Source organism: Kribbella sp. NPDC023855 (assembly GCF_040639475.1).
Taxonomy (GTDB): domain Bacteria; phylum Actinomycetota; class Actinomycetes; order Propionibacteriales; family Kribbellaceae; genus Kribbella.
In genome coordinates this window covers 224,253-279,510 of sequence record NZ_JBFAAA010000009.1, presented here as the reverse complement: position 1 = coordinate 279,510, position 55,258 = coordinate 224,253, and the positions used below count along the sequence as shown (strand labels likewise).

58 protein-coding genes and 1 tRNA gene (2 of these 59 only partly in view) are annotated in these 55,258 nt (G+C 67.3%); 39 read left to right on the top strand and 20 right to left on the bottom strand.

What is annotated here, in order from left to right:
• Positions 1–1,739: the 3' portion of an MMPL family transporter gene (locus tag AB0F51_RS28570; RefSeq protein WP_360284857.1), read on the top strand. Its footprint begins 463 nt before the window's first position; only the last 1,739 of its 2,202 coding nucleotides appear in the window; its start codon lies off the left edge, out of view; its stop codon occupies positions 1,737–1,739.
• Between the two features lie 256 nt (positions 1,740–1,995).
• Here AB0F51_RS28570 and AB0F51_RS28565 read toward each other — a convergent pair whose 3' ends face one another.
• Positions 1,996–4,251, bottom strand: coding sequence for an FdhF/YdeP family oxidoreductase (locus AB0F51_RS28565; RefSeq protein WP_360284855.1), 2,256 nt, complete (start codon positions 4,249–4,251; stop codon positions 1,996–1,998).
• A gap of 185 nt (positions 4,252–4,436) precedes the next feature.
• On the opposite strand from AB0F51_RS28565, the gene AB0F51_RS28560 reads away from it, so the two are divergent.
• The 4 genes from AB0F51_RS28560 (at position 4,437) to AB0F51_RS28545 (ending at position 10,735) form a co-directional block, all read left to right on the top strand.
• Complete coding sequence (locus AB0F51_RS28560; protein ID WP_360284854.1) at positions 4,437–6,716, top strand: rhamnogalacturonan lyase; 2,280 nt, start codon at positions 4,437–4,439, stop codon at positions 6,714–6,716.
• A gap of 75 nt (positions 6,717–6,791) precedes the next feature.
• Positions 6,792–7,520, top strand: a complete 729-nt coding sequence (locus AB0F51_RS28555) for an SDR family NAD(P)-dependent oxidoreductase (RefSeq protein WP_360284852.1) — start codon at positions 6,792–6,794, stop codon at positions 7,518–7,520.
• A gap of 61 nt (positions 7,521–7,581) precedes the next feature.
• A complete protein-coding gene (locus AB0F51_RS28550; RefSeq protein WP_360284850.1) occupies positions 7,582–8,892 on the top strand; it encodes an MFS transporter in 1,311 nt (436 codons plus the stop codon).
• Positions 8,893–8,917: 25 nt separating this feature from the next.
• Positions 8,918–10,735 (top strand): GAF domain-containing protein, encoded by a 1,818-nt coding sequence (locus tag AB0F51_RS28545; RefSeq protein WP_360284848.1) that lies wholly within the window; start codon positions 8,918–8,920, stop codon positions 10,733–10,735.
• An 11-nt stretch (positions 10,736–10,746) separates the two neighbouring features.
• Here AB0F51_RS28545 and AB0F51_RS28540 read toward each other — a convergent pair whose 3' ends face one another.
• Positions 10,747–11,157, bottom strand: coding sequence for an SgcJ/EcaC family oxidoreductase (locus tag AB0F51_RS28540; protein ID WP_360284847.1), 411 nt, complete (start codon positions 11,155–11,157; stop codon positions 10,747–10,749).
• Between the two features lie 100 nt (positions 11,158–11,257).
• Complete coding sequence (locus tag AB0F51_RS28535) at positions 11,258–12,220, bottom strand: sigma-70 family RNA polymerase sigma factor (protein ID WP_360284845.1); 963 nt, start codon at positions 12,218–12,220, stop codon at positions 11,258–11,260.
• Between the two features lie 223 nt (positions 12,221–12,443).
• Here AB0F51_RS28535 and AB0F51_RS28530 point away from each other — a divergent pair, with 223 nt between their 5' ends.
• The 9 genes from AB0F51_RS28530 to AB0F51_RS28490 all read left to right on the top strand — a co-directional run bounded on the left by AB0F51_RS28530 (position 12,444) and on the right by AB0F51_RS28490 (position 21,626).
• Positions 12,444–13,202, top strand: a complete 759-nt coding sequence (locus AB0F51_RS28530; protein WP_360284844.1) for a P-loop NTPase — start codon at positions 12,444–12,446, stop codon at positions 13,200–13,202.
• Positions 13,203–13,250: 48 nt separating this feature from the next.
• The gene (locus tag AB0F51_RS28525; protein WP_360284843.1) at positions 13,251–13,604 is read left to right on the top strand and encodes a prepilin-type N-terminal cleavage/methylation domain-containing protein; all 354 of its coding nucleotides are present in this window, start codon (positions 13,251–13,253) and stop codon (positions 13,602–13,604) included.
• An 88-nt stretch (positions 13,605–13,692) separates the two neighbouring features.
• Positions 13,693–14,787, top strand: coding sequence for a type IV pilus twitching motility protein PilT (locus AB0F51_RS28520; RefSeq protein WP_360284841.1), 1,095 nt, complete (start codon positions 13,693–13,695; stop codon positions 14,785–14,787).
• Positions 14,784–16,421 (top strand): GspE/PulE family protein, encoded by a 1,638-nt coding sequence (locus AB0F51_RS28515; RefSeq protein WP_360284839.1) that lies wholly within the window; start codon positions 14,784–14,786, stop codon positions 16,419–16,421. Before AB0F51_RS28520 ends, AB0F51_RS28515 begins: the two co-directional genes overlap by 4 nt.
• 1 nt (position 16,422) lies before the next feature.
• Entirely contained in the window at positions 16,423–17,628 is a 1,206-nt protein-coding gene (locus AB0F51_RS28510) for a type II secretion system F family protein (RefSeq protein ID WP_360284837.1), read from the top strand.
• Positions 17,628–18,092 carry a type II secretion system protein gene (locus AB0F51_RS28505; protein WP_360284835.1) on the top strand — a complete coding sequence of 155 codons (465 nt, stop codon included), beginning with the start codon at positions 17,628–17,630 and terminating at the stop codon, positions 18,090–18,092. Before AB0F51_RS28510 ends, AB0F51_RS28505 begins: the two co-directional genes overlap by 1 nt.
• Entirely contained in the window at positions 18,089–18,718 is a 630-nt protein-coding gene (locus tag AB0F51_RS28500) for a type II secretion system protein (protein ID WP_360284833.1), read from the top strand. Before AB0F51_RS28505 ends, AB0F51_RS28500 begins: the two co-directional genes overlap by 4 nt.
• Positions 18,715–20,796 carry a hypothetical protein gene (locus AB0F51_RS28495; RefSeq protein ID WP_360284831.1) on the top strand — a complete coding sequence of 694 codons (2,082 nt, stop codon included), beginning with the start codon at positions 18,715–18,717 and terminating at the stop codon, positions 20,794–20,796. The genes AB0F51_RS28500 and AB0F51_RS28495 overlap by 4 nt, the downstream gene beginning before the upstream one ends.
• A gap of 176 nt (positions 20,797–20,972) precedes the next feature.
• The gene (locus AB0F51_RS28490; protein WP_360284830.1) at positions 20,973–21,626 is read left to right on the top strand and encodes a response regulator transcription factor; all 654 of its coding nucleotides are present in this window, start codon (positions 20,973–20,975) and stop codon (positions 21,624–21,626) included.
• Between the two features lie 8 nt (positions 21,627–21,634).
• On the opposite strand, the gene AB0F51_RS28485 is transcribed toward AB0F51_RS28490, so the two are convergent.
• Positions 21,635–22,567 carry an NADP-dependent oxidoreductase gene (locus tag AB0F51_RS28485; RefSeq protein WP_360284828.1) on the bottom strand — a complete coding sequence of 311 codons (933 nt, stop codon included), beginning with the start codon at positions 22,565–22,567 and terminating at the stop codon, positions 21,635–21,637.
• A gap of 347 nt (positions 22,568–22,914) precedes the next feature.
• Here AB0F51_RS28485 and AB0F51_RS28480 point away from each other — a divergent pair, with 347 nt between their 5' ends.
• The 10 genes from AB0F51_RS28480 to AB0F51_RS28435 all read left to right on the top strand — a co-directional run bounded on the left by AB0F51_RS28480 (position 22,915) and on the right by AB0F51_RS28435 (position 31,870).
• Positions 22,915–23,355 carry a prepilin-type N-terminal cleavage/methylation domain-containing protein gene (locus AB0F51_RS28480; protein ID WP_360284827.1) on the top strand — a complete coding sequence of 147 codons (441 nt, stop codon included), beginning with the start codon at positions 22,915–22,917 and terminating at the stop codon, positions 23,353–23,355.
• 111 nt (positions 23,356–23,466) lie between these two features.
• On the top strand, positions 23,467–24,561 hold the full coding sequence (locus AB0F51_RS28475; RefSeq protein ID WP_360284826.1) for a type IV pilus twitching motility protein PilT: 1,095 nt from the start codon (positions 23,467–23,469) through the stop codon (positions 24,559–24,561).
• On the top strand, positions 24,558–25,883 hold the full coding sequence (locus AB0F51_RS28470; protein ID WP_360284825.1) for a GspE/PulE family protein: 1,326 nt from the start codon (positions 24,558–24,560) through the stop codon (positions 25,881–25,883). Before AB0F51_RS28475 ends, AB0F51_RS28470 begins: the two co-directional genes overlap by 4 nt.
• Positions 25,880–27,085 carry a type II secretion system F family protein gene (locus AB0F51_RS28465; protein WP_360284823.1) on the top strand — a complete coding sequence of 402 codons (1,206 nt, stop codon included), beginning with the start codon at positions 25,880–25,882 and terminating at the stop codon, positions 27,083–27,085. Before AB0F51_RS28470 ends, AB0F51_RS28465 begins: the two co-directional genes overlap by 4 nt.
• Positions 27,085–27,525, top strand: coding sequence for a type II secretion system protein (locus AB0F51_RS28460; protein ID WP_360284822.1), 441 nt, complete (start codon positions 27,085–27,087; stop codon positions 27,523–27,525). The genes AB0F51_RS28465 and AB0F51_RS28460 overlap by 1 nt, the downstream gene beginning before the upstream one ends.
• Positions 27,516–28,148: a prepilin-type N-terminal cleavage/methylation domain-containing protein gene (locus tag AB0F51_RS28455; protein ID WP_360284820.1), complete on the top strand. Its 633-nt coding sequence runs from the start codon at positions 27,516–27,518 to the stop codon at positions 28,146–28,148. Before AB0F51_RS28460 ends, AB0F51_RS28455 begins: the two co-directional genes overlap by 10 nt.
• On the top strand, positions 28,145–30,118 hold the full coding sequence (locus tag AB0F51_RS28450; protein WP_360284818.1) for a hypothetical protein: 1,974 nt from the start codon (positions 28,145–28,147) through the stop codon (positions 30,116–30,118). Before AB0F51_RS28455 ends, AB0F51_RS28450 begins: the two co-directional genes overlap by 4 nt.
• Positions 30,119–30,171: 53 nt before the next feature.
• Positions 30,172–30,807: a response regulator transcription factor gene (locus AB0F51_RS28445; protein ID WP_360284817.1), complete on the top strand. Its 636-nt coding sequence runs from the start codon at positions 30,172–30,174 to the stop codon at positions 30,805–30,807.
• A gap of 53 nt (positions 30,808–30,860) precedes the next feature.
• On the top strand, positions 30,861–31,262 hold the full coding sequence (locus AB0F51_RS28440; protein WP_360284816.1) for a helix-turn-helix domain-containing protein: 402 nt from the start codon (positions 30,861–30,863) through the stop codon (positions 31,260–31,262).
• A complete protein-coding gene (locus tag AB0F51_RS28435) occupies positions 31,259–31,870 on the top strand; it encodes a DUF2064 domain-containing protein (RefSeq protein WP_360284814.1) in 612 nt (203 codons plus the stop codon). The genes AB0F51_RS28440 and AB0F51_RS28435 overlap by 4 nt, the downstream gene beginning before the upstream one ends.
• 235 nt (positions 31,871–32,105) lie before the next feature.
• Here the strand turns inward: AB0F51_RS28435 and AB0F51_RS28430 are convergent, their stop codons facing one another.
• Positions 32,106–32,648 carry an NUDIX domain-containing protein gene (locus tag AB0F51_RS28430; RefSeq protein WP_360284812.1) on the bottom strand — a complete coding sequence of 181 codons (543 nt, stop codon included), beginning with the start codon at positions 32,646–32,648 and terminating at the stop codon, positions 32,106–32,108.
• Positions 32,645–33,937 (bottom strand): zinc-dependent metalloprotease, encoded by a 1,293-nt coding sequence (locus AB0F51_RS28425; RefSeq protein ID WP_360284811.1) that lies wholly within the window; start codon positions 33,935–33,937, stop codon positions 32,645–32,647. Before AB0F51_RS28425 ends, AB0F51_RS28430 begins: the two co-directional genes overlap by 4 nt.
• A 162-nt stretch (positions 33,938–34,099) precedes the next feature.
• Here AB0F51_RS28425 and AB0F51_RS28420 point away from each other — a divergent pair, with 162 nt between their 5' ends.
• The 6 genes from AB0F51_RS28420 (at position 34,100) to AB0F51_RS28395 (ending at position 40,281) form a co-directional block, all read left to right on the top strand.
• A complete protein-coding gene (locus AB0F51_RS28420; RefSeq protein ID WP_360284809.1) occupies positions 34,100–34,525 on the top strand; it encodes a molybdenum cofactor biosynthesis protein MoaE in 426 nt (141 codons plus the stop codon).
• A gap of 30 nt (positions 34,526–34,555) precedes the next feature.
• Positions 34,556–34,795, top strand: coding sequence for a hypothetical protein (locus tag AB0F51_RS28415; RefSeq protein WP_360284808.1), 240 nt, complete (start codon positions 34,556–34,558; stop codon positions 34,793–34,795).
• Positions 34,792–35,829 (top strand): PDZ domain-containing protein, encoded by a 1,038-nt coding sequence (locus tag AB0F51_RS28410; RefSeq protein WP_360284806.1) that lies wholly within the window; start codon positions 34,792–34,794, stop codon positions 35,827–35,829. The genes AB0F51_RS28415 and AB0F51_RS28410 overlap by 4 nt, the downstream gene beginning before the upstream one ends.
• Positions 35,817–36,437, top strand: a complete 621-nt coding sequence (locus tag AB0F51_RS28405; protein ID WP_360284804.1) for a PPA1309 family protein — start codon at positions 35,817–35,819, stop codon at positions 36,435–36,437. The genes AB0F51_RS28410 and AB0F51_RS28405 overlap by 13 nt, the downstream gene beginning before the upstream one ends.
• Positions 36,434–39,412, top strand: coding sequence for a UPF0182 family protein (locus AB0F51_RS28400; RefSeq protein ID WP_360284802.1), 2,979 nt, complete (start codon positions 36,434–36,436; stop codon positions 39,410–39,412). Before AB0F51_RS28405 ends, AB0F51_RS28400 begins: the two co-directional genes overlap by 4 nt.
• A 464-nt stretch (positions 39,413–39,876) precedes the next feature.
• Positions 39,877–40,281 carry a hypothetical protein gene (locus AB0F51_RS28395; protein WP_360284801.1) on the top strand — a complete coding sequence of 135 codons (405 nt, stop codon included), beginning with the start codon at positions 39,877–39,879 and terminating at the stop codon, positions 40,279–40,281.
• 154 nt (positions 40,282–40,435) lie between these two features.
• Here the strand turns inward: AB0F51_RS28395 and AB0F51_RS28390 are convergent, their stop codons facing one another.
• Together AB0F51_RS28390 and AB0F51_RS28385 are read right to left on the bottom strand one after the other, a co-directional pair.
• A complete protein-coding gene (locus AB0F51_RS28390; protein WP_360284800.1) occupies positions 40,436–41,455 on the bottom strand; it encodes a hypothetical protein in 1,020 nt (339 codons plus the stop codon).
• 148 nt (positions 41,456–41,603) lie between these two features.
• On the bottom strand, positions 41,604–42,569 hold the full coding sequence (locus tag AB0F51_RS28385) for a GNAT family N-acetyltransferase (protein ID WP_360284798.1): 966 nt from the start codon (positions 42,567–42,569) through the stop codon (positions 41,604–41,606).
• A 103-nt stretch (positions 42,570–42,672) separates the two neighbouring features.
• Between AB0F51_RS28385 and AB0F51_RS28380 the strand changes: the two genes are divergently transcribed.
• Positions 42,673–42,746, top strand: a tRNA-Met gene (locus tag AB0F51_RS28380).
• Here the strand turns inward: AB0F51_RS28380 and AB0F51_RS28375 are convergent.
• On the bottom strand, positions 42,744–43,427 hold the full coding sequence (locus tag AB0F51_RS28375) for a CPBP family intramembrane glutamic endopeptidase (RefSeq protein ID WP_360284797.1): 684 nt from the start codon (positions 43,425–43,427) through the stop codon (positions 42,744–42,746). The two genes, AB0F51_RS28380 and AB0F51_RS28375, sit on opposite strands and share 3 nt — an antisense overlap.
• Before the next feature lie 21 nt (positions 43,428–43,448).
• Here AB0F51_RS28375 and AB0F51_RS28370 point away from each other — a divergent pair, with 21 nt between their 5' ends.
• The gene (locus AB0F51_RS28370; protein ID WP_360284795.1) at positions 43,449–43,703 is read left to right on the top strand and encodes a LuxR C-terminal-related transcriptional regulator; all 255 of its coding nucleotides are present in this window, start codon (positions 43,449–43,451) and stop codon (positions 43,701–43,703) included.
• Here AB0F51_RS28370 and AB0F51_RS28365 read toward each other — a convergent pair.
• Both AB0F51_RS28365 and AB0F51_RS28360 read right to left on the bottom strand, forming a co-directional pair.
• Entirely contained in the window at positions 43,672–43,908 is a 237-nt protein-coding gene (locus tag AB0F51_RS28365) for a GNAT family N-acetyltransferase (protein ID WP_360284931.1), read from the bottom strand. The two genes, AB0F51_RS28370 and AB0F51_RS28365, sit on opposite strands and share 32 nt — an antisense overlap.
• Positions 43,863–44,177, bottom strand: a complete 315-nt coding sequence (locus AB0F51_RS28360) for a hypothetical protein (RefSeq protein WP_360284939.1) — start codon at positions 44,175–44,177, stop codon at positions 43,863–43,865. The genes AB0F51_RS28365 and AB0F51_RS28360 overlap by 46 nt, the downstream gene beginning before the upstream one ends.
• Before the next feature lie 160 nt (positions 44,178–44,337).
• Here AB0F51_RS28360 and AB0F51_RS28355 point away from each other — a divergent pair, with 160 nt between their 5' ends.
• A complete protein-coding gene (locus tag AB0F51_RS28355; protein ID WP_360284793.1) occupies positions 44,338–44,616 on the top strand; it encodes a YggT family protein in 279 nt (92 codons plus the stop codon).
• A gap of 13 nt (positions 44,617–44,629) precedes the next feature.
• Here the strand turns inward: AB0F51_RS28355 and AB0F51_RS28350 are convergent, their stop codons facing one another.
• On the bottom strand, positions 44,630–45,604 hold the full coding sequence (locus AB0F51_RS28350) for a WYL domain-containing protein (protein ID WP_360284792.1): 975 nt from the start codon (positions 45,602–45,604) through the stop codon (positions 44,630–44,632).
• Positions 45,605–45,655: 51 nt separating this feature from the next.
• Between AB0F51_RS28350 and AB0F51_RS28345 the strand changes: the two genes are divergently transcribed.
• From AB0F51_RS28345 to AB0F51_RS28325, 5 genes are all read left to right on the top strand, one after another.
• On the top strand, positions 45,656–46,798 hold the full coding sequence (locus AB0F51_RS28345) for an epoxide hydrolase family protein (RefSeq protein ID WP_360284790.1): 1,143 nt from the start codon (positions 45,656–45,658) through the stop codon (positions 46,796–46,798).
• Positions 46,799–46,951: 153 nt separating this feature from the next.
• Entirely contained in the window at positions 46,952–47,122 is a 171-nt protein-coding gene (locus tag AB0F51_RS28340) for a hypothetical protein (RefSeq protein WP_360284789.1), read from the top strand.
• A 78-nt stretch (positions 47,123–47,200) separates the two neighbouring features.
• Positions 47,201–48,001 (top strand): NAD(P)-dependent oxidoreductase, encoded by an 801-nt coding sequence (locus AB0F51_RS28335; protein WP_360284788.1) that lies wholly within the window; start codon positions 47,201–47,203, stop codon positions 47,999–48,001.
• Between the two features lie 233 nt (positions 48,002–48,234).
• Complete coding sequence (locus tag AB0F51_RS28330) at positions 48,235–48,642, top strand: NUDIX hydrolase (protein WP_360284786.1); 408 nt, start codon at positions 48,235–48,237, stop codon at positions 48,640–48,642.
• A 55-nt stretch (positions 48,643–48,697) separates the two neighbouring features.
• Positions 48,698–49,126, top strand: a complete 429-nt coding sequence (locus tag AB0F51_RS28325; protein ID WP_360284784.1) for an SgcJ/EcaC family oxidoreductase — start codon at positions 48,698–48,700, stop codon at positions 49,124–49,126.
• Between the two features lie 20 nt (positions 49,127–49,146).
• Here AB0F51_RS28325 and AB0F51_RS28320 read toward each other — a convergent pair whose 3' ends face one another.
• The 4 genes from AB0F51_RS28320 to AB0F51_RS28305 form a co-directional block, all read right to left on the bottom strand.
• On the bottom strand, positions 49,147–49,473 hold the full coding sequence (locus AB0F51_RS28320; RefSeq protein ID WP_360284783.1) for a putative quinol monooxygenase: 327 nt from the start codon (positions 49,471–49,473) through the stop codon (positions 49,147–49,149).
• 162 nt (positions 49,474–49,635) lie between these two features.
• Positions 49,636–49,833: a hypothetical protein gene (locus tag AB0F51_RS28315; protein WP_360284781.1), complete on the bottom strand. Its 198-nt coding sequence runs from the start codon at positions 49,831–49,833 to the stop codon at positions 49,636–49,638.
• A gap of 413 nt (positions 49,834–50,246) precedes the next feature.
• Complete coding sequence (locus AB0F51_RS28310; protein ID WP_360284779.1) at positions 50,247–51,035, bottom strand: ABC transporter permease; 789 nt, start codon at positions 51,033–51,035, stop codon at positions 50,247–50,249.
• 9 nt (positions 51,036–51,044) lie between these two features.
• Positions 51,045–51,992 (bottom strand): ATP-binding cassette domain-containing protein, encoded by a 948-nt coding sequence (locus AB0F51_RS28305; protein ID WP_360284777.1) that lies wholly within the window; start codon positions 51,990–51,992, stop codon positions 51,045–51,047.
• A 74-nt stretch (positions 51,993–52,066) separates the two neighbouring features.
• Between AB0F51_RS28305 and AB0F51_RS28300 the strand changes: the two genes are divergently transcribed.
• Complete coding sequence (locus AB0F51_RS28300) at positions 52,067–52,828, top strand: TetR/AcrR family transcriptional regulator (RefSeq protein WP_360284775.1); 762 nt, start codon at positions 52,067–52,069, stop codon at positions 52,826–52,828.
• Positions 52,829–52,837: 9 nt separating this feature from the next.
• Here AB0F51_RS28300 and AB0F51_RS28295 read toward each other — a convergent pair whose 3' ends face one another.
• From AB0F51_RS28295 to ureG, 4 genes are all read right to left on the bottom strand, one after another.
• Positions 52,838–53,347: a nuclear transport factor 2 family protein gene (locus tag AB0F51_RS28295; RefSeq protein WP_360284773.1), complete on the bottom strand. Its 510-nt coding sequence runs from the start codon at positions 53,345–53,347 to the stop codon at positions 52,838–52,840.
• A 115-nt stretch (positions 53,348–53,462) separates the two neighbouring features.
• On the bottom strand, positions 53,463–54,092 hold the full coding sequence (locus tag AB0F51_RS28290) for a nucleoside/nucleotide kinase family protein (RefSeq protein WP_360284771.1): 630 nt from the start codon (positions 54,090–54,092) through the stop codon (positions 53,463–53,465).
• Complete coding sequence (locus AB0F51_RS28285; RefSeq protein WP_360284769.1) at positions 54,083–54,796, bottom strand: urease accessory protein UreD; 714 nt, start codon at positions 54,794–54,796, stop codon at positions 54,083–54,085. The genes AB0F51_RS28290 and AB0F51_RS28285 overlap by 10 nt, the downstream gene beginning before the upstream one ends.
• Positions 54,780–55,258, bottom strand: the 3' portion of a protein-coding gene (gene ureG, locus AB0F51_RS28280) for an urease accessory protein UreG (RefSeq protein WP_360284768.1). It continues 238 nt past the right edge of the window; the window shows 479 of its 717 coding nt (coding positions 239–717); its start codon lies off the right edge, out of view; the stop codon is at positions 54,780–54,782. The genes AB0F51_RS28285 and ureG overlap by 17 nt, the downstream gene beginning before the upstream one ends.

The following is a 55,258-nucleotide window of genomic DNA, read 5'->3' as shown; positions in this document are numbered from 1 at the left end:
TCAGAGTCGAGCAGGTCGGCGGTGAGTCGATCGGCAAGGCGCTGGAGGAGACACTCGGGGAGGACTTCAAACGCGCCGAGATGTTCAGCCTGCCGGTGACACTGGCGATCCTCCTCGTCGCGTTCGGCGCCCTGATCGCGGCCGCAGTACCGCTGCTGCTCGCGCTGTCCGCCGTCGGTGCCGCGATCGGCCTCGCCGCCGCAGCATCCCAGCTCGTGCCCGCCGTCGACGCGGTCAACAGCGTGATCCTGCTGATCGGTATGGCGGTCGGCGTCGACTACTCACTCTTCTACTTGCGCCGAGAGCGCGAGGAACGAGCCAAGGGCCGCGGTCACGTCGACGCGGTCGAGATCGCGGCAGCAACCTCCGGGCACGCAGTGGTCGTCTCCGGTACTGCGGTGATCATCTCGATGGCCGGACTGTTCCTGGCTCAGGACGCCGTGTTCTCTTCCTTCGCCGTCGGATCGATCCTGGTAGTAGCCGTCGCAGTGGTCGGCTCGCTGACCGTGCTGCCCGCACTGCTCGCCAAGCTGGGCCGCTGGGTCGACCGGCCGCGCGTCCCGCTCCTGTGGCGCCTCACCGCGAACAAGACGAACCCGCGTCTGTGGCCGGCCCTGCTGAAGCCGGCTCTGAAGCACCCGATGGCCACGCTGCTCGTCTCCGTCACCGCTCTGCTCGCCGTTGCGTCACCTGCCCTGGGTATGAACCTGAAGTTCCCCGGCACCGAGGACCTGCCGCGCGACACCGCAGTGATGAAGGCATACGACCGGCTGACCGCGGCGTTCCCGAGCACCGGCACCAGCCACGAGGTCGCAGTACGGGCTCCGGCCGACCAGCAGCCGGCTGTGAAGGCTGCGTTCGCGGACCTGACCAAGCGGACCCAGTCGGACAAGCTGTTCGCACAGGACGGGCTGGAGGAGCCGAAGGTGTCGGCAGACGGCACTGTGTCGGTCTTCTCGGTCTCGACGCCCTATGAGGGCAGCAGCGACCAGGCGCGTGACTCGCTGACCAAGCTGCGCACGGAGTTGATGCCGCAGACCTTCGGCAAGGTGCCGGGCGTCGAGTACGCGGTGGGTGGGTTCGTGGCCGCCGATGTCGACTACGCCGCACACACCCGGGAGAAGCTGCCGCTGGTGATCGGGTTCGTGCTGCTGCTGACGATGATCGTGATGATGGTGACGTTCCGGTCCGTGGTGGTCGCGGTCACCGCGATCGGGCTGAACCTGCTCAGCGCCGGCGCGGCGTACGGGGTCGTCACCGCGGTCTTCCAGAACACCTGGGCCGAAGGCATCCTCGACTTCCGCTCGAACGGCGCGGTCGTGTCCTGGCTGCCACTGTTTCTCTTCGTGGTGCTGTTCGGACTGTCGATGGACTACCACGTGTTCGTCGTGAGCCGGATCCGCGAGGCCGTACTGCGGGGCGTGCCGACCAAGCAAGCCGTTGCCGAGGGCATCACCGGTTCGGCGGGTGTGGTGACGAGCGCGGCAGCCGTCATGATCGGCGTCTTCGCAGTCTTCGCCACCCTGAGCACGCTGGACATGAAGCAGCTGGGCGTAGGCCTCGCGGTGGCAATCCTGATCGACGCCACCATCATCCGAGCGGTCGTCCTCCCCAGCATCATGACCCTCCTCGGCGACGCCAACTGGTGGGCCCCCAAGTGGCTCCGCACCAAACAACCCAAGCACGCAGTAACCACCCCCACCCCCGAAGAAGACCGAGAACTAACCCCCGTCGGCTAACCCTTCCCACCCCCCACCGCCCCGCCCGGCACCCGCCGGGCGGGGCGCCTGCCTGCCAGCACCCCAAGAGCAACAGACAAGAGCAACAGACAAAGTCCGCTGCCGGCGGTGGTTGCTGTAGAAGGCGGACGTGGCGGCTAGGTGCCGGGCTGCGGGCGCTTTCGGTGGAGACAGAGGAGTTGATCGCCGATGGGTTGCGGGCGCGGCAGCGAACCGCCGGAGGGTATGGCCGCTGCCGTTACCGAAGCCTGTCTGCTCAGGTGGTTGGTTCTAGGCGGATTGTTAGGCCTTTGGCTACTGGGGTGTTGCTGCCTCGGGCTACGTCGTCGGCTGACATGAGGACGTTGGTTTCGGGGTAGTAGGCGGCTACGCAGCCTCGGGCTGTGGGGTAGGAGACCAGGCGGAAGTTGGTGGCTCGGCGTTCGGTGCCGGCGAATTCGGAGATGATGTCCACTTTTTGGCCGTCCTGCAGTCCTAAAGCTGCTAGGTCTTCGGGGTTGACGAAGACGACTTCGCGGGTGCCGTGGATGCCTCGGTAGCGGTCTTCCAGGCCGTAGATGGTGGTGTTGAACTGGTCGTGGCTGCGCATCGTTTGCAGTAGGAGGCGGCCGGGTTCAGTCGGGAGCCAGGTGAGGTCGTTGGCGCTGAATTGGGCCTTTGCGTCTGAGGTTTTGAACTCGCGCTTGTCGCGCGCAGCATGCGCCAACAGGAAGCCGCCGGTTGCCTGGAGTCGCTGCTCGAAGTTTTCGTAGCCGTCGCAGACTCGTCCGATCCGCTGCCGGATCAGGCTGTAGTCGCCGGCGAAGTCGGCCCACGGGATCTGCCCGACGTCTGGGACCACCAGCGATGCAATCCCGCAGACGATGCCGATCTCCGACTTCAACTCAGGTGCCGGAGGCAACAAGTTTCCGGTCGACAAGTGGACAGCGCCCTGCGAGTCCTCGACCGTCACGGATTGCGGCCCAGCCGGTGTGTGGTCGTGGTCGGTTCGCCCCAGCGTGGGCAGGATCAGCGCCTCGCGACCGACCACCGTGTGCGACCGGTTCAGCTTCGTCGACACCTGCACGGTCAGATCGCACTGCCGCAACCCGGCATGCACAACGTCAGTGTCCGGCGTCGCCATCGCGAAGTTTCCGCCCATCGCGAAGAACACCCGTACTGCGCCCTCGCGCAACCGCTGCACCGTCGCGGCCGCGTCTACGCCGTGCTCACGCGGCGAGCTGAACGAAAACTCCCGATCCAGCCGGTCCAGGAACGCGTCGGGCATCTTCTCCCAGATCCCCATACTGCGGTCGCCCTGCACATTCGAGTGCCCGCGCACCGGACACGGCCCTGCGCCCGGCTTGCCGATGTTTCCCTGCAGCAGCAGCACGTTGACGATCTCGGTGATGGTGGCAACGGCCTCGCGATGCTGAGTCAGCCCCATCGCCCAGCAGATCACCGTCGCCTTCGACTTGATGAACCGCTGGGTGAACTCCTCGATCTCGGCTCGCGTCAGCCCCGTCGCCAGCTCGACCGCCGGCCAGTCCAGCTCGGCGTTGTGCTTGGCATAAAGCTCGTACCCACTGGTGTGCTGCGCGATGAAGTCCTTGTCCAGCACCGTCCCCGGCGCGGCCGCCTCGGCTTCGAGCAACAAGTGGCCGACGGCAAGGAACAGAGCCTGGTCGCCGCCGATCCGGATCTGCAGGTGCTGGTCCGCCAGCTCGGTGCCCTTGCCGACCCACCCGGAGACCCGCTGCGGGTTCTTGAAGTTCATCAGCCCGGGCTCGGGCAACGGGTTCACCGAGACGAGTTCGGCGCCGTTCTTCTTCGCGATCTCGAGATGACTGAGCATCCGCGGCGCGTTGGTCCCCGGGTTCTGCCCGACTACCACGATCAGCTCGGCCTGCTCGAGCATCTCCAGCGTCACCGCGCCCTTGCCGCTGCCGATCACCCGCGACAGCGCAGTACCGGAGGATTCGTGGCACATGTTGGAGCAGTCGGGCAGGTTGTTCGTGCCGTAGGCGCGGACGAAGAGTTGGTACAGGAACGCGGCCTCGTTGCTGGTCCGGCCGGAGGTGTAGAAGACAGCGTCGTTCGGGTCGTCCAGTGCCTTGAGGCGTCGCGCCACAACGTGGAACGCTTCGTCCCACCCAATGGGCTCGTAGTGCGTGGCGCCGGCTCGCAGCAGCATTGGCTCGGTGATCCGGCCGAACTTGCCGAGCTCGAACTCGGAGATCTGGTTCAGCTCGTCGATCGAGTGCTCGGCGAAGAAGGCCCGCGGCACCCGCTTGCGGGTCGCCTCCCAGGCGACGGCCTTGGCCCCGTTCTCGCAGAACTCCGCCGCGTGCTTGCGCTTGCTGTCGGGATCCGGCCAGGCGCAGGACGGGCAGTCGAAGCCGCGATCCTGGTTCATCTTGAGGAACACCTTGCCGGTCCGCAACGGTCCCATCTCGCGGAAACCGAACTTGAACGACGAGAGCACGGCGGGGACGCCGGCGGCCTTCTTCTTCGGTTGTTCGATGTCGACCATGGTTCCACTGTAATTCTGGCTATCAGCGCAGGCAGGTCCGATAGCCGTCGCCGATGTCACGATTCGCCGCGACCGATTGCGGACACAACCGTCGACAGGTCGCCGCAGCCGCGCTAGCTTCCCTGGAAAACGCTTGCCGCCACTCTTGCACCGTCTGCCGCCACCCTCGCACCGAAGGATCCGCCATGACCTTCCGCCGAGCCCGTCGAGTCACCGCCCTCGTCCTCGCAGCACTGCTCGCAACAACAGCCACCGCCGGTACGACGTACGCCCAGCCCCCGTCCGCAGCTGACACCGTGTCCGCAGCCGGCCCCAAGCTCGAGAAGCTCGATCGCGGCCTGGTCGCGACCACCACCAGCGAGGGCGTCTTCCTCAGCTGGCGACTGCTCGGCAAGGAGGCGACCAGCAGGACCGACCACGGCCTGGCCGGGACCGACTTCGCCGTCTACCGCGACGGCAAACGCCTGGCGACCGTCACCGACAGCACCAACTACCTCGACAAGGCCGGTACGCCGACCTCGCGGTACCGGGTCGTCCCGCTCGTCAACGGCCAGGAGCGGGACCGCAGCGACTACGCCACCCCGTGGACCGGCGGGTACCGCGAGCTGCCCCTCCGCAAGCCCGCCGACGGCGTCACCCCGGCAGGGGAGGCGTACACGTACTCCGCCAACGACATGAGCGTCGGCGACATGGATGGCGACGGTGAGTACGAGTACGTCGTGCTCTGGAACCCGTCGAACTCCAAGGACGTCTCCCAGATCGGCTACACCGGCAACGTCTACATCGACACGTACAAGGCGGACGGCCGTCTGCTGCACCGGCTGGACCTAGGGGTGAACATCCGGGCCGGAGCGCACTACACGCAGTTCCTGGTCTACGACTTCGACGGCGACGGCCGCTCCGAGATGATGCTGAAGACCGCACCCGGTACCAAGACGACCCGGTACGCCAAGTCGGGCGAGATCAGGTCCGAGCGCTACATCACCATGCCGGCAGAGGACCGCAAGGCCGGCTACAGCCACCAGGACGACTACCGGGTCAGCAAGGCCGGGTACTACGAACACCTGGTCGCCATGTTCCAGCAGTGGCACGACCAGCCCGAGGTGAAGAGCGGACAGTGGCCCGCGACTCTGGAAGCCGCCTTCGGCATCGCCCAGCGCTACACCTACCCACTGAGCCGCACGGACGCCGCAGCCCTCGTCGACTACTTCATGGACGTCTACGCGCCCAGCCGGAGCACCCGCAACCAGCTCCGCAACTTCGAGGGCTTCATCCTCAAAGGCCCGGAGTACCTGACAGTCTTCGACGGTCTGACGGGCCGGGAGCTCCAGACGACCCACTACGAGCCAGGACGCACCGACGACGGTCTCCGCTGGGGTGACTACGCGATGGGCCGGATCGAGCCCGGCAACCGCGTGGACCGGTTCCTGGCCGGGGTCGCCTACCTGGATGGGTCGAAACCGTCAGCAGTCTTCGCCCGCGGCTACTACACCCGTACGACGCTTGCCACCTACGGCTGGGACGGCAAGAAGCTCACCAAGGGCTGGGCGGTCGACAGCGGCTGGACCCCGATGACGAACCCGTTCAACGACGGGCCGCACGGCCGGGACGGCACCGACCCGGTTTACGGGTCGATCACGACGCAGGGCTTCCACTCGCTGAGTGCGGCCGACGTGGACGGCGACGGGAAGCAGGAGATCGTCTACGGCGGCGCCACGATCGACGACGACGGCAGCCTGCTCTACAGCTCGAAGGACGTGATGCCGTCGGCCAGTGCGGATCCTGGTGCGATCGCAAGGCTCGGGCACGGCGACGCCATGCACGTGACGGACATCGACCCGCAGCGGCCCGGCCAGGAGATCTTCACCGTGCACGAGGGCGGGACCTATGCGCCGTACGGCTATGCCCTGCGGGAGGCGGCGACCGGGAAGGTCATCTACGGCGAGTACTCCGGCAAGGACACCGGCCGCGGCATGATCGGTGACATCATCCCGGAGGAGCCGGGCCTGGAGACCTGGGCCATGCGGCTGCGCAGCGCCGACGGTGATGCGCTCGGTCCGACGTACCCGGGGACCAACGCGAGCATTCGCTGGGCCGCTGACATGACTACTCAGATCGTCGACGGCGCCATCACCGTCACCCCGACCATCAAGGACTGGCGCCGCGGCACGCTGCTGACGGCCGACGGGACGCTGGCCAACAACCACACCAAGGGCAACCCGTCCCTGGTGGCGGACATCCTCGGTGACTGGCGGGAGGAGCTGCTGGTCCGCACTGCCGACAGCAGCGCGATCCGCATCTACCTGAGCACCGAGGTGACCGACCGCAAGCTCTACACGCTGATGCACGACCCGCAGTACCGCGTAGAGGTGGCGCGGCAGAACACGGCGTACAACCAGCCGTCGTACACCAGCTTCTACCTGGCGTCCGACCTGGACTGGGCGAAGGTTCCGCTGGTGAGGTGAGGTCACATGGCTGGCGGCGCAGGTATGTGCCGCCAGCCCATGGCTCGCGTCTGCTGAGATTTCTATGGTCTCCGCATGACCCGAGCACTAGTCACCGGAGCTGCCTCCGGTATCGGCGCCGCCTGCGTCCAGCGTCTCGCCGCGGACGGAGTACAGGTCGTCGCGGTCGACTACGACGCTGAAGGTCTCCGTGAACTCGCCGGGACTGGCATCGAGACCCTGACCGCCGACCTGTCCGATCTGGACGGTCTGCAGGACCTGCCGACCGACATCGACATCCTGGTGAACAACGCGGGTGTCCAGCAGGTCGCCCCCATCGAGCAGTTCCCGCCCGAGCGGTTCGGCTACATCCTGCGGCTGATGCTCGAGTCGCCGTTCCGGCTGATCCGGCAGACCCTGCCGCACATGTACGGCCGCGGCTGGGGCCGGGTCGTCAACATCTCGTCCGTGCACGGGCTGCGGGCCAGCCCGTTCAAGGCCGCGTACGTCGCGGCCAAGCACGGCCTCGAAGGCCTCAGCAAAGTGGTGGCGCTCGAAGGCGCCCCGCACGGCGTGACCAGCAACTGCGTCAACCCGGCCTACGTCCGGACGCCGCTGGTGACCGCGCAACTCGCGGACCAGGCCTCGATCCACGGCCTGACCGAGGCCGAAGTACTGGACAAGATCCTGCTCGAACCGGTCGCGGTGAAGCGGCTGATCGAGCCGGCCGAAGTGGCCGAGCTGGTCGCGCTGCTGTGCGGACCCGCGTCGGCCTCGCTCACGGGGAGCTCACTCGTTCTCGACGGCGGCTGGACCGCCCACTAGCCGCGCCCTGGCGCCGCCAGCAACTCACCCAACCCGGACCCAGGCCACTAGGAGCCCGCCCATGGCAACATCAACCGAACCGACGGCGACCAAGACCCCGATCGCGAGAGTGGTCGGCGCCAGCCTGATCGGTACCACTGTCGAGTGGTACGACTTCTTCCTGTACGGCGTCGCCGCGTCCGTCGTCTTCGGGGATCTGTTCTTCCCCAAGGGCGAGCAGCTCACCGGCACGCTGCTCAGCTTCGCCACCTTCGCCGTCGGGTTCTTCGCCCGGCCCGTCGGCGGTGTCGTGTTCGGGCACTTCGGCGACCGGCTGGGCCGCAAGAACCTGCTCGTCCTGTCGCTGGTGATGATGGGGCTGGCGACGTTCGCGATCGGTCTGCTCCCGACGTACGCCCAGGTCGGCGCGCTGGCCCCGATCCTGCTGACGGTACTACGGCTCGTCCAGGGCTTCGCGCTCGGCGGCGAGTGGGGTGGCGCAGTACTGATCGTGTCCGAGCACGGCAGTCCTGAGCGGCGTGGGTTCTGGTCGTCGTGGCCGCAGGCGGGTGCGCCGGCGGGACAGTTGCTCGCGAACGGCGTACTGGCCGGGCTCGCGGCATTCCAGAGTGATGCGGCGTTCGACAAGTGGGGCTGGCGGATTCCGTTCCTGCTGTCCGCAGTACTGGTGCTGGTCGGGCTCTGGGTGCGGCTGCGGATCGAGGAGTCGCCGTTGTTCAAGGACGCGCGGGCCAAGCAGGAGCAGGAGCCGGCCGGCAAGCTGCCGTTCGTCGAGGTGATCACGAAGTACCCGCGTGAGGTGCTGACCGCGATGGGTGCCCGGATGGCCGAGAACGTCAGCTACTACATCTTCACGATCGTGATCGCGACGTACGCGAAGGAACATCTCAAGCTGGACAAGTCGTTCGCGCTGAACGCCGTCCTGATCGCCGCCGCGGTGCACTTCTGCGCGATCCCGCTGTGGGGCGCACTGTCGGACCGGATCGGGCGCAAGCCGGTCTACCTGTTCGGCGCGATCGGGGTCGGCGTCTGGGGCTCCGTCTTCATGGCGATGGTGAACACGAAGAGCTTCGGGCTCGCGGTCCTCGCGGTCACCATCGGGCTGATCCTGCACGGTGCGATGTACGGGCCGCAGGCATCCTTCTTCACCGAGCTGTTCGGCACCAGAGTCCGGTACTCCGGGGTGTCGGTCGGCTACCAGTTGGCCTCCGTCATCGCGGGTGGCCTGGCACCGTTCATCGCGGTCGCCTTGCTGAAGGCCTACGACTCCGGGTTCGCCATCTCGGCGTACGTCGCGGTCTGCTCGCTGATCTCGATCGTCGCGGTGCTCAGCTACGGCGAGACCCGCCGACGCAACCTGGCCGAGCTGTGATCGTCAGCGGTGACATGATCCGTTGATGGAGGAACTGCTACGCCTGCTGGCGGAGGACGCGCCGGGCAGCGAGCTCGCGCGGGCGGCCGGATCGAACCAGGCCGCCCGCGACCTCGCGCTCCGGATCCGCGCCGGGATGGACGCCAGCAAGAAACGTGAGACCGAGTTGTCGGCCTTGGTCGACGTCGCCCGCGAACTGGCCTCCGCCCGGGACCCCGGCAGCGTCCTCGACACCATCGTCCACCGGGCCCGCACCTTGATCGGCACCGACGTCGCCTACCTCACCCTGTACGACGCGGCGCGCGGCGACACCTTCATGCGGGCCACCGACGGATCGGTGTCGGCCGCGTTCCAGCAGCTCAGGCTGCCGCTCGGCGCGGGTCTGGGTGGGCTGGTCGCCGAGACGCACAAGCCTTACTGGACAGCGGACTATCCCGCGGATCACCGCTTCAAGCACATCTCGACGATCGACAACGCGGTCGGCGAGGAAGGTCTGGTGGCGATCTGCGGTACGCCGCTGATCGTGGACGGCGCCTTCGTCGGCGTACTGTTCGCCTCCAACCGCACGCGCCGGCCGTTCAGCCGCGAGGAAGTCTCCTTGCTCGGCTCGCTGGCCGCGCTGGCGGCGGTCACAATCGTTCAGGTCCGAGGCGCTGCCGAAACGGCCGCTGCGCTCGAGCAACTCTCAGCCGCTCACGCCGGTGCCGAACACGCCGCTGCGGCCCACGACCGCTTCGCCGAGATCGTGCTCTCCGGCGGCGACGTCGACGCGATCGCCGCCGCGCTGGCCGAGCTGCTCGACGTCTGGGTCATCCTGGTCGATGCCACCGGCAACGAATTGGTCCGGGCTGGCGGGGTGAATCCTCAGGCCGGTCAAGGCGGCAAGCCGTCGTCGGGTCCGCCTGGACGGCTGGTTCCGTGGGCAGCGTCGCCGGCCTCCGGGCGGCTGACCAGAGTCGCCGATTGCTGGGTTGTTGCCGCGACCGCAAAGGGCGAGCGGCTTGGCGCGCTGGTGATCGGTGGCGTTGACGAGCTGTCTGGTGCCGACCAGCGGATCGTCGAGCGTGCCGCAGTCGTCACGGCACTGGTACTGCTCTTCCGCAGGCAGGCCGCCGAGCAGTCGCAGCGTGCTCAGGCGGACATCCTCGCGGATGCGCTCAGTGGCACTACTGACCCGCGTGCACTCGCCGATCGCTTTCGCCTGCTGGGTAAGCAGATGCCCAAGCAGGTGATCGTCGCCGTCTGCAGAGGCGACCACACCGGAGTACTGGCTCGACTGTCAGCTCCCCTGGAGGACAGGCTCGCGCTGGTCGGCCCGTACGCCGGTGACCTGGTCCTGCTGATCGCCGACTCCGATCCGGTGAGGGTGGCGGGGGAGTTGCGCGAGGTGGCTCGGCGTACTGGTGTCACCATCGCGGTGACCGGCCCGGCGACGTGGGGAAGCGAAGTCATCGCAGTATACCGCGAGGCGGCCCGGCTCGTCGCCACGATGCTGCGCCTCGGCCGAACGCGACAGGCCGCAACCCGCGACGACCTGGGCCTCGCAGGACTCGTCGGCGCCACAGAGACCGACGTCGCTGCCCATGTGAGCCACGTACTCGGCGCCGTCATCCAGTACGACGAACAGCGCGGTACCGACCTCATCGGCACTCTCCGCGCGTACTTCGCGGCCGGTCAAAGCCCAACCCGGGCAGCCGAAGCCCTCCACGTGCACCCCAACACGGTCCAGCAACGCCTGGACCGGATCACCGTCCTGCTGGGGGAAGGCTGGCTGGAGCCGGAGCGGACCCTGAACGTCCAGGTCGCCCTCCAACTCCAGGCCACCCTGCCCGACTCCAGCTAGCCCTCTCCCTGCTACCTCGAAACGGCCAGGACCGGACTGTTGTGGTAGGCAACGATCAGCCACTGGCCGGCCCGCTTCTCGAAGACCCAGGTCGCGTTCACCTTGCCGGTGTCCGGGACCTCGGTCTGACCCGGGAACAAGACGCCGGATTCGCTGATCACGATCGCGGCGTCGCTGCCGACGAAACGCAGGCTGAGTTGCTTGTCGTAGGTCGAGGTGCCCTTGAGCGGCCCGTCGAAGGCAAGAGCCATGCTGTCCCGGATCGTCGCCCGGCCGTCGCGAAGCGAGCCGGGCAGGATGGCGGTGGCATCCGCGGTGTAGTTGGCGACCATGCCGTCCGCGTCGCCGGCTTCCCACGCCTTGTACGAGTCGACCAGCACGGCCTGGATGGCGGCCACGTCTGCGGCGCGATTGTCTGACATCGGGTTCTCCCTGGTGAGCGGTTCGCCCGGGGGATTCCGGCGAACTCGGGAGTACATACCGCCGACAGGTCCGGAACTCATCGCTTGCGAGGAAAAAGATCTAGGCGTCGAATCTGGCCGGCAGACCGAACGCCGCGAACACCCCGGAATCCTGGAACACCGAAGTGCGGCCGATGCCCTCGGTCGTGACCGTGAAGATCTGGAGCGTGTGCAGCTCGTACCCGTCACCGGCGCGCCGGTAGGCGGCGAAACCGTGCTGACCGTTGGCGGTGACGGGCTTCAGCCGCCAGTCCGTTCCGGCCTTCGCGAAGACCCATTCCATGAACAGGCCGTAGTTGCCCGGACCGGTGAACCAGTTGCTCATCGGCGGCATCTCCAGGATGACGTCGTCAGTGAGCAGCTGCTTGAGGCCCTCGACGTCGGCGTTCAGGAAGGCCTGCATGTAGCGCTCGACCCAGGCTCGCTGCTCGGCATCGAGCGGCTCGCTGGCACTGTCATGCTCGATCCCGGTCTCCTTCAGCCGGGCGCGGGCCCGCTGCAGGGAACTGTTCACCGACACGACCGTAGTACCGAGGATCTCCGCCGCCTCGGCTGCGGAGAAGCTGAGCACATCACGCAGGATCAGCGCTCCGCGCTGACGGGCCGACAGGTGCTGCAGGGCACCGGCGAACGCCAGGCGGAGGCTGCTCCGGTCGATCACGGCGCCGGCCGGGTCACCGCCGGCCAGCATCGAGTCCGGCAAGGGTTGGAGCCAGGACACGTTCTCGGCCCGGACGAGCGGCGCAAGCGGCTCGGACTCGGCCACCAACCCGGATGGCAAGGGCCGCCGGCCGTGGCTCTTCAACGCGGTCAGACAGACATTCGTCGCGATCCGGTAGAGCCACGTCCGAACGGAACTCAAGGATTCGTCGTACTGCTCCCGCGCGCGCCACGCTCGCAGATACGTGTCCTGAACCAGGTCCTCGGCGTCGTGGATCGTGCCGAGCATCCGGTAGCAGTAGGCCAGCAACTCCGAACGGAAAGGCTCGATCAACCGATCGAATCCGTCGTCGTTCGCCGTCACACCCACGCCCCTTCTCAGCCCGACCAGGAGCACCGTACCCGACAGGCTGTCTGTAGGGCGTTCGGTGGACAGGCGTGGGCTGATCGGCCCACCCGGTCGTAGCCTCTCTGTCGCCCGTTCACCCGCTGTGACGACTGAACGGCCGCCGCCACTCTGTAGGCGGGATCGGCGGCCGAAACGGTGACGGAGAGTGCGGATCCCTCATTCTGACGGGGGGTGTGGGATGGCGGACTGCCGGATCGTCACGGTCTTCGCGGCCAAAGGCGGCTGCGGCAAGACGACTGTCGCGACGAACCTCGCCACCGTTCTGCACGACCGCGGCGCGTACCGCGTCTGCCTGCTGGACCTCGACCTGGAGTTCGGCGACGCCGCCAGCGTGCTCGGGCTCCGGCCCGAACGCAGCATGGTCGACGCGTTGGTGATGGACCGGCTGACGCCGGCGACGGTCGCCTCGCTGATGACGAACTACCTGCCCGGATTCGACTGCCTGCTGGCGCCGACCCGGCCGGGCGAGGCGCGACTGATCCCGGCCGCGCTCGTGAGCCGGTTGCTGGCCGTCCTGCCGATCGCCTACGACTTCGTCGTGGTGGACACGCCCAGCCACTTCACTCCGCACGTACTCGCGGCCCTCGACGCCGCGGACCACCAGATCCTGGTCACCACGCCGGAGCGGCCCGCGCTGAAGAACCTCCGCGGCACGCTCGACATGCTCGACCTGCTGCCGTACGACCGGGCCGCGCGGTCGATCGTGATCAACCGCTCCGACCCCGGATCGGACCTTCCGGACGAGTTCCTGGACGCGCTGGTCCGCAGCCCGATCGCCGGCCGGCTGCCGGCCTGGGACGACGTACCCGCCTCGATCAACCGCGGCGAACCACTCGCGGCGGCCCAACCAGACCACGCGGTCAGCCTGGCGATCCGGCAATTGGCCGCGGCCCTCCTGCAGGACGGGAGGTGCAGCCGCGATCCGCCGACGGGCTAGCACGTCTCGCAGTACAGGCCAGAATCCTTACCAGAGAAAGAGAAAACCATGCTCCAGAATCTCCGCCAGGCTCGCCGCAACGAGTCCGGCTTCACCCTGATCGAACTCCTGATCGTCATCGTCATCCTCGGAATCTTGTCCGGCATCGTCGTCTTCGCCGTCTCAGGCATCAACGACCGCGGCACCGCGGCGGCCTGCAAGTCGGATGTCAGCACCGTCGAGGTCGCGGTCGAGGCGTACTACGCAAAGACCGGCGCCTACCCCGCGGCTGGCAACTGGACCGTGCTCACGACAGGCGATGACCGGTTCCTCAAGAGCCAGCCGAGTAGCCCCGACTACACCGTCACACTCGGCGCCGACGGCGCGGTGACGTCGACACCTGCCAACTGCCTCTTCCCCTGATCCATAACCACAAGCGCACTGCCGGGGAGGGCTGACCCCCAAGGGCTCTTCCCGGCAGTGTTCCATCTCGGCAAGCGGAGGAACGGTCATGAAAGGTCTTGCTCGCGGTAGCCGCGTCGACGTGCTGCTGGAGGAGCTTTGGAACGCCGGCGGCACCGACCTGCTGCTCACCGTGGGCATGCCACCGCAGCTTCGCGTCCACGGCGAACTGCATCCGGTCAGCGGCGCCGCAGTACTGAGTCACGACGACACCGACCAGGTCCTGTCCGAGCTCTTCACGCCGGTACAGGCCGAGGCCTGGTGCAACAGCTTCGAGCTCGACTTCTCCTTCTCCTGGCGTGACACCGCCCGGATCCGCGGCAACGCGTTCAGCCAGCGCGGCGACAGTGCGCTCGCGCTCCGGATGATCCCGCGGAACATCCCGACCATGGCCGAGCTCGGGCTGCCACCGATCCTCGGCCAGTTCGCCCGCCAGCATCAGGGCCTGGTCCTCGTCACCGGCCCGACGGGCTCCGGCAAGTCGACGACTCTCGCGGCCGTGATCAACCAGATCAACACGGACCGGGCCTGCCACATCATCACCATCGAGGACCCGATCGAGTACGTGCACGATCATCGCCGCTCAGCCGTGAACCAGCGCGAGGTCGGCAGCGACACAGCCTCCTTCGCCGATGCACTCAAGGCGGCCCTCCGCGAGGACCCCGATGTCCTGCTGGTCGGCGAGATGCGTGACCTCGAGTCGATCCGATTCGCGCTCACCATCGCCGAGACCGGCCACCTCGTCTTCGCCACGCTGCACACCAACGACACCGCGCAATCGCTGGCCCGCATCGTCGACGTCTTCCCGGCCGAGCAACAGTCCCAGGTCCGCGTCCAACTGGCTGCCGCACTGAGTGGCGTCGTCTACCAACGCCTGATCCCTCGCGTCGGAGGCGGACTGATCGCGGCGTACGAGGTGATGGTCGCGAACTCCGCGATCCGCAACCTGATCAAGGAGGGCAAGACGCATCAGCTGCGCAACTCACTCGTCACCGGTCAGCGCGAAGGCATGCTCACGCTCGAGCAGTCGCTGTCCGAGCTGGTCCAGGCCGGGACGGTCTCGTACGACGATGCCGTCGCGCGCAGCCTCTATCCCAAGGAAATCGAGACGCGGCCCCGGCTGCGGGCAGGAGCGCCGGCATGAGGCACCGCAAGCGTGAACAGGCCGCGGACACCGTCACTCTCGCCACGCGGCCCGAAGTACGGCCGGCCGCGACGCAGGAAGACCTTCAGATCGAGCGCAACCGGGCTCGGCAGATCGCCGAGCAGCACGGACTCGGTCAGGTCGATCTCCGGACGGTCAGCCCGGATCCGGCGGCCGCGGCGCTGATCGACGAAAGGACCGCGCGGGCGCTCACCGCCGTCCCGCTGACCGCCGACGCGGACAGCGTCACCGTCGCGGTCGCCGATCCAGAGGTCGAGGCCGATCTGCGAGCCGTGCTCGATCGAAGAGTCGTACTACGGATCGCGGCGCCGACCGACATCCTCACTGCCATCGGCAACAGCTTCCGGGCCCTGACCGGGATCGACTCCCGCCTCAAGATGTTCGAGGCCCGGGACGTGATCCGCAAGGACTCCAGCCGGGTCGAAGTGGCCGCCGCGAACGACGAAGCGCCGGTCGTCCAGGTCGTGCAACTCATCATCACGCAAGCCCTGCGGGACCGGGCGTCCGACGTACACATCGAACCGCACGACGACCGGGTCCGGATCCGGTTCCGCGTCGACGGCGCGTTGCACGACCAGTTGGAGCTGCCCGGCTCGATCGGCCCGGCGGTGGTCAGCCGGATCAAGATCCTTGCCGACCTCAACATCGTCGAGCGCCGCCGCCCGCAGGACGGCCAGATCAGCATGGACGTCGAAGGCCGCGAGGTCGACATCCGGGTCTCCACGACGGCTGTGGTCGGGGGCGAGAAGGTCGTCCTCCGGCTGCTCGACAAGAGCCGCCCGCTGTTCAAGCTCGAGCAGCTCGGTATGCCGGCCGAGATGGCGAAACGCTACTCGAGTCTGCTCAGGTCGCCGTACGGGATGGTGATCTGCGCGGGGCCGACCGGCAGTGGCAAGACCACCACGCTCTACGGCTCGCTCGGCGAGATCAACACCCCCGAGCGCAACATCATGACGATCGAGGACCCGGTGGAGTACACCTTCTCCTCGATCAACCAGATCCAGATCAACGAGTCGGCCGGCATCACCTTCGCCGGTGGGCTGCGGTCGATCCTGCGGCAGGACCCCGACGTGATCCTGGTCGGCGAGGTGCGCGACGTGGAGACCGCGCGAATCGCCGTACAGTCCGCGCTGACGGGCCACTTCGTGTTGTCGTCCCTGCACGCGACCGACGCCGCGACGGCGCTGCATCGCCTGCTGGACATGGGCATCGAGAACTTCCTGATCGCCTCCTCGGTCAGCGCGGTCGTCTCCCAGCGGCTGGTACGCCGGATCTGCCACAACTGCCGTGAGAGCTACCACCCACCGGCCGAGGAACTGGCGTTCCTGGACACCTTCGGTGGCCAGGTCCCGGTCGGCGGGCTGGTCCGGGGTGTGGGCTGCAACTTCTGCTCGCACACCGGCTTCCTGGAGCGGACAGGCGTCTACGAGCTGATGCCGGTGACAGACGCCATCCGCGAGCTGATCGTCGACCGGGCGTCGCACGACGAGATCCGCAAGGTCGCGCGGTACGAGGGCATGCGGACCCTGCAGGAAGAAGCGGTCCGGCTGATCGGAGCCGGTGTCACGACGGTCGCCGAGGTCGTGCGGTCCATCTACGTGGTCGGGAGCTGAGATGACCAGGTTCGCGTACGTCGCCCTCGCGCCCGACGGCCAGCGCGCCAAGGGGTTCACCAAGGCGGAGACCCGCGAGGAGGCCGAGCTGGCCTTGTACGAGCGGGAACTGCGCGACATCCGGGTGACCGAGAAGCCGGGCTTCCTCCAGATGGAGATCACCGCCCGGCGGGTCAAGCGCGAGGAGGTCATGCACCTGTCCCGCCAGCTCGGCGCTTTCATCAAGGCCGGGCTGCCGCTGATCGACGCGGTCCACAGTCTCGGGCAGGAGGCCGACAACACCTCCGTACGCCGGATGATGGCCGAGGTCGAAGCGGGACTCCGGGGTGGGGAGAAACTGTCGGACTGTTTCGACCGGCATCCCAAGATCTTCCCCGAGTTCTACCGGGGCATCCTGCGGTCCGCGGAACTCAGCGGCCAGCTCGACTCGGTGCTGACCCAGCTGGCGAAGTATCTGGAGCGTGATCTGGAGGCCCGGCGGAAGATCAAGCAGGCGATGATCTACCCGTCCATCGTGGCGCTCATGTCGCTGGTCACCGTCGTGGTGCTGGCGGCCTTTGTGTTGCCACGGTTCAAGGAGTTCTTCGCGAGCCTGAACGCCGAGCTGCCCCTGCCGACCCGGATGCTGCTCGCCGTCACCGACTTCCTCACCGCTTGGTGGTGGGCCATCGGCATCGGCACTGCGGCGCTCGCGCTGATCCTGTTCGCGATCACCAGGACCCAAGGCGGCCGCTACGCCCGGGACAGACTGTTCCTGGCGCTCCCGGTGATCGGTGGCACGATCCGTTTCGCCTTGGTGGAAAGGTTCTGCCGGATCCTCTCGTCGATGGTCGGCGCCGGCGTGCAGCTTCCCGAGGCACTCCGGGTCGCGACCGGATCTTTGCCGAACCTGGTCTTCCGGCAGGCGCTCGGCGGAGCGGGCGAGGCACTGCTCGAGGGCGAAGGGCTGGCCCGGCCACTGGCCGCAACCGGCCTGTTCCCGACCACCGCCGCACAGATGATGCGCGTCGGCGAGGACACCGGAACGCTCGACACCCAGCTCGAGGTCACTGCCGAGTACTACGAAGGCGAGCTCGAGTACAAGCTGAAGAAGCTGATCGGCCTGTTCGAGCCGGCCGTCATCATCGCGATGGGGGTTGTGGTCGGATTCGTCGCCGTTGCGCTGGTGTCCGCGATGTACGGCATCTTCCGTCAGGTCCAGGGCTGATGGCGCGTCGCCACCAGGTCACCGGCGACCAGGGAGAGACCCTGGTCGAGATGCTGCTGGCCGTCGCGGTCATGGGCATCGCGGCGGTGGCGCTGATGGCCGGCCTGACCACGAGCGTGCTGATGTCCGACATCCACCGCAAGCAGGCAACCGCCGGTACCACCGTCCGCGACTACGCCGAGGCGCTCCAGAACTACGTTGCCGACGGCCACTATGTCGACGGCTGTGACTCACCGACGGTTTACGGCCTCGGCTCTTTCGCAGTACCGGCAGGCTTCCAGCACTCGGTCGTCGCGGGTTCCATCCAGTACTGGGATGGTGCGGCTTGGCAGTCGGCCTGCGCGGCGAACAAGGGCTTGCAGAAGCTCACCATCAAGGTCGTCAGCGATGACGGGCGAGCCAGCGAGCAGTTGATCGTCGTACTGCGAAAGCCTTGTAGACTGGGTGATGACCTGTGCGGATGAGGGAGCAGTCCGAGGGCGGGTTCACCCTGGTCGAGATGCTGGTGGCGATCGTCATCATCGGCATCGTCACGGTCCCGTTGTCCGGCACCGTGATGAGTGCCCTGCGCAACACCGGCAGCACGCAGGAGCGGATGGACCTGTCGCACGACGCGCAGCTCAGTTCGTCGTACTTCGCCCGTGACGTGGCGGGCGTCGGCATCCGTGACTACGACAACGTCAGCGGCAACTCGTTGCCCTTCAAGCCATCCGTCCAACTAGATGCCGCCTACAACCAAGGTGGCTACACCTGTGGAGGAGCCAGTACTCCGGTCGCCGCGCTGCGGTTGCTGTCTGACTCCTGGGACCCGACGGATTCGATGACGGCTCCGAAGACGGTGGTCGTTGCCTACTACCTCAAGACAGTGGCCGGAGGCACCGAGTTGCACAGGTTGAAGTGTGTGGGCAGCGACACGCCGTTCGACGTACTGGTGGCCCACAACGTCAAGCCCGGCAGCGTCACGGTGAGCTGCTCGTCGGCCTGCGAGGTGGCGGATGTTCCGAACGAGATCACCCTTCGCCTGGTGGCGACGAAGCCGCTGGCCGGCGAGTACCCGATCATCCTCAACGGTCAGCGGAGGCAGTCATGAAGTCGCGTGCCCGTTCCGAACAGGGTGCAGCGCTGGTCCTGGTGATGATCCTGGTGACGGTGATCGCGCTCGGACTCGCGGCGCTGCTCACCAGAGCGGACACCGGCGTCCGGGCAACGGTGGGACTCCGCGACCAGGCAGCCGCGACGTACACGGCGGACGGCGCGTTGCAGGCCTCGATCAACAACCTCCGCAACAGCACCTACAACAACTCCGCCGGCCAGAACTGCTTCGGTGGCTCGAACACCCTGCAGCTGAACGGTTTCTCCGGTGCCGACTCCGCAGCGGTCAGCTGCGAGGCCGACCCGAAGAAGGTGCTGATCCAGTGCCCGTCGCTGTCGCAGTGCAACCGGCCGGGCAACGCGATCCTGACGCTCGGCAAGGTCAGTGGCGAGGACGGCCTCAACATCCGCCAGAACACCGGATCGACCTTCCGGATCCGGGGCAACGTGTTCTCCAACTCGAACATCAACGTCGTCAACGGCACGCTGAACACCAACGCCTCGACGTGGGCGAGAACGTCCTGCACCGGGACGATCCAGAGCTCTCCGCCGCCTTCCTGCAACTACGGCAGTACGCCGAACGTCCTCGGCGACGACCCGAACTACGCGCCCTCGGCAACGGAACCACCGGTGCACCGTGACCTGCCGAACTGTACGACGCCCAACTCGGTAGTGACGTTTCTCCCGGGCACCTATGACGACGTAGTCGGCCTGAACGACATGATGAGGGGCAACAGCGCCTGCAAGAACAGCACCTGGTGGTTCAAGCCAGGCGTGTACTACTTCGACTTCCGCAACAACGGCGTGAACTCCAACCCGCTGCTGCCGGCCGGACCCAACGGCAACACCTGGTCGGTCAACGACGGCTACCTGGTCGCCGGTACGCCGGTCAACGCGGCCGGCACCGTGATCGCCAGCCCGACAGTGCCGGCCTCGATCCCGGGCTCCTGCGACAACCCGATCAAGAACGCGAGTGCGGTCGGCGTGCAGTTCATCTTCGGCGGCGACAGCCGGTTCGCGATCAAGGCCGGCCAAGCCGAGATCTGCGGAACCTACCGCGTCGACCGGGCGCCGGTCGCGATCTACGGCCTCAAGTCTGGCACCGACACCACCACTTCCTGGACCGGAGCCGACGCCCTGAAGCTCTCCAGCGTGACGGCTGCCGGCCTGTTCACCGATGCGACGGCGGCCAACCTCGCAGCGTCTGGCGACACCCCGGTGGCGTTCTGGACGAGCGCGAAGAAGAACGACTCGACTGTCCTGCAGGTGCAGGGCTTCGCGCCGACTGGGGCGATCCCGGTGGGCTCGGTGCTGACCTCCGCCGAGGTCAAGGTCCGGCACCGGCACACCGACATCACCGCGGCCGATTCCTTCGACGTCTCCCTGACCACCGGCGGCGGCCCCGCGTTGACCGGGTCCGCGCCTGGACGGCTCGGCAGCACGATATTGCAGACGACCAGCATCCCGCTCGACACGGCCCGGACCGGAGCGCTCGCCAGGGCGGTGAACGCCGGGACCTACAGCGGCTCGACCATCGCGCTGACGACAAACCTGCAGAACGATCCCAAGGCCGACACCGAGTTCATCGACTCGATCCAGCTCGAGCTCAGCTTCGTCCCGCCGGCGTTTCGCGCGGCCGGCGGGTGTGTCACCAGCGTGCCCTACACGGGCGGTGGCGAGGACGGCGCCAACTGCTCCCTGGTCACGGCGGTCAACAACTCCGGCAACCAGTTCTACGTCCAGGGCACGACGTACGCGCCGAAGGCCGCGCTCGACATCACGCTCAACAACGCGGCCGAGCAGGTGTTCCGGTTCGGGGTCATCTCCCGTTCCCTGTGGGTCAAGGAGACCGGCAGCTTCTCGTACACGGGCGTGGTGATCGAAGTCCCGGACGACTCACCGGGATTCGTCTTCAGCATGTACCTGTCCGTCTACCTCTGTCCCAAGTCCCCGACCTGCGGCACAACCGGTTCACCCGTACTCCGCGCCAAGGTCGCCCTGGTCGACAGCGACCCCACCACCCCCCAAGCAGGAGCCCGCCAGGTAACGATTCTGAGCTGGTCGCGGCCTGGATGAGCCCGGCCCAGCGTGGTGGTCACCGGGTGACGAAAACCGCGGTCGAAACGGCGAAAAGCACCGTAGCCAAGGTCGTAACAGTTGCTGTACGTTCAACGATGTTGGTAACAGAAGGTAGTTATCGGTCGCCAGTATCGCCCGTTTGGTTACGGACGGCGACGGCAGCGGGGGGACGCATGACAGATTCGATCGGTGTCGCCGTCATCGACGGCCACACGCTGACCCGGTACGGCCTGGTCAACCTGGTGAGCTCGGCCGCCGACATCCGGATCGTGGGGGAGTGCGGTTGCGCCGCGGAGGCCGCCGCCGTCGTCGCGGCGAGCGAGCCCGACGTGGTGGTGCTCGACGTCGCGTTGCCGGACGGCGACGGTCTCCGGGTCGCTCGCGACCTCCGCGACCGCTATCCCGACCTCGGGATCGTCCTGCTCACCTCCGCGACGGAAGACGACGTACTCTTCCGCGCCTTGGAGACGGGCGTGTCCGCGTTCGTGTGCAAGACCGCGCCCAACTCGGAAGTGCTCGCCGCCATCCGGCACGCCGCGGTCGCGGCAGCCTCCTTCACGGCAACGGGCCTGGCACTGGCTCTCGGCCGGCGGGCAACGGTACCGACCGGGCTAGTGCTCAGTCCGCGCGAGCGAGAGGTCCTGTCGCTGCTGGCCGACGGACTGTCCGTGCCGGCCATCGCCAAGTCGATGTACGTCAGCCACTCGACGGCCAAGACCTACGTGTCGCGGCTCTACGAAAAGCTCGGCGCCTGCAACCGCGCCCAGGCCATCATGGGCGCCCTCCGCCTTGGCCTGATCGAGCAGAAGCTCTCAGTACCGGCCTAGCGCGACCGTTACGGAGTGAGCACCAGCCGCCCGCGGACACCGCCGGCGGCTAGTTGCTTGTACGCCGTAGCCGCCTCGCTCAGCGCGTAAGTCCCGGCAACCCGGGTAGACAATGCTCCTGACTCCACGAGTCGCACCACGGACTCCAGCCCGGTTCGCTCTGCCTGCACGAAGACCGAGTGAACCGAGATACCCCGCAGCGGCGTAGGTTCGTTTACCGCGACCACGTGGACATGCCCACCTCGGTTGCGAACAGGCTCCTGCGCAGCGATCCCGAGCACCGCAGCGTCGATGACAGCATCCACACCAGCCGGTACGACGTCGTGGACCGCGCTGGTCAGGTCAGCCGTTCGCGGCACGACGTGGTCGGCCCCGAAGCCTCGTACCAGCGCCTCATCGGCAGTGCTCGCTTGAGCGATGACAGTGAGCCCCAGATGCTTGCCCAGTTCAACTGCATAGCCGCCGAGCCCTCCGGCGGCTCCAGTGACGAGCAGGGTCTGTCCGGCGACCAGACCGAGCCGGTCCAGCGCCTGCAACGCGGTCAGGGCGTTCAGCGCGAAGGTCGACGCCGCGACGAGGTCCAGCCCGGCCGGTGCGGGTGCAACCGCGTCAGCGTTCAGGACGACGTACTCGGCATGCGTCTTCAGCGACCGGCCGAGCAGATCGGACAACCCGATCACCGGGCTGCCCACGGTGAGCGACACCCCGGGGCCGACCGCATCGACGGTGCCGGCGACGTCCCAGCCGAGGCCGAACTGCGGGCGGGGTGCGCTGAGGTTGTAGTCGATCAGCGTGCCGTCGGTGGTGGCGAGGTCGACCGGGTTCACCGCGGCCGCGGCGACCTTGATCCGGAGCTGGCCGGGGGCCGGCTCAGGCATCGCGGTGTCGATCAGTTCGAGTGCGTCGGGTCCTTCCAGACGACGGGCGACAAGTGCGCGCATCGATGGTTCTCCTTGAGTTCGTTGGGGAGTTACCACTGTCCGGTCGTCGTCCGGGCGGCGGAAGAACGCACTTTGGAGTGCCTAGCAAACTCCCGGGTCTGTCGGCCGTTCTGCCGACACCGTCGGGTGAACGGTCCGGGACGACGAGCCTTTCACCCGCTGTGACAGCGGCCTTGCAGAGACGAGTGTTTGCCACGGCAGCAAGCGGCATCCGGGGGGATGAGCGTCGGCTCCGCACAGCGGGTCCTGGGGTCGGATCGCCGGTGCGCCAGTCGATCCGCCGCGTGGTGCCGCGCCTGCACGACCCTTTCTCCGTCGCCTGCCGGAGCATCTGCAAAGGAAGCACCATGAAAGACCGTCTTCGGGCCTCCGCTGCCCGAACCGTCCGCCGTGCGCCGAATCATCATCCACTGGATCACCCTCCGCGCCGCCGGGTCCATCGCCTGGCCGCAACCCGCCGACCGAAGAACGAGTCCGGCTTCACCCTGATCGAGCTGCTGATCGTGATCGTCATCCTCGGCGTGCTGTCCGGGATCGTCGTCTTCGCCGTCAGCGGGATTCAGGACCGCGGCAACGCCTCCGCCTGCAAGACCGACAAGAAGACCGTCCAGGTGGCCGTCGAGGCGTACTACGCCAAGAACGGCGTATACCCGCCCGCCGACGACGCCGGCTGGCTCGCGCTCACAGTCGGCGTCAACCAACTGCTCCGCGAACGCCCCGCCGGCACCGGCTACACCATCACCCTCGGCGCCAACGGCCTCGTCACGGCGACGGGCGCCTGTACCTGATCGATTCCCGCCCTCCCTCGCGCCCCCTGCGGCGCGGCAACGGGTGGACCGGCTCGGAGGAGGGCCGGTCCACCCGCGGGGCAGAACCGCAGCGATCTGGAAGGGGATCCGATGAAAGTTCCCGCGCCGGGCAGCCGGGTGGACCTGTTGCTCGAAGAACTCTGGAACGCCGGCGGCACCGACCTGCTTCTGACAGTGGGAATGGCGCCGCAGTTGCGCGTTCACGGCGTACTGCGGCCGGTCGCGGACCGCACCCCGTTGACCCGAACCGATACCGACACCCTGCTCGCCGAGATGCTCAACCCGCACCGGTCGAACGTCTGGCAGACCACCTACGAGCACGACTTCTCCTTCTCCTGGCGGGAGAACGCGCGGGTCCGGGCGAACGCCTTCACCCAGCGCGGCGACACCGCGCTCGCGCTGCGGATCATCCCGCGCAGCATCCCGACCATGTCGGAGCTCGGCCTGCCCGAGGTGATCGGCAAGTTCGCGCAGCTGCACCAAGGCCTCGTCCTGGTCACCGGTCCGACCGGCTCCGGCAAGTCGACCACGCTCGCCTCGATGATCCACCAGATCAACACCGATCGGGCCTGCCACATCATCACCATCGAGGACCCGATCGAGTACGTGCACGAACATCGCCGCTCGGCGGTCAACCAGCGCGAAGTCGGTAGTGACACGGCATCGTTCCCAAACGCCCTGCGCGCGGCACTACGGGAGGACCCCGATGTCCTGCTGGTCGGCGAGATGCGCGACCTGGAGTCGATCCGGTTCGCACTCACCATCGCCGAGACCGGCCACCTCGTCTTCGCCACCCTGCACACCAACGACACCGCCCAGTCGCTGGCCCGGATCATCGATGTCTTCCCGGCCGAGCAGCAGTCGCAGGTGCGCGTCCAACTGAGCGCCGCGCTGAGCGGCGTCGTCCATCAACGGCTGATACCGCGTACCGGCGGCGGCATGGTCGCCGCCTTCGAGGTGATGATCGCGAACGCCGGGATCCGCAACCTGATCAAGGAAGGCAAGACACACCAGTTGCGCAACGCCCTGGTCACCGGGCGCCGCGAAGGCATGGTCACCCTGGAGCAGTCGCTGTCGGTACTGCTCCAGGCCGGCGAGATCTCGTACGCCGATGCCGTCTCGCGCTGCGCGCATCCGAAGGAGCTCGAAGTCCGGCCGAGGACAGGAGTAGGCATCAGATCATGAAGCATCGCGGACGGGGAACCGCGCCACTGGCGCAGCAGGCCGCACAGAACCACCATCCGGAGCAGAGCGCGCTGGCCGGCATCGGCGAGCGCGTGAAAGCCTTCCAGGCAAGGCATCTCACCACGGACGAGGTCGCCGTCGAGAACGAGGACGCGCCCGTGGTCCAGGTCGTCCAGCTGATCATCACCCAGGGGCTGCGCGACCGCGCCTCGGACATCCACATCGAACCGCACGACGACCGGGTCCGGGTCCGGTACCGGGTCGACGGCGCGCTGCGCGACCAGCTCGACCTGCCGGGCACGATCGGTCCGGCGGTGGTCAGCCGGATCAAGGTGCTCGCCGACCTGAACATCATCGAGCGCCGCCGCTCCCAGGACGGCCAGATCCGGATGCGGATCGAGGGCCGTGAGGTCGACATCCGGGTTTCCACCACGGCTGTGGTCGGGGGCGAGAAGGCCGTCCTGCGTCTGCTCGACAAGAGCCGCCCGCTGTTCCGGCTCGAGCAGCTGGGGATGCCGCCAGACCTGGCCGAGCGCTACGCCGAGCTGCTGCGTACGCCGTACGGGATGGTCATCTGTGCCGGGCCGACGGGCAGTGGCAAGACGACGACGCTGTACGGGTCGCTGAGCGAGATCGACAGTCCCGAACGCAACATCATGACGATCGAGGATCCGGTCGAGTACTCGTATGCCTCGATCAACCAGATCCAGATCAACGAGGCGGCCGGGATCACCTTCGCCACCGGGCTGAAGTCGATCCTGCGCCAGGATCCCGACGTCATCCTGGTCGGCGAGATGCGCGACGCCGAAACGGCCCGGATCGCGGTGCAGTCCGCGCTGACCGGGCATTTCGTGCTCTCGTCGGTGCACGCCACCGACACCGCGACCGCGCTGCATCGCCTGCTGGACATGGGCATCGAGACCTTTCTGGTCGCCTCCTCGGTGAGCGCCGTCGTCTCGCAACGCCTGATCCGCCGCATCTGCCTGAACTGCCGCCAGTACTACGAACCGCCCGCGCCCGAGGTCGCGTTTCTTCGCAGTACCGGCGTGGCGGTGCCGGTGGGCGGGCTGGTCCGGGGCGCGGGGTGTGAGCAGTGCGCGCAGAGCGGATACCTCGAGCGGACCGGTGTCTACGAGCTGATGCAGGTCACCGACGCGATCCGCGAGCTGGTGGTGGAACGCGCTCCGCTCGCCGAGATCCGCAAAACCGCAAGCTATGAAGGGATGCGGACGCTGCAGGAGGAAGGTGCGCGACTGGTGCAGGCCGGTGTCACGACGGTCGCCGAGGTCGTCCGTTCGATCTACACGGTGGGGATGCGATGACGCGGTACTCGTACGTGGCCGTAGAACCGAGTGGCAAGACCAAGCGCGGCACAAAGCGCGCCGACAGCCGGGAAGACGCCGAGCTGGCGCTGTACGAAAGCGAACTGCGCAACATCCGGCTGACCGAGAAGCCCGGGCTGCTCAAGACCGAGCTGACCGCCAAGCGGGTGAAGCGTGAGGAGGTCATGCATCTGACCCGGCAGCTAGGCGCGTTCGTGCAGGCCGGCATGCCGTTGACGGAGTCGGTCCACAGCCTCGGTCGCGAGTCGGACAACCTGACGGTGCGCCGGATGATGTACGAGGTCGAGGACGGTCTGCGGGACGGCGAGAAGCTGTCGGACTGCTTCGACCGGCACCCGCGGATCTTCCCGGAGTACTACCGCGGCATCCTGCGCTCGGCCGAGCTGAGCGGCCGGCTGGACACCGTGCTGGCCCAGCTCGCGCGCTATCTCGAGCGTGACCTGGAGGCGCGGCGGAGGATCAAACAGGCCTTGATCTATCCCGGTGTGGTGGCGGGGATGTCGATGGTGACCATGGTGGTGCTGGCCGGCTTCGTGCTGCCGAAGTTCAAGGAGTTCTTCGCCAGTCTCGGTGCTGACCTGCCGCTGCCGACCCGGATTCTGCTGGGCGTCACCGATTTCCTCACCCATTGGTGGTGGGCGCTGATGATCGGCGCCGGGCTGGTGATCTTGGTGCTGGTCTATGTCCTCAGTTCGCCGCCGGGGCGTTATCTGCGCGACCGCGTCGTGCTGGCGTTACCGGTGATCGGTGGCACTGTTCGCTTCGCTTTGGTGGAACGCTTCTGCCGCATCCTGTCGTCGATGGTCGCGGCTGGGGTCCAACTGCCCCAGGCTCTGCGGATCGCCACCGGGTCGCTGCCCAACCGCGTCTTCCGGCGCGCGCTGGCCGGCGTGATGACGTCGATGCTCGCCGGAGAAGGTCTTGCTCAGCCGCTCGCCGCGACCGGTCTGTTCCCCGGCACCGCCGCGCAGATGCTACGAGTGGGCGAGGAGACCGGGACGCTGGACCGCCAGCTCGAGGTGACCGCGCAGTACTACGAGGGCGAGCTCGACCACAAGCTGAAGAAGCTGATCGGGTTGTTCGAGCCCGCGGTGATCATCGTGATGGGCGCGGTCGTCGGGTTCGTCGCGATCGCGCTGGTGTCGGCGATGTACGGGGTGTTCCGGCAGGTGCAGGGCTGATGCGCGAGCGCGGGGAGAGCCTGCTCGAGCTGGTCGTCGCGATCGCGCTGATGGGCGTCGCGATCGTCGCGGTGATGGCCGGGCTGACCACGACCGTGATGCTGTCCGACGTCCAGCGCAAGCAGGCGACGGCCAGCTCGGTGGTGCGCAACTACGCCGAGGCGCTCCAGCAGTTTGTTGCTAGCGGCCACTATGTCGCCTGCGCCGGGGCCGGGTCGTACGTCGTACCGGGATTCGCGCCGCCGGCCGGGTTCACCGCGCGGGTCGTCGCCGGTTCGCTGCGGTACTGGACCGGCGCGTTATGGCTGCCGTTGTGCCTGCCGGATCGCGGGTTGCAGAAACTGCGGGTGTCGGTCGAGAGTACGGACGGGCGCGCATCGGAGTACCTGGACGTCGTACTCCGGAGGCCTTGTGGTGTGGAGGATCCGCCGTGTTCGTGAAGCGTGGCGAGTCGGGATTCACGTTGATCGAAGTACTGATCACGATCACGTTGACGGGCATCGTGTCGGTCGCGCTGTCCGACCTTGTCATCACGGCGCTCCGGCAGATCAGCGCGACCTCCGACCGGCTCGACCTGTCGCAGGACGAGCAGCTCGGCGCGGTGTACTTCGCTCGGGACGTCGCGGGGTTCGGCCTGCGGGACTACGGCGCGGCGGTCGGCGGGGGATCCCTGCCGTTCAAGCCGTCGCTCCAGTTGGACGCGGCCGACGATGCCGGTGGCACGACCTGCGGGCCCTTGCCGGTTTCCGCTCTGCGCCTGCTCGCGGACGACTGGGACCTCGCCGTCGCACCGCCAGTACGCCGTACCGCCGTGGTCGCGTACTACCTCAAGCCCGTCGACGGAGTGCTCGAGCTGCACCGAGCGAGGTGTGTCGGTTCGAGTACTCCGTCGTCGGATGTCCGGCTGGTCGGCAACGTGAAACCAGGGGGCGTGTCCGTGACCTGCTCGACACCGTGTACGGCGGTCGTCGCGCCGCTGTCGGTGAGCCTGCGCCTAGTGGTGAGCAAACCAGCCAGCGGTGACCAGGAAATCGCACTGACCGGTCTGCGGAGACAGTCGTGAGCCGCAGTGTGCGGAGGCGGCCGGTTGCCGGGTGGCGGGGTGACGAGCGGGGCTCGTCGCTGTTGATGGTGCTGGTGGTGATCACCGTGGTGGCAGTGGCGTTGGCCGCGTTGCTCACGAGGTCGGACGCGGCGCAGAAGGTCAACGCCTCGCTGCGGAAGGAGGCGGCTGCGGCGTACACGGCTGACGGCGCCATGCAGGCGGCGATCAACAACTTGCGCAACAGCAGCTACAACGGCGAACCAGGGCAACACTGCTTCGGCCTGTCCGACACCCTGTCCCTGCTCGCCTTCGACGGGCTGAGCTCGGTGGCGGTGACGTGTCAGCCCGAGCCCAAGCAGGCGATCGTCCGATGCGAGACCGCTGCCGACTGCAACCGCCCGGACAATGCGATCCTCGCCCTCAGCACCATCCCCGGCGAAACCGGCATCTCGGTGACCCAGCCCGCCGATGCGACCTTCCGCGTCCACGGCAAGGTCTTCTCCAACTCGTCGATCGACGTCACTGCCGGCACTCTCGCCGCCAGCGGCACCGTCTCCGCGCGCGGCCTGTGCTCGACCGGCGTCCTGGCGCCCCTCTGCGGCCTAGGCGGAGTAGCCCAACCGGACCCCGGCTACCAACCCGCCACAACGGCCGTCCCCGCCCACCGCTCCCTACCGGCCTGCACGACCCCCAACTCCCTGGTCACTTTCACACCCGGCTACTACGACGACGCCACCGGCCTGACCGAGATGATGAGCGCCACCAGCCCTTGCCACCACAGCACCTGGTGGTTCAAACCCGGCACCTACTACTTCGACTTCCACAACACCACCAACCCCCTCCTCACCGGCCCCAACACCTGGACCATCACCACCGGCACCCTCATAGCCGGCACCCCCACCAGCCCCACCGGCTCCTGCATCAGCCCGGTCGGCAGTGCGCCTGCGCCCGGTGCGCAGTTTGTTTTTGGTGGAGAAAGTCGTCTGGCGGTGGATGGAGGTAAGGCGGAGATCTGTGGGAGCTACTCGGCCAGCAGTCCGCCGATAGCTGTCTACGGGCTGACCAGCGGCGCGGAGACGGCTACTGATGAGGTGTTGAGGCCGACAGCCGTCTCTCTGCTCAGCAAGTTCGGTCTGTCGGCGACTGCTGGGCGGTTGAGCGCAGTGGACGGCGCAGCGGCCAGCTGGAAGAGCAGTACGACGAACGACACCGCCGCACTCAGCCTGAACGGCTACAGCCAGGCCGGCACCATCCCCGTCGGCTCCGTCCTCGAATCGGCCGAGCTTCAGATCACTCACCGCCACAGCGACCCGCTGACCACCGACAAGCTCGACCTCACGATCGACGTCGGCCCGGGCGAGCCCCTCAACGCGACGGCCAGCGGTCGGCCAGGCGGAACAGCGTACGGGCTGACAACGATTCCACTCGATGCCTCCGGAACCGGCTCGCTGGCCCGCGCCGTGTACGCCGGGATCTTCAACGGCGCCTCGATCTCGCTCACCGCGGGACTGACCGCCAGCGGCGACACGGAAGACATCGATGCCATCCGGCTCGAGCTCACCTACCGCGCGCCGGCGTTCCGGGCCGGAAGCGGTTGTGTTGTTGAAGGCCCGTATCCCACCAACGGCTGCGCACTGATCTCCGGAAACGTTCATGTCAACGGCACCGTTTATGCGCCCGCAGCCGCGCTGGATCTCACTCTTGCGGGAGGCAATCGCCCGATTGTCGAAGCCGGTGTGGTGATTCGTGCTTTGCGGGTTTCGATAACGGGAAGTCTTACTGGTGTGGCGCTCGATCTGCCGGACGTTTCACCAGGGTTCACCTTCGGACTGCATCTGTCCGTGTACTTGTGTCCTGGCGCGCTGGTCTGCGTACCTGGCGGACGACCCGCCCTGCAGGCCAAGATCGGTCTGATCGACGCCGATCCGGCAACACCTGATCCGGGCCGGCGAAAAGTCACGGTGCTCGGCTGGTGGCGACCTGGCTGATGGGGGTTCTGACGCGTTCGTGGGTGCATTCTGTGGTCGGGGGAGAAGAAGCAATGATTGAGCAGGTCAAGGTCGTCGTCGTGGACGGCAACACGCTGGTGCGGTTCGGCCTGACCGAACTGGTCGGACAGGAGCCGGATCTCGAACTTGTCGGCGAGGCCGGTCTGGGGGCCGAGGCCATGCCGGTGGTGGCGACCACGCAGGCCGACGTACTGGTTCTGGACGCCGTACTGCCAGACCTCGACGGTTTGGACGTGGCCCGCGAGGCCCGCACCCGGTACGCCGATCTGGGCATCGTCCTGCTGGCCTCGGACGGCCGGGACGACGTGCTCTTCCAAGCGCTTGAGTCAGGGGTGTCTGCCTTCGTCACCAACACAGCACCGACCGAGGAGGTGCTTGCGGCGATCCGCCATGCGGCCGTCCCGGGTACCAGCTTCACGGCAACCGGCCTGGCTCGTGCGATGGCGAGACGTGCCGAGCCGCCCGCCCAGTTGCTGAGCCCACGAGAGACCGAGGTGCTCTCGTTGCTCGGTCAGGGCCTCTCGGTCCGCGCGATCTCCACTGCGCTGTGTGTCAGCCTCTCGACCGCCAAGACCTACGTGGCGAGGCTCTACGAGAAGCTGGGCGCCTCGAACCGGGCCCAGGCGATCATGAACGCGATGCGGCTTGGACTCCTCGAGTCCTCCTAGCCCGGCGGAGAGTTACTCTCTCTGGGGAAGTCACACCAGCTCTGGAGGGATGCATGACCCAGACAGCCGCTCAGGCACGCCAGCAAGCCGCCCGGTCGTACGACGCGTACCTGGCGTCCTGCCCCGCCCGGCAACTGGTCGACCGGATCAGCGACAAGTGGGTCACCCTGATCCTGCCGGCCCTCGCCGACGGCCCGCAGCGCTACTCGGACCTGTCCCGCCGGATCGCCGGAGTCAGCCAGAAGATGCTGACCCAGACCCTGCGGTCGCTGGAACGCGACGGGCTGGTCACCCGGCAGGTGACGCCGTCCGTGCCGGTACGGGTCGACTACGAGCTCACTGCGCTCGGGATGTCGTTGATGCCGTTGATCGCGTGCATCAAGGAGTGGGCCGAGGCGCACATGGACGAGGTCTCCGCGGCTCGCGACGTTTACGACGGGGCGTCTGCCCGGTGAGTGATCGACGTGTCGTAGTACTGCTCGTGCCTGCCGTCGGGAGCTGGGCTCCGCCTGGCCGGACGCCCGACGCCTGGCGGTTGGCGTTGGCGGAGGACACGTACGAAGTACTGGCCGCTCTGGACATCGTCGACGTGGCTGTGGCGGTTGTTGGTGGTGACGAGGCGGCATTGAGTGACGTGTCTGCGCTTACTTGGCCCGGGACTCCTGTGTACTCCGTGGATCCGGCGCGGCCGGTGCTGGACGCTGTCGAGAAGGCCGGCCCCGCTGTGGCGGTTGTCGCGGTCAGCTACGACGTACCGGACCTACCGGGTCTGCTGATCGGCAAGCTGTTCCGCGCACTCAGCTCGGCCGACCTGGCTGTCACGCCTGCGGAAGACGGGTCGCTGGCAGCCATCGGTGTGAGTGTGCCCGCGGCCGAGTGGGTGCTGGACGCGTCACCGACCTTCGACACCCCGCTGGCCGACCTGGACAAACTCAAGCCCCGCCGCCACGCAATCGGCATCGGCCCCGGCTGGCACCGCCTCCGCTCAGCAGCCGACATCGCCCGCCTGGACCCGGGTCTGGAGGGCTGGGACGCCACCAGATCCCTACTCCGAGGTGTTTGACCCGTCACTTTCTTCCCACTGGCTCGTTTCACATGCAGCGGGGGAAACAGTGCACGGGGACCAGGTGGCCGTCGTCGCAACCGGTCTGCCGGTGCCGTTCAGGGGCGGTGCTACCGACACACCGGTGAAGGGGGGAGCGACGACGGCCCCGCACACCGCCACGGGCTCGTGACGCTGGGCGTCACCTCGCAAGACGATCACGCGATGAGCCGCAGAGGCCGCAAGTAACAAGCTCTCAAACAACAGAGCTGTAGGCGCGCTTTACCAGCTCAACTACCGTCTGGTCGACGCCGTCCGGAAGGGCGTTCACACCAAACCAAGCCAAATCGTGCGACTCGTCGCTCACCACATACTTCGTCCCTGCGCCAGCCGTCACGCGGAACTGCACATCCAGGTGGAAAGCTCCCTTGCAGCCGCCCGCGGTGATCTCGTGCCGCGAGAGCTGCAAAGGAAGGGGATCGATCTGCAGCCCGCTGAGCCCCGACTCCTCCGTCGCCTCTCGCAGCGCCGCTCCGGCAAGCGTCGAGTCGCCCGGCTCGCAGTGCCCGCCTAGTTGCAGCCAGCGGTTCACCAGCCCGTGCAGCGTCAGCAGCACGCTGGTCGTGGTGGGGTCCACGACCAGCGCGCTCGCGGTCAGATGTTCCGGCCGGCAGTTCCGCCACATCGCGTCGTCATGCCCAGCCAGGTATTTCAGGTAGTGCTCCCGCAGTTCAGCCTGTTCGGCGTCCGGCGGTTCCCACGCAGTCAGTACTGCGGTGGCGTCGGCATGCAGCGTCACTTGGCGTCGGGACCCTTGTCCCCGTCTTCCCCGTCGGTCAGGAAGTCGGTGATGTCGATGTCGGCCAGTTCGCCGGCGTGTTGGGCGAAACCGATCGGGTCGTCCAGGTCAGTGGCGTTCGGCAACAGGTCCGGGTGCGACCACAGCTCGTCGCGCCCGTCGATGCCCCGAGCATCCCGTACCGCGGCCCACAGGTTCGCCGCGTCGCGGAGGCGCCGGGGACGAAGCTGGAGCCCGACCAGGGTGGCGAAGGTCTGCTCCGCGGGCCCCCCGGCCGCGCGGCGACGGCGTACGGTCTCGGCGAGCTGTACTGCGGCAGGCATCCGGTCCTTGGTCGCCTCCCGTACTACGTCGTCGACCCAGCCCTCGACCAGCGCCAGTGCCGTCTCCAGCCGAACCAGTGCCGCCTTCTGCGCCGGGGAGTCCTCCGGCTCGAACAGGCCGCCCGCTAGAGCCTCCTGCATCGCCTCTGGGTTCTGCATGTCGATGTCGGCCATCGCACGCTCGATCTTGCCGCTGTCGACCTCGATGCCCGAGGCATAGTCGCCCACGGCGGCGAACAGGTGCTGCCGCAGCCACGGCACCCCGGCGAACAGCCGCTGGTGGGCACACTCGCGCAGGGCGAGGTACAGGCGGACGTCCTCATCGGTGAGCCCCAGACCCTCCGCGAACTTCGCCACGTTGTCCGGGATCAGCACAGCCTGTCCGGCCGGGCCCAGCGGCAGGCCGATGTCGGAGGAGCTGACCACTTCGCCGGCCAGCTCGCCCAGCGCCTGGCCGACCTGGGCGCCGAAGATCGAGCCGCCGAGCTGCCGCAGCATGCCGGCCATCGGACCGGCCAGCTGCTGCGCCTCGGCGGGCAGTGCGCCGCCCATCGCGCCGGCGACGTGCTCGGCGACCGGGTCGACGACCGTCTGCCAGACCGGCAGCGTGTTCTCGACCCACTCGGCGCGGCTCCAGGCCGCGGAAGTGGCGGATGCCTCGGGCAGCGTGGTCGCGGGGTCCAGCCAGTGCTCGGCCAGGCGTACTGCGTCGGCCACGCGCTCGTTGTCCGTCGGTGTGACGGACCGGTCGCCGGCAGCGGCGACGGTCTTGCGGGCGATGTCCTTGGCCAGGTCCCAGTTGACCGGCTTGCCGTCTCCCGAACCGCTGAGCAGCTGCTGGACCTGCGCGAAGATCGCGTTCAGGTCTACGCCGCCAGCGCCACCAGGGCCGGCCGCACCGGAGAACTGCTGGAACATGGCCTCGAACGGAGTTCCCTTGAACGGGTTGTCCGGTTCGTCGCTCATCGGAGTGGGCCTTCCTGTGCAGGTGGGGCGTACTACTCCAACGTACTGGTTCCCCGGCTCCGTTCCTCCACAGGCGAACGCATTACCGTAGTCACACGGGCGGCACCCGCGCGCGGGACCGGGTAGACAGTATGGTGCGCCGCAGAGAGTAAGGGACCGGACATGGCTGAGACGATCAGGCTGCTGGACATCCGCGAGACCGCGCTGTCCAGCGACGAGGTGCTGGCCGCGATCGCCGATCCGAGCGCCGGCGGTACTGCGCTGTTCATCGGCACCGTGCGCAACCACGACCACGACCAGCCGGTCGACGAGCTGCGCTACGAGGCGCACCCCGAGGCCATGAAGCACCTGCGGACCGTCGCCGAGCGGGTCTGCGAGAACCCCGCCGTGACCGCCTTGGCCGCCGTGCACCGCACCGGCGTACTGGCCATCGGTGACGCCGCGGTGATCGTCGCCGTGGCCGCCGCGCACCGCGATGTCGCCTTCGCCGCCTGCCGTCAGCTGATCGACGACCTCAAGGCGGAGGTTCCGATTTGGAAACACCAGCACTTCGCCGACGGTACGAGCGAGTGGGTCGGCGCTTGCTGACCCGTACGCTGGGCGCATGAAGGTGGCTGGATGAAGGTCTTGGCGTGGCTGGCGTTCCCGCTGGTCGCGACCGTACTGGCGATGTGCTGGGCGGCTTGGCGTGGGCGGACCCGTGGTCCCCGCCGGTCCGGTGGCGCCTTCGCGTCGGTGGAGGACTTCCGTCGCTTCAACGAGGCGATCGCCGCGCCCGGCCCCCGAGCCACCCCTGAGCCGCGCCGCGGGCTGCGCGGGCTCTTCCGGAAACCCAAGATCGCAGGGCAGGGTTCGTGACACGTCGTACCGCCACGCTGGTCACCTCGATCGTCGTGCTCGTCCTCACGCTCGGACTGGTCACCGTCTTCCCGGTGCCGTTCGTCTCGTTCAGCCCGGGACCGGTGAAGAACACCCTGGGCCAGTCGAAGGGCAAGCCGGTGATCGAGATCACCGGTCACCAGACGTTCCCGACCACCGGGGAGCTCGACCTCACCACGGTCAGCGTCACCTCGCCGGATCGTGAGCTGACCCTGCCGCAGGCGATGCGCAACTGGCTCGACCCGCACCACGACCTGTTCCCGCGCGACATCATCTACCCGCCGGAGCAGAGCGCCGACGAGGTCGAGGAGCAGAACACCGCGGAGATGACCGGCTCGCAGGACAGCGCGGTCGCGGCCGCGCTGCAAGAGGCGAAGGTGCCGTTCAAGCCGAAGGTCTCCACGGTCTCCAAGGGCAGCCCGGCCGACGGCAAGCTCAAGCCCGGCGACGTCGTGCTGCAGGTCGACGGCACGACCGCCACCCAGGTCCCGCAGGTCGGTGAACTGGTCCGCAAGCACAAGGTCGGCGAGGACGTCAGCTTCCTGATCAGCCGCGGTGGCAAGCAGGAGACCGTCGTCGTGAAGACCGCCGCCACTCCCGGCGACGCGGACAGGCCGATGGTCGGCATCTCGATCGGCGTCGACTCGCCGGTCAAGGTGACGGTCAACCTCGGCCAGGACATCGGCGGCCCGAGCGCCGGTACTGCGTTCGCGCTGGCCATCTACGACAAGCTCACCGACGGGGCGCTGCTCGACGGCAAGCACGTGGCCGGGACGGGCACGATCGACGCGCTCGGCCAGGTCGGCGCGATCGGCGGGATCCAGCAGAAGATCGCGGGCGCCAAGGACGCCGGCGCGACCGTCTTCCTGGTTCCGGAACCGAACTGCGAGGCCGCCCTGCACGCGGATGTCGACGGCATTCGGCTGGTGAAGATCAGCACCCTGCACGAGGCGATCGAAGCTTTGAAAGCACTGGCCAGTGGAACTGGAGACGTCCCGGCATGTACGAAGTAGGTCCTGACGGCATTTCCCCCGCAGAGGCGCTCAGCCAGGCGGTGATCGAGATCGAGCGGCACGTCAGCAGTGCCGGCTGGGACCAGCCCGCGCAGTTGTTCGCGCTGGTTCCGACCGAGGAGCTGCTCGCGGCCGAGCCGCAGCTGGCCGCCCAGCTGGACGCCGACGACGCGTCCAAACCGCTGACGCCGGTCGCCCAGGGCGAGCTGCCCGGTGGAATGGACGACGAGCACCTGGCCGACGCGCTGGCCCGGATCGAGTGGCCGGACGGAGTCAGCGGCTGTGCTGTCGCGGTCGAGCGGATCGTGCTGCCGGCCTCCGTCGAGTCCGGCCTGGCCGATGCCGAGTCCGACGCCGAGCTGGCCCGGTTGGCGGGCAGCGATCCGCGCCGGCACGAAGTACGGATGGTGGCCGCGGTCCTGCGCGACGGGGACCGTTTCGGTGCTGTCCGGCTGCGCACCCACGACGAGGACAGCGCGGTTCTGACCGGCGTCGACTTGGTCCCTACGCTTTGCCAAGTACTGTCATTGACATTCGAGCCATCGACTGCGGGTGGTCCTGGCTCTGTGCTCGGCGGTACGAGTGACAACGAGGAGAAGCTGCCATGAGTGACGGCGTCTACGACATGCCGGAGGAGCCGCGGCGATCGCGGCGAACGTCCGGTCAGCGCCCGCGGGCACTGCTGCCCACGATCGCCACCCTGATCGTGCTGCTCATCCTCTTCAGCGTCTTCACCGACGTGTGGACCCAGCGCCTGTGGTACCGGTCGGTCGACTACGGCCAGGTGTTCAGCACCGTACTCGGCACCCGGGTGCTGCTGTTCTTCGTTGTCGGTCTGCTGATGGCGGCCGCCGTCGTGGCGAACGTGATCGTCGCCTTCCGGACCCGTCCACGGATTGCCCTCGCTCCGTCGCCCAGCCCGGGCTTCGAGCGGTACGGCGACCTGCTCCAGCAGCGCGGCAAGATCGCCGTCGGAGTGCTGGCCACCCTGATGCTCGTCTTCGGCGGCTCGGCCGCGTCGGGGGAGTGGAAGGTCTTCCTGGCCTGGCGGAACCGGACTCCGTTCGGCGTCACGGACAAGCACTTCAACAAGGACATCGCGTTCTTCGTCTTCGACTACCCGTGGCTGCGCGTCCTGCTCGGCTTCGGCTACTCGATCGTGCTGCTGTCCCTGGTCGCCGCGATCATCACCCACTACCTGTACGGCGGGTTCCGCCCGTCGGCGAAGGGCCAGAAGGCCTCCGGCGCGGCGCAGGTGCAGTTCTCGGTGCTGCTCGGCCTGCTGGTCCTGCTGAAGGCCTTTAGCTACTGGCTCGACCGCTATGGCCTGGCCGTGTCCGACAGCAAGCTGTTCACCGGTATCTCGTACACGGGTGACAACGCGGTCCTGCCCAGCAAGGAGATCCTCGCCATCATCGCGGTGCTCTGTGCCGCGCTGTTCTTCGCGAACGTCGTGCGGAAGACCTGGCTGCTGCCAGGCGTCGGCACCGTCGTACTGGTCCTGTCGGCCATCCTGCTCGGCGCGCTCTGGCCGGCGGCTCTGCAGCAGTTGCGGGTCCGCCCGAGCGAGCCGGTGAAGGAAGCGTCGTACATCACCAAGAACATCCAGGCGACGCGGCAGGCCTACGGTCTGGAGAAGACCAAGGTCATCAACTACGCCGCGACGACGACAGCGACCCCGAGTCAGCTGGTGGCTGACGCCGGTGTGCTGCCCGGTATCCGGCTGATCGACCCGAGTGTCGTCGGGCCGACCTTCGAGCAGTTGCAGCAGGTCCGCGGCTTCTACTCCTTCCCGACCGACCTGGACGTCGACCGGTACAGGGTCGGCAACGAGGTCCGCGACACCGTGATCGCGGTCCGCGAGGTGGAGATCGACCGGCTGCCGGCCGGCCAGCGCAACTGGAACAACGACCACACCGTCTACACCCACGGCTACGGCGTGGTGGCGGCCAACGGCAACCAGCGCGGCACGGACGGTACGCCGGTGTGGTCCTCCAAGGACCTGCCGCCGACCGGCGAGCTGGGCGACTACGAACCGCGCATCTACTTCGGTGAGCAGTCCCCGGACTACTCGATCGTCGGTGGCCCGAAGGGTGGATCGCCGGTCGAGCTGGACACGCCGGAAGGCAAGAACGGTGGCCCGCCGACCCTGAACACCTACACCGGCAAGGGCGGCGTACCGATCGGGTCGTTCGGCAACAAGTTGCTCTACGCCACCAAGTTCCGGGACGCGAACCTGCTGCTGTCGAGCCGGGTGAACAGCGACTCCAAGATCCTCTACGACCGCAACCCGCGCGAGCGGGTCGAGAAGGCCGCGCCGTGGCTGACGCCGGACGGCGACCCGTACCCGGCGATCGTCGACGGCCAGGTGGTCTGGATCGTCGACGGGTACACCACGTCGGCGAACTTCCCGTACTCGCAGAAGGTCGCGCTGGACGAGAGCACCCGCGACACCACCACCGGCCGGGGCACGGTCGCGCAGCAGCCGAGCGAGAAGATCAACTACATCCGCAACTCGGTCAAGGCGGTCGTGAACGCGTACGACGGTTCGGTCGACCTGTACGCGTGGGACGAGAGCGACCCGCTGCTGAAGACCTGGATGAAGGCGTTCCCGGACACGGTCAAGCCGCGTTCGGAGATCTCGCCGGCGCTGATGTCGCACCTGCGCTACCCGGAGGACATGTTCAAGGTGCAGCGCGACCTGCTCGCGAAGTACCACGTCGAGGACTCCACCACCTGGTACCAGAACAGCGACCTGTGGCGCGTGCCGGCCGACCCGACCGCCAACCCGGGCAGCGGCACGGACGCCTCCACGCCGGACCAGCCGCCGTTCTACCTTTCGCTGCGGATGCCGGACCAGACCGAGAACAGGTTCTCGCTGACGTCGGTCTACGTGCCGAACGCTCAGCGGGAGAACCTGACCGGCTTCCTGGCGGTCGACTCCGAGGCTTCGTCGGCTGACTACGGGCAGATTCGGATCCTCAAGCTGCCCGGCAACGTGCAGATCCCCGGACCGGGGCAGGTGTCGAACAAGTTCCAGACCGACGAGAGCATCAGACAGGCGTTGCTGCCGCTCAACCAGCCCAGCAGCGGCGCAAGAGCGACCTTCGGGAACCTGCTGACCCTGCCACTGGGTGGCGGTCTGCTCTACGTGCAGCCGGTCTACGCGACCCGCTCGAGCGGCGCCGGTAGCTATCCGGTACTGCGGTACGTGCTGGTCGGGTTCGGTGACCGGGTCGCGTACGGCACGACTCTGAAGGAAGCCCTGGAGAAGGTCTTCAACGCCGACGTCGAGACCGGGGAGAAGCCGCCGGGGACGAACCCGACGACACCTCCCTCGAACCAGACGATCAAGCAGGCGCTGACCGAGGCGCAGACCGCGTACGCGGCGGCGCAGGCGGCGCTGAGGTCCGGCAACCTGGCCGAGTACCAGGTGCAGGTCAACAAGATGAAGGCAGCCATCGACCGCGCGGTGGCGGCGGGAGCGACGCCCAATCCGTCGACGACGCCGACGCCGAACCCGACGCCCAACCCGTCGACGACGCCGACGCCGACCAGTCCGCCGACTTCTCCGACGGGCTGATAGTTCGGCACGCTGTTCATGACTCTGGGCGGTGACACCTCTTTGGTGTCACCGCCCAGAGTTTGTTTCCGGCGCAGTCTCTGGTGCTGCTTCCGGCGTTCGTCTCAGCTGGTTGTCTCCGGTGGTTGTCCACAGCCGGGAAACTCGTCGCGGATTCCGGCGGAAGCCGGTGCACCTTCTTTGGCAAGGAACCATTCACCCGCAGCTCCACACCGGGTGCTTCGCCTGAGGAGGCAGCCATGTCGTGTTCTTCGTCCTGGTCCGCGGTCCGGCCGACAACCCGTCGTATCGTGATCGGCGGTGCGATCGCCGCGTTGGGGGTACCGGCCGCACTGGGAGCCCTGGTGCCGACCACCGCGGCGGCGGGCCCTGCTTCACTGTCCCCGTCCGGTCACCACCGGACGCCGCCATCGACCCAGCCCCAATCGACCCAGCCTCCATCGACACAGCAGAGGGCGTGCACCTTGGACGGATTCGTCATCGACCACGTGCCCGGCGGCATCGGTACGCCGAGTGATTTCGAGTACGAGTGGGAGGACGTCGTCTTCCACAGCCGCGTCTGGGAGACCGGTCCCGATCCCGAGGGAGCGACCAAGGTCGACCTGACGGTCAAAACGATCCGGGGCGAGAAGCTGATCGACCTCGAGACGCTGCGGACCTACCTGACCGAGTACCACGAGCAGGACCCGGAGAGCTGGGAACTGACGCCGTTGGATGTGGGCGGCTACGGCGGCTACCGCACCGACGACCAGGTGTTCTACTTCATCTCGCCCGGGCTGGCCGCCGAGGTGTCGATCGACCGCACCCGTTTCGGCGAGGACGACCTGCTGACGACGGCGATGGGCTTCCACCCGGAAGACACCGCCTGACTCGACGCGGGGCCCACACCGCGGCGTTGACGGTGTGGGCCCACTGCGGGTGGCTTGCTGCCTCGCCTGGTAGCCGGCCTCGTGGATCAGCCAGACTTGCGGGTCAGCCGGTCTTGCGGGTCAGCCGGTCTCGCGGGTCAGCCGGTCTCGCGGGTCAGAGGATCGAGTTGGCGCTGACCGTGAAGCCGGTGGCGACGGGTGCTCCGGCGTTGGTGAAGCAGTTGACGTTGCGCACGTACAGATCCGGGCCCACCGGGCTGTTGGTCCAGAACGTGTTGAGTCCGCAGAAGTTCGAGTTCGCCCCGTAGGCGGTCACCTGGACCGTGTTCTGGGTGAAGGCGATCCGCGGGAAGGTGACCATCGACAAGCCGGGACCGGTCGCCATGATCGTGTTCGCGCCGGAGCCCAACACCGAGTTCAGGTTGGTGGTCGGCGGTCCGGCCGGTGGCTGGTTGAGGAAGTAGCCGTAGTACTTCGGCGGGATGGCAGCTCCGTACAAGGACACCTTGTACTGGTAGGTGAGGGTGAATCGCGTGTTCAGCAAGGCTCCGGCCGAGTTGAAGCAGAGCACCTTCACGGCCTGTCCACTCGCGCTGGAGGACCAACCCGAGACCTTGCACCGCGCGCCTGTTGCCGCATTGACAGCCGTGGCCTGCAGGCTGCCGTCCAAGGTTCCGCCGGCCACCAGGCCCGGGAACTTGACCAGCCACTGACCGACGCCGGTCGGCGTCGAACTGTTGCCGGCTCCGGTCGAGTTGTACTGGCTGACGAGCGCACCGGACGCGGCGGAATCGACGTACCCGTAGGGACCTGGCGCGGGACCACCTGACGCTCGGACGAAGAACGCGCTGAAGCTCGTCGGGTCGAGAGCGCCACCGACGCGGTAGCACCGGATGTTGATGATCTCGTCGGCACCGGACTGGAACCAGGTCTCTGCCTGGCACCAGTGCGGCGCGTCGTTGATCGCCGAGACGTGCACGACCCCGTTGGGCGCGCCCTGTCCCGGCAGCTTGACCTGGTATCGGCCGGGCGCGAGCACCACGACGGTGCTACCGGCCGGCCAGGTGCCGGTACCGATGGTGGTGCTCGTGATCTGGTTCCACAGCACCCAGCCCTTGCGGTCGGGTACGGCGGCGTCCGCGGGCCGGACGATGGTGAGGAACGTCGCCAGCATCAACAGACATGCTGCGAGGCGGGCAGGCAAAAGCAGTCGTGGCATCGGATTCCCCCCTGTAGGACCGATCACTGAGGAGATGCAAACATGCGCACTGAGCGATTTCAATAGCTCATCGTGACGCTCTGTATACAGAGCGTTTGATTGATCAGTACCCGACCAGCCGATGCAATCGGTGGAAGGTCTGCACGAATCCGAGCCGCGGCCAGGCTCTGGACGAGAGCAGATTCGTCACCCGCCAATCCGTCACTACGGAGGTGTATCCGACTTCGGCAGCCCAGTTGAGCACCGCTTCACCCAGGGCGCGCCCGGCCCCGAGTCCGCGCGCCTGCGGGAACACGGCCGCGAACGCGAGGAAGCCCGCGTTGTCAGGCTGGGCCACACCACCGTGCGCGCTGGACTTCTCGATCGAGCACCCGATCGCCGAGCCGATCACCACACCGTTGCGCTCAGCAACGAACGTCGCGTAGTCCCGGTCCTCGATCGACTGTTCCCAGTCCGCCCGCGCTTCCTCGAGTGTCGGCACCTCCCCGGCGCTGAACACCGGCGACGCTCCTTGGTACTGCGGCAAGACGAGATCCAGCTCGGCCAGGACCTGAATGTCGTCGCGCCGAGCCCGGCGTACGGTCAAGCCGGGTCTCGGCGGCAGCGGCTCGGCCGGCACCGGGCGTACGGCATGCGCGTGCTGCGCCCCGAAACCCAAACGGAACCAGGCATCCACCATCTCCGCCTCATCAGGCACCACCACGTACTGCGCAGTCTTCCCGTCCGCGACCCACTTGGTTGCCGCCACCCCGTAGAGCTCCCGGATGCACTCCGGATCTCGCGCAGCCTGCCCAGCGCGCTCAACCCAGACGTTGTCCCCCCATACCGGCGAAGGCTTAGGGGCTCCCAGCAAATACCCGGTGACCTCACCGTCCTCCACCAGCACAGCCCCCGAGGCACCCTCGGTCTCCCACGCTGCAGTCACCTCGACCAGCGCAAGCACCGGATCCTCATACTCCGCCGGCAACAACGGATGCCGCACCCGATGCCTCCGCTGCCGCTCAGCCAGCAGTCGCCCCGCCGCCACCAGATCAGCCGTCCCGAACGGCCGAATCACCCCTTCGCCCATACCCGGACGCTACGCCGCCCACCCCGATCCACGACACACCTTTCCCCTCCCAACCCTCGATTTGGACTACCGGCCAACATCCCCTAAACTAAAGACACAACGACGCGGGGTGGAGCAGCTCGGTAGCTCGCTGGGCTCATAACCCAGAGGTCGCAGGTTCAAATCCTGCCCCCGCTACAAAAGAAGGCCCGGACCACTAGGTCCGGGCCTTCGCCTTTCCCAGGCAAACTGTGATCCCCACGCCTGCGGCACGCTCGCTCCTTGTCCGTCACTCACACGCCGCCAGCTCCCACCCGCCCTCGTGCGCGGCTCCTCCGTCGCCTGCTTAGCGAACAGCCACCTGGTTGCCGCGCGGGAGAAGTTGGTGGCCAACTGTGATCCGCGTAACACCAGCCGTCTTGCGCAGGACCCGTGGTCGCGCCTCCTCCGCTCGTTCGTCGAGGTCAGCTCTGCGTGGCCGATCCTCTTGCTGGTGGTTAGCACCTTTCGGCTAGTGCACAAATTCCGGTTCTCGGCCTCCGGATCAGCTGTTGGCAAGAGACGGCGTACTAGCTCTGTGTTGGTGTTGACCAGGTGTGGCCGCGTGTTAGTAGGAGGGCTGCGACGGCGGCCGTTGTGGCCAGGGTGGCTGAGCCGCTTTCGGTTGCTGTGTGGGCGAAGGCGACCGGGGACAAAATCACCGGTGGTCCCGTCGATGAGGACGTTGACGACGCCGTGCGCGAGTGCGACCGGCCAGATGCTGCCGGAGCGGTCCTTAAGCCAGGCGTAGAAAACGCCTGCGGCGGTGACCGTTGCGACGACGGTCGGTACGACGACCCAGCGGCTCCGGATGTTGTTGTAGGTCGTGGTGAACACCATCAGCGGTACGTGGAACATGCCGTGCACGAACCCCACGGCAAGCGCTGCGCGGCGCTTCGACACCAGCAGCTGGAGCGGATCGGCCGGCTGACACCTCGTGAGACCGAGCTCCTGCTGTCGGTCGCGCGCGGCCTGACCAACGCCGAGATCTCCGCGGAGTACCACATCAGCCTCTCCACCACGAAGACGCACGTCGGCAACCTGCTGACCAAGCTCGCCGCCCGAGACCGGGTGCAGCTGATCATCAGGGCGTACGAGGCGGGCCTGATGCGTTGAGGTGGATCCAGTAGCGGCGTACCGGGCTGGTGGGGTCTGTACGGGTTTCGAGGATGCCGCCGTTGGCTTCGATGGTTTTGGCAGAGGCTTGGTTGTCGGTGGTGCAGATGAGGAGGACTCGATCCATGTGGCGGGCGCGGGCTTCGTCGAGGATCTGGCCTAGGGCCCAGGTTGCGAGGCCTTGGCCGCGGGCCGAGGGGCGGATGCCGTAGCCGATGTGGCCGGTTCGGTCGTTGTGGTGGTGTCGGAGGCGATGGCGCCTTGGACCCGGTCGCCTTCCATGATCCATCGGCAGGTGGCGTGCTCCGAGTTGGCGTTCACCCGGTCGACCCACTTGGCGAATCCCTCGGGCGAGTTGACCTCGTCGGTCGGGTCCAGGCCGAACCCGTCTTCGTGGAGGCCCGGGCCCCACTCCTCATGCGCTTCGAGCCATTCGGCGTGCAGGGTGATGGTCGGCGCGATCAGGCGAGGCATGCGTCAACCCTAACGACGCCCAAGTCCCTGCGTTGACAGGCCAGCTGCACGCGCCGACCCTGCTGAGTGACTCCTGATAGTCGGCTGAGAAGTTGGCGGTTCGGACGTGTTCGGGGTGTTCGGCTCGTTAGGCTGGTGAGACGGAACAGAGGAGTGGTACATGAGCCTGATCGGAGCCCTCGTCGGGTTCGTCCTGACGGCGTTCATCTTGGTGTTGATCGCGCGCATGTTGCTGGATTGGGCCGGCGTGGCAGGGGCCGGCAGCCCGCCGTGGGTGAGCCGGGCACGGACGATCACGCACGCCTGGACCGAGCCCGTACTCGAGCCGGTACGCCGCCGCGTCCGCCCGGTGCGCCTCGGCGGAATCTCGCTCGACCTCGCCTTCACGATTGTCTTCCTGGCGGCCCTGATCCTGAGGTCGATCGCCTTCAGCTTGTAGCCACCGCAGAGATTCACGTCGAGGATGCACCACCCGCCGCGCGGTGGAACCTCGACGCGAGACGATCGAACGCCACCGCAAGCTCGTCCCCGTCGATCACCTCGATGTCGACGTCGAGGTGTGTCAACCACAGCGCCAGCCCGTATGGGTCGTCGGCACCCAGTTCGAGCTGGCACGTGGACTCGTCGATCGCCTCGATATCGACCGGGATGGGGAGCTTCGCGGCGACCTCGGCGGCGGGCGCATGGACGAGTACCCGGGCGCGGTACTTCCAGGCCCCTTTGCTGATGCGTCCGACGACGTACTCGACGACATCGTCCGCCGGGAGCACGCGCGGCTGGAACCGCGCACCCGTCGGTGCGTGCAAGACCATGCGGTCGACCCGGAAGACCCGCCAGTCGTCACGGTCGAGATCCCACGCGAGCAGGTACCAGAGCGGTCCCCAGCTCACCAGCCGTTGCGGTTCGGTGTTGCGGGCCACTTCGTTGCCGCCGGGCTTCGTGTATCCGAACCGGAGCCGCTCGTGGCCGCGGACCGCGGCAGCGATCGCGCCGAGTACCGAGAGATCGAGTGGCGGCTGAGTCCCTGGAACGACGCTCGTCGCTTCGCGTACCGCCTCGACGCGCCGACGCAGCCGCGAGGGCAGCACTTGCTCAAGCTTCGCGAGCGCGGTGAGCGAGGTCTCTTCGACTCCGAGCCTCTGGGTCGCCACCACACCCAGTCCGACCGCGACGGCGACGGCCTCGTCGTCGTCGAGCAGTAGCGGGGGCATCGCCGTACCAGCGGCCAGCCGGTACCCGCCCGCGACGCCGGGGCGCGCGTCCACGGGATAGCCGATCGACCGCAGTTTGCCGATGTCGGCGCGCACGGTCCTCGTGCTCACCTCGAGCCGGCCGGCGAGCTCGGCGCTCGTCCAGTCGCGCTTGAGCTGGAGCAGTGACAGCAGTTCGAGCAGGCGGACCGAGGTCTCCAACATGTTCTCGATCATTCCAGCAATTGCGGAAGCTGCCCTGCCGCATTGTCTGGAAACGTCACTGTCATGAATCAGAACAACGCACTCACACCGTTCCGCATCGACATCCCGCAGGCCGACCTAGACGACCTGCGTGCCCGGCTGGCCCACACGCGGTGGCCGATCCCCGTGCCGGGCCGAGACGATCGCTCTGACTTCAGCCGCGGCATCCCGCAGGTGTATCTGGAAGAGCTTGCCGAGTACTGGCGCGACGGATTCGACTGGCGTGTGCAGGAGGAGAAGCTCAACGAGTACGAACAGTTCTCGACGGTCGTGGACGAGCAGACGTTCCACGTCGTCCACGTGCGATCGGCGAACCCGGAGGCCACCCCGCTGATCCTGAACCATGGTTGGCCGGGCTCGTTCGTGGAGTACCAGCGACTCATCCCGCTGCTGACCGACCAGTTCCACGTGGTCATCCCGTCGCTGCCTGGCTTCGGGTTCTCCACCCCGCTGTCGGGGACCGGCTGGGAGCTGGCGCGGACGACGGAGGCCTACGCCGAGATCATGACGCGTCTCGGCTACGAGCGGTTCGGGGCCCATGGCACCGACATCGGTGCGGGCACCACCGGCCGCCTCGCGGCGGTCTACCCGGAGCGCGTCATCGGCACACACCTCGGCGCCGACCCTCGGTGGCTCGGGTTGGTCGGCGACAAGTTCCCCTACCCCGACGACTTGTCCGATGACGAGATCGCCCAGCTAGAGGCAATACGCACCGAGGATGCGGCCGATCGCGGGTATCTCCTGATGCACAACCATCGTCCCGACACGATCGGCGCGGCGCTCACCGACTCGCCGGTCGGTCAGCTCGCGTGGATCGCCGAGAAGTTCATGACCAGAACCGGCGGCGACTACCGGACGCCGGACGAGTCGGTCGACCGCGACCAGCTCCTCACGAACATCAGCCTGTACTGGTTCACCCGCAGCGGCGCGTCGAGCGCGCAGTTCTACTACGAGGCCGAGCACTCCGGACTCGACTTGGTGATGGCCTCCGGCGTGCCGTCCGGATGGGCTGTGTTCGGCACCCACCCGCTCATTCGCCGCGCGTTGGACCCGTGGAAGGCGATCGGCCACTGGAGCGAGTTCACCGAGGGCGGTCACTTCCCCGCGATGGAGGCGACGGAGCTGCTCGCGGACGACATCCGCACCTTTTTCCGCGGCATTTCCTGACCCCGCGTCGAGGCTCGCTCGGCCGACCGGCGCATGCGGCGGGGTATTGAGGTATCGATTCGTCTTCCTGATCGGTGTAGCTCTTGTGTGCGGTTCTACCCGGCAGTTAGATGAGCGCCTCTGTTGCACCCCGCCCTTCGACAGGAGCATTTGATGTTCGCGATCATTGCCGCAGTAATCTTCGGACTCGCCCTCATTCTCGACTGGGCGAACGCCACCGTCAGCGACGCGTTCACGCCGCAGACCTTGCTGATGGCCGGCCTGCTGTGCATCGCCCTCCACCTGGCCGGCATCGGTACCGCGAAGTGGGGTCGCCGGCGCTAATTGGTCATGCGGGTCCGGCATGGGATCCATGCCGGACCGTCGCTACTCAGCTCGCCCAGCCGTGCCTAGCGTTGAAGCATGGACAAGAACACGAAGGTCGCCTTTCTCGGACTCGGCTCGATGGGCGCACCGATGGCGCGACGCGTCCTGGCGGCCGGCTATCCATTGACCGTCTGGAACCGCTCGCCCGCCCGTACTGCGGACTTCGCGGAAGCCACTGTCGCGGACTCCCCGGCTGACGCTGTCCGTGAAGCCGACGTGGTGATCACGATGCTTGCGGACCCGGCGGCGGTGCGCGATGTTGTGGGCGCTTTCGCGAAGTCGATGAAGCCGGGCAGTGTGCTGATCGACGCCTCTACGATCGGGCCGTCGGCCGTTGCGGAGCTGGCCGAGTTGCTGCCCGCCGGAGTCGAGTTGATCGACGCGCCTGTGATGGGAAGCGTCGATCGGGCCGCTAGCGGCGAACTTTTGCTGCTGGTCGGTGGCAACGCCGATCCAGTACTTCCGCTGCTCGAACTCTTCGGCACGGTCAACCGCACCGGGCCGGTCGGTACTGGCGCAGCCCTGAAACTCGTGCTGATCAACGCGGTCGTGAACGGTGTCGCCGTGGTGGGCGAAGCGATGGCGCTGGCCGATGCCTTCGGGTTGCCCGAGGCTCAGGTCAAAGCAGCCCTTGGGGCGTCGCCCTTGGGCGGCATCGCAGGCCGGGCGTTTGCCGATGGCGTCTATTACCCGGTTCGCCTCGCGGCCAAGGATGTAGCGCTCGCCACTGCGACCGCTGACCTGCCCGTGGCGAACGCAGTACACGCCAGGTTGACTGCTTATCCAGCGGCCGCCGAGGAAGACCTCAGTCAGATCGTCAAGTATTTCAGGGGTTGACCAGGGGCAAAACCGGTGCGTTGAGCAACAGTCCGGCGGAGAAAGCGGCCGAGGTGCTCGAGCGAGTGAAAGTAGTCGTTGGCCAACAGGTCGACCTGGCGGCCGGCGACCGAGGCGACTTCGAGGATCTCGCCACGCAGTACCGGATCGCGAACGAACACACGTCCTGAGGGGAGGACGGCGAGTCGGGCCGGCGCCGCGGAATTGTCGGTCGCGGGTGCGACGGTGTTGCGATGAGCGAGCGAGTGCGGGTTGCGGCTGTCATCCAGCGAGACGATCGGGTTCTGATGGTTCGGGAACGGGTTCAGACCGGACCCGGGCGGCACGACGGACCGGAGTACTGGACCCTGCCGGGTGGAGGGATCGAGCTCGACGAGGAGCCTGAGCTGGCGGTGCGGCGGGAGGTTCTCGAAGAGGTCGGGCTCGAGGTGACGGCGGCGCGCGAGGTTGCGCAGGTGCCGTACCCCTCGGGGATGACCACGGTCTTTCGGGTCGAGGTCGCGGATGGGGAGCCGCTGCTTGGGGTAGATGACCTCGGGTGCAGTTGCCCGCGGATGGTTGGGCTGGAGTGGGTTGAGGTTCCTCCGATGACAAGTCAGCACGGCGGCTCGCCTGTGCCCTTGCTCATCTACTGCTGGTGAGTCGGGCTGCGGTGCGCTTGACTTCAAGTGAGGTTTAACTAGAAAGATTTGTGCCATGAAGATCTCAGGACAGGTTCCCAGTCAGGCTGATGTTGAGGCGATCGTCGCCCTGGTGGCGGCGGTGGAGGAGGCGCAGAGCAAGGAGGACGCTGATGCGTTCCTTGCGCTCTTCCGCGATGACGATTCGTTGTGGGTGACGGGGCACGGGAAGCGGCTGTACGGGCGCGAGACCATCTCCGAGTTCACCCGGCGCGTACTGCCCGGTGCGACCAAGGAGTCGTATGCGACCTACACGCCCGATCACCTGCTCTTCGTCCGTCCCGACATCGCGGTCGTCAACGTCAACCAGAAGTACGCTCTTCGCCCCGGCTCGACCGCCGAGCTGCCGGTGGAAACGGGCAGCCCGGTCTACTTCCTCGCCAAGGACGACGGCGAATGGCGGATCGCCGCAGCCCAGAACACAGTCGTCGTACCGGAGGGCTGATCGCCTAGTCAGCCTGGGGCTCAGCGGTTGACGGCCAGTTCGCCGAGTTCGGACCAGTCGGACTGGTCGAGTTTGAAGTTGACGATGCGCGGGGTTTCCACCAGGTGGGGCGGGAGGGTCGACTGCGCGGCCTTGAAGTGCGGGGAGTTGACGTGGGCGCCGGCCGCGGCATCGTCGGCGAAGGCTTCTACCAAGACGTACTCGTCAGGGTCGTCGAGACTGCGCGACCAGTCGAACCACAGGCAACCCGGTTCGGCGCGGGTGGCGGCGGTGAAGTCGGCGGTGATGGCGGCCCAGTCGTCGGCGTGCTCGGGCAGCACCTTGAACTTGGCGGTGATGAAGATCATCGAGGGGCTCCCTGAAGGCTGAGGACTGGTCAGCCCGATGCTAGGTGCCTGAGCCGCCGGGGGAGCGATTGGCCTCACCCTCACGGGTTGTCACGTAAGACGGAAGGTTGCGGAAGGCAACGTGTTGCACAGAGCTCGCAGCACCTGGCTGCCTGCGGTTCGTCAGGCGGCGAGGGGGCGGGTTTGGTTGCGGGCTGCCCAGACTGCGCGGCGGAGTTTGAACTTGTCGGGGTAGCCGGCGGCCTTGCCGATCAGGTAGACGTCGTGGCTGCGCATGTTGACCACGCCGGCGACGAACCAGACCGGGTTTCCCTCGGCCAGCATCGTGATGATCATCTGTTGCTTGCTGTTCTCGGACATCCTGACCCTCTCCTCGGTCTGTGGTTCCTGCTTTCACTGATACGTCGGATCAGGACCGGCGATTTGGACATGCCGGCGGAACTTTTTCGGGCGAAACCCAGATTTGCCGGTCGATGATCACGCCCCGTGACAGCGGCAACAGTCAGCGACTGGGAAGGCCGGGGAAAACGAATGCCCCGATCGATGATCGGGGCATTCGTCCGTGCGGGTCCCGGGGGGAGTGGGACCTCCACACGTGGGGGGATCTCGAATTTATCCCCGGCGGGGGTCACGGCACAGCACTTCGCCAGCTCAATTCGACGCATTCGCCGAGCGGTCGAATCATGCGCCCAACGGTCGGATCGCGGGTTCTTTCGGGGTCCGCGGTCGGGGACGGCTCAGCGGTCAGGGGTGGCTCAGCGGTCAGGGCCGGCTCAGCGCGCCGTACGACGACGGTAGAGCACCGACGCGAGAGTGGTCGAGAAGGCCAACAGGCCGATGCACCAGGCGAGCGCGATCCAGGCGGTGGAGCCGATCGGCGTACCGGTCAGGAAGCCGCGGACCGCTTCGATCACCGGCGTGATCGGCTGGTGCTCGCTGACCGGCCGGAGGAAGGCCGGCATCGTCTCGGTGCGGACGAACGCGCTGCTCAGATAGGGCAGGAACAGCATGAAGAAGCTGAGCGTGCTCGCCGACTCGACCGACTTCGCGATCACGCCGAGCGCTGCGGCGAGCCAGGACAGCGCGATCACATAGAGCAGCAGCAGCCCGATCGCCGCGAGCCAGCCGACCGCGCCGGCGTTCGGGCGGAAGCCCATTGCGAGCGCGGCCAAAACGACGACCGTGGTCGAGACCGCGTTGCGCGCGACGCTCGCGGTGACGTGTCCGGTCAGGACCGCGAAACTGCGGATCGGTAGCGACCGCAGTCGGTCGATCATGCCCGTCGTCATGTCGTCGGCGACCGCCATCGCCGTGTTCGCGGCGCCGTATCCGGTGGTCAGCAGCAGGATGCCGGGCACGACATAGTTGATGTACTGCGTACCGGTGTCGATCGCGCCGCCGAAGACGTAGACGAACAGCGCCATCATCAGCAGCGGCAGGAGGATCGACACGAACAACGTGTCGACGTTGCGCCGGGTCAGCCGCACGCTCCGCTCGACCATCGTCGCGACGTCGCTGACGGCGGCCGCGAAGCCGTGGTGAGTGCCCTGGTGAATGGTCATCTGCGTTCCCTAAGCGATCAGAGCTGGGCGTGAGCCGATCTCGGCCGATGACGGGCGAGCCGCGGTCAAGGTGAGGAAGACGTCGTCGAGCGTGGGCCGGTGCGACGAGACGCGGGCCGGTGACAGGCCGTTGTCCCGGAGCTGATCGAGGACCTGCCACAAGTGGTCGGCCGAACCGTTGGAGGGAAGGTTGAGGAGCTGCCCCTCGTGGTGGCCGCCGAGCAACTCGGTCGCCGCCTGCGCGGTGGGTTCGTCGGTGAAGTACAGCTCGATCCGTTCGCCGCCGACCTGCGTCTTCAGGGCGTCGGCGGTCCCTGACGCGGTGATCCGGCCGCCGTCGAGCAGGACGATCCGGTCGGCGAGACGGTCGGCCTCCTCGAGGTACTGGGTGGTGAGGAGGATCGTCGTCCCGTCGCGGACCAGCTCGCCGATCGCGTCCCACATCGTCAGCCGGCTGGCCGGATCGAGTCCGGTGGTCGGCTCGTCGAGGAAGATCACGCGTGGCCGGGCGACCAGGCTCATCGCGAGGTCGAGGCGGCGCATCATGCCGCCCGAGTAGGTCTTGGCGCGCCGGTTCATTGCCGTGACCAGGTCGAACCGCTCGATCAGTTCGTGCGCGCGCCGGATCGCCGCGGCCTGGCCCAGATGCATCAGCCGGCCGACCATGACGAGGTTCTCCAGGCCGGTCTGGTTGTCGTCGACCGCGGCGTACTGGCCGGTCAGGCTGATCACGCCGCGGACCTTGGTGGGTTCGCGGACCACGTCGTACCCGGCGATCGTCGCCACCCCGGCATCGGGGCGGGTTAGCGTCGCCAGGATCCGGACCGTGGTGGTTTTGCCCGCTCCGTTGGGGCCGAGCAATGCGAGCACGGACCCCTCCTGCACCCCGAGGTCGATGCCTTGCAACACCTCGGTCGATCCATACGACTTCCGCAGGCCGGTCGCCTCGATGATCATGCTTCTCCCTCACTGCGTATGATCTACGCTAATTAGCGTAGCAGGTACGCAGTACGGGTTTCTAGACTGAGGTGGTGGAGACGAGTGAGCAGCCCGACCTGCCGCCGGACGTCGCGCTGATGTGGGGGCTGCGAGACGTCACCAGGCGCGGGCCGAAGCCGTCGCTGGCGGTCGAGGACATCGTGCGCGCTGCGATCGAGCTCGCGGATGCCGAGGGACTGGCCGCGGTGTCGATGGCCCGGGTGGCCGAGCGGCTGGGCAACTCGACGATGGCGCTCTACCGGCATGTGAAGAACAAGGACGAGCTGCTCGTACTGATGTCGGATGCCGCGCTCGAGCGCCCCGAGCCGTTGCCCGAGGGGGCCGACTGGCGGACCGGGCTGACCTTCTGGACGGCCGGAGTACTGGCCGCGGTACGTCGACACCGCTGGTACTCGCAGCTCCCCATCACGGGTCCGCCCGCCGGACCGAACAACCTCGCCTGGCTCGACTCCGCGCTCGGCGCTCTGAAGGACACGGGCCTGAGCGAGGAGAGCAAGCTCGGGGTGGTGATGGGGTTGATGACGTACGTGCAAGGCGAGATCCGCCTCAGCATGGAACTGGCGGAGGGCTCCGCCGGCAACCCGGATGCCTTCAGCCGGTACGGCGCCACGCTGGCCCGCGTGGTCGATCCGCGTCAGCTCCCTGCGCTGGCCGAGGTACTCGCATCCGGTGTCTTCGACGAGGTGGTCCCGTTCGACGAAGCGGACGAAGCCGACTTCGACTTCGGCCTGCAGCTGTTTCTGGACGGCCTCGCCGGCTTCATCGAACGGACCTGCCCACCGGATGCTGGTTGACCGACCTGGTCAGAGGAACTTGGGGACCAGCCGGTCGGCGGTGTGAAGCACGACGGCGAGCGGCCGGGTGAGGATCGCCGCGAGGGTTCCGAGCGGACGTCCGCGGCGCCTCGTCGAGACCCGTGGCGGGAGCGTCGCGAACAACGTGGCGAGGCCCGGAAGCGGACGCACAAAGATGGTCAGCTCGACGATCTGTCCTTGCGGGTTGCAGCTGACCAGGTTGACGGCCTCGAGTTCCACTCCACGAACGGTCGCATTGAAGGTGAACGAACGCGCATCGCCAAGCGCCAGGGGTTCGCTGGTGCGCAGGTTGTCGAGGACGGCGAAGATGTCGCGGTGCAAGGCCGTCACTTCGTCCCTGCCCTCGAAGGCCACTCGGGTCGTCATCGGGGAGTGGAACACAACATCGGGTGCCAGCAGTTCGGCGACCGCGTCGCCGTCGCCGCGTTCCGCGGCCGCGCGCAACGCGTTGACCGTCACTGACGCGGCTGAGGTGGACAGGTCGGTGGGATCGGACATGAGGGCCTCTCTCCTCGGTCGCACGTACAGGTGGCCGATCGCCGTCCCGGAGAAGCTTCATCGGCTCAGGGTCAGGCCGGCCGCGGCAGGCAGGAGGCGGTCGGAGATGACCGACTCAGGTCAGGGTGATGATGGCGTCGGCGGAGGGTTTGGTGGCGGCGATCAGTTTGGCGTTCGCTTCGTCGGAGCCGTAGGTGCGCTCGTGGGCCTCCTGTGGTGAGCGGCCGAAGAGCCGGTGCCGCGCCTCCAGGCGTGCGTGGCGTAGGTCGTCGTCGAGGTCGACGTACCAGCACTCGTCGAGCAGTGTCCGACCGGTTGCCCATGGCACCTGATCGAAGAGCAGATAGTTGCCTTCGGTGACTACCAGCGTGGTCTCCGGTGGCACCGGAATGCTGGCTGCGATGGAATCCTCGATCGACCGGTCGAACCTCGGCGCCCAGATCGTCTCGTCCGCCGAGTCCTTCAACCGCTTGAGCAAGGCAACGAACCCGTACCCGTCGAACGTCTGCGGCGCACCCTTCACCGCGGCCAGCCCGAGATCCTCGAGCGCCGACTGGGCCAGGTGGTAACCATCCATCGGGACCAGGATGACCTGGTGGCCAGCGGCAACGAGTTCGGCGGTGAGTTGTTCGGCGTACGTCGACTTGCCGGCGGCGGGCGGGCCGGTGATGCCAAGGATCGCGCGTCGCCCGCGGGTCGCGAGCGCGACGGCCCGGCGCAACGCGTCTTCTCGATTCAGCTCCACCCGGAGATCTTGTCAGCCGCCGTCGACACTGCCCAGGTCTGCCCCAGATCACTCTCGTGCTGCTGCCCCACCAACCGCCGAGCCACCGACCCGACTCCTTCCAGCTGTAGGAACCCCGTGCTCGAGGTGTCAGGCAGGCGGCGGCCGAGGGTTGTGATCGAATCGAGGCAGCGGGCCGTGCCGAGGATCGCCCAGCCTGGTCTGGTCTCGGGGGACAGGTCGAGGTCCTCGGCCAGGAGGAGTTCACCGTCGAGCCACGCTCGCTGTGACGACCGCATAGTGCCGCCCACCTCGCCGTGCCGCCCGAACACCAACGACTCGCGGATCACCGCCCAGCAGTTCGCCTCCAACACGACTTCGGTGGATCTCGTGACCTCAGCCCCCTCCGCGACCACGAACGGCTCACCGTGCCAGGTCAGCTGCGCGCCATCGGTGAGCGAGATCGACACATCCCAGCTGGCCGATCCGCCCCGCATCGCATAGGCGACCGTACCGGCGGTCTCGATGATCTCGACTCGCACCGGACCTTTGATGTCGACTTGAATCTCGACTCGATCTCCCGCCAGCAACAAGGCAGAGGCCGCGATCAGCGCGACCCGGACGACCCCGTCCGGTGCCGGCAGCCGGCGTGGTGAGAGCAGTCCGGTCGTGAGCAGGCACCGATCGCGAACCTGATCGGCGGCGACCTCAATGCGCGTGAGCATGGGTGTGCGTGATGAGCTCCCCGTCGTCACCGACATGCGAGTGCGGAGCCATCGGTCCGGGATCCACCGGCGTGTGCGAACCATTTCGGACCACCGCGGTCATCGCGAGTACCCACGCCTTCAGCCGAAGTACCGAATCCGGATCCGTGCGCGACAACGCGAGTACCGGCTTGCCGCTCCGGGCCACCTCTGCGTCCGCGACCATCCGCGGTACGTCGACGCCGACGTACGGGGCGAGGTCGGTCTTGTTGACCACGAGCAGATCGGCCCGCGCGATCCCGGGACCGCCCTTGCGCGCGACATCGCCGCCGCCCGCGACGTCGAGAACGAAGATCTGAGCATCCACGAGCGCGGGGGAGAAGGTCGCAGTCAGGTTGTCGCCGCCGGACTCGACCAGTACGACGTCGAGCGGGGCGAAGTCGCGTTCGAGGTCTTCCACCGCGATCAGGTTCGGCGTGACGT

Bases quoted from the DNA above. Each gene is read 5' to 3' on its own strand.
- AB0F51_RS28565 (WP_360284855.1), bottom strand. From the start codon at position 4,251: ATGGTCGACATCGAACAACCGAAGAAGAAGGCCGCCGGCGTCCCCGCC.
- AB0F51_RS28560 (WP_360284854.1), top strand. From the start codon at position 4,437: ATGACCTTCCGCCGAGCCCGTCGAGTCACCGCCCTCGTCCTCGCAGCA.
- AB0F51_RS28555 (WP_360284852.1), top strand. From the start codon at position 6,792: ATGACCCGAGCACTAGTCACCGGAGCTGCCTCCGGTATCGGCGCCGCC.
- AB0F51_RS28550 (WP_360284850.1), top strand. From the start codon at position 7,582: ATGGCAACATCAACCGAACCGACGGCGACCAAGACCCCGATCGCGAGA.
- AB0F51_RS28545 (WP_360284848.1), top strand. From the start codon at position 8,918: ATGGAGGAACTGCTACGCCTGCTGGCGGAGGACGCGCCGGGCAGCGAG.
- AB0F51_RS28540 (WP_360284847.1), bottom strand. From the start codon at position 11,157: ATGTCAGACAATCGCGCCGCAGACGTGGCCGCCATCCAGGCCGTGCTG.
- AB0F51_RS28530 (WP_360284844.1), top strand. From the start codon at position 12,444: ATGGCGGACTGCCGGATCGTCACGGTCTTCGCGGCCAAAGGCGGCTGC.
- AB0F51_RS28525 (WP_360284843.1), top strand. From the start codon at position 13,251: ATGCTCCAGAATCTCCGCCAGGCTCGCCGCAACGAGTCCGGCTTCACC.
- AB0F51_RS28520 (WP_360284841.1), top strand. From the start codon at position 13,693: ATGAAAGGTCTTGCTCGCGGTAGCCGCGTCGACGTGCTGCTGGAGGAG.
- AB0F51_RS28515 (WP_360284839.1), top strand. From the start codon at position 14,784: ATGAGGCACCGCAAGCGTGAACAGGCCGCGGACACCGTCACTCTCGCC.
- AB0F51_RS28510 (WP_360284837.1), top strand. From the start codon at position 16,423: ATGACCAGGTTCGCGTACGTCGCCCTCGCGCCCGACGGCCAGCGCGCC.
- AB0F51_RS28505 (WP_360284835.1), top strand. From the start codon at position 17,628: ATGGCGCGTCGCCACCAGGTCACCGGCGACCAGGGAGAGACCCTGGTC.
- AB0F51_RS28500 (WP_360284833.1), top strand. From the start codon at position 18,089: ATGAGGGAGCAGTCCGAGGGCGGGTTCACCCTGGTCGAGATGCTGGTG.
- AB0F51_RS28495 (WP_360284831.1), top strand. From the start codon at position 18,715: ATGAAGTCGCGTGCCCGTTCCGAACAGGGTGCAGCGCTGGTCCTGGTG.
- AB0F51_RS28490 (WP_360284830.1), top strand. From the start codon at position 20,973: ATGACAGATTCGATCGGTGTCGCCGTCATCGACGGCCACACGCTGACC.
- AB0F51_RS28485 (WP_360284828.1), bottom strand. From the start codon at position 22,567: ATGCGCGCACTTGTCGCCCGTCGTCTGGAAGGACCCGACGCACTCGAA.
- AB0F51_RS28480 (WP_360284827.1), top strand. From the start codon at position 22,915: ATGAAAGACCGTCTTCGGGCCTCCGCTGCCCGAACCGTCCGCCGTGCG.
- AB0F51_RS28475 (WP_360284826.1), top strand. From the start codon at position 23,467: ATGAAAGTTCCCGCGCCGGGCAGCCGGGTGGACCTGTTGCTCGAAGAA.
- AB0F51_RS28470 (WP_360284825.1), top strand. From the start codon at position 24,558: ATGAAGCATCGCGGACGGGGAACCGCGCCACTGGCGCAGCAGGCCGCA.
- AB0F51_RS28465 (WP_360284823.1), top strand. From the start codon at position 25,880: ATGACGCGGTACTCGTACGTGGCCGTAGAACCGAGTGGCAAGACCAAG.
- AB0F51_RS28460 (WP_360284822.1), top strand. From the start codon at position 27,085: ATGCGCGAGCGCGGGGAGAGCCTGCTCGAGCTGGTCGTCGCGATCGCG.
- AB0F51_RS28445 (WP_360284817.1), top strand. From the start codon at position 30,172: ATGATTGAGCAGGTCAAGGTCGTCGTCGTGGACGGCAACACGCTGGTG.
- AB0F51_RS28440 (WP_360284816.1), top strand. From the start codon at position 30,861: ATGACCCAGACAGCCGCTCAGGCACGCCAGCAAGCCGCCCGGTCGTAC.
- AB0F51_RS28425 (WP_360284811.1), bottom strand. From the start codon at position 33,937: ATGAGCGACGAACCGGACAACCCGTTCAAGGGAACTCCGTTCGAGGCC.
- AB0F51_RS28420 (WP_360284809.1), top strand. From the start codon at position 34,100: ATGGCTGAGACGATCAGGCTGCTGGACATCCGCGAGACCGCGCTGTCC.
- AB0F51_RS28415 (WP_360284808.1), top strand. From the start codon at position 34,556: ATGAAGGTCTTGGCGTGGCTGGCGTTCCCGCTGGTCGCGACCGTACTG.
- AB0F51_RS28405 (WP_360284804.1), top strand. From the start codon at position 35,817: ATGTACGAAGTAGGTCCTGACGGCATTTCCCCCGCAGAGGCGCTCAGC.
- AB0F51_RS28400 (WP_360284802.1), top strand. From the start codon at position 36,434: ATGAGTGACGGCGTCTACGACATGCCGGAGGAGCCGCGGCGATCGCGG.
- AB0F51_RS28390 (WP_360284800.1), bottom strand. From the start codon at position 41,455: ATGCTGGCGACGTTCCTCACCATCGTCCGGCCCGCGGACGCCGCCGTA.
- AB0F51_RS28385 (WP_360284798.1), bottom strand. From the start codon at position 42,569: ATGGGCGAAGGGGTGATTCGGCCGTTCGGGACGGCTGATCTGGTGGCG.
- AB0F51_RS28375 (WP_360284797.1), bottom strand. From the start codon at position 43,427: ATGGTGTTCACCACGACCTACAACAACATCCGGAGCCGCTGGGTCGTC.
- AB0F51_RS28360 (WP_360284939.1), bottom strand. From the start codon at position 44,177: ATGCCTCGCCTGATCGCGCCGACCATCACCCTGCACGCCGAATGGCTC.
- AB0F51_RS28355 (WP_360284793.1), top strand. From the start codon at position 44,338: ATGAGCCTGATCGGAGCCCTCGTCGGGTTCGTCCTGACGGCGTTCATC.
- AB0F51_RS28350 (WP_360284792.1), bottom strand. From the start codon at position 45,604: ATGATCGAGAACATGTTGGAGACCTCGGTCCGCCTGCTCGAACTGCTG.
- AB0F51_RS28345 (WP_360284790.1), top strand. From the start codon at position 45,656: ATGAATCAGAACAACGCACTCACACCGTTCCGCATCGACATCCCGCAG.
- AB0F51_RS28340 (WP_360284789.1), top strand. From the start codon at position 46,952: ATGTTCGCGATCATTGCCGCAGTAATCTTCGGACTCGCCCTCATTCTC.
- AB0F51_RS28335 (WP_360284788.1), top strand. From the start codon at position 47,201: ATGGACAAGAACACGAAGGTCGCCTTTCTCGGACTCGGCTCGATGGGC.
- AB0F51_RS28330 (WP_360284786.1), top strand. From the start codon at position 48,235: ATGAGCGAGCGAGTGCGGGTTGCGGCTGTCATCCAGCGAGACGATCGG.
- AB0F51_RS28325 (WP_360284784.1), top strand. From the start codon at position 48,698: ATGAAGATCTCAGGACAGGTTCCCAGTCAGGCTGATGTTGAGGCGATC.
- AB0F51_RS28320 (WP_360284783.1), bottom strand. From the start codon at position 49,473: ATGATCTTCATCACCGCCAAGTTCAAGGTGCTGCCCGAGCACGCCGAC.
- AB0F51_RS28315 (WP_360284781.1), bottom strand. From the start codon at position 49,833: ATGTCCGAGAACAGCAAGCAACAGATGATCATCACGATGCTGGCCGAG.
- AB0F51_RS28310 (WP_360284779.1), bottom strand. From the start codon at position 51,035: ATGACCATTCACCAGGGCACTCACCACGGCTTCGCGGCCGCCGTCAGC.
- AB0F51_RS28305 (WP_360284777.1), bottom strand. From the start codon at position 51,992: ATGATCATCGAGGCGACCGGCCTGCGGAAGTCGTATGGATCGACCGAG.
- AB0F51_RS28295 (WP_360284773.1), bottom strand. From the start codon at position 53,347: ATGTCCGATCCCACCGACCTGTCCACCTCAGCCGCGTCAGTGACGGTC.
- AB0F51_RS28285 (WP_360284769.1), bottom strand. From the start codon at position 54,796: ATGCTCACGCGCATTGAGGTCGCCGCCGATCAGGTTCGCGATCGGTGC.